The organism is Streptomyces iranensis (assembly GCF_017874715.1).
Taxonomy (GTDB): Bacteria; Actinomycetota; Actinomycetes; order Streptomycetales; family Streptomycetaceae; genus Streptomyces; species Streptomyces iranensis.
Genome location: NZ_JAGGLR010000020.1, coordinates 1 through 57,671 on the forward strand (window position 1 = coordinate 1; position 57,671 = coordinate 57,671).

Annotated in this window: 20 protein-coding genes (1 of these 20 running past the window's edge); 2 read left to right on the forward strand and 18 right to left on the reverse strand. The window is 71.7% G+C overall.

The features are described from left to right. The 5 genes from J2Z30_RS32495 to J2Z30_RS32515 all read right to left on the reverse strand — a co-directional run. A partial coding sequence (locus J2Z30_RS32495; RefSeq protein WP_209468933.1) for a type I polyketide synthase occupies window positions 1–6,743 on the reverse strand: 6,743 nt, incomplete at its 3' end. Window positions 6,744–6,768: 25 nt separating this feature from the next. Further along, a complete protein-coding gene (locus J2Z30_RS32500; RefSeq protein ID WP_209468934.1) occupies window positions 6,769–16,884 on the reverse strand; it encodes a type I polyketide synthase in 10,116 nt (3,371 codons plus the stop codon). Window positions 16,885–16,966: 82 nt separating this feature from the next. After that, entirely contained in the window at window positions 16,967–32,551 is a 15,585-nt protein-coding gene (locus tag J2Z30_RS32505; RefSeq protein WP_209468935.1) for a type I polyketide synthase, read from the reverse strand. Window positions 32,552–32,813: 262 nt separating this feature from the next. Continuing rightward, window positions 32,814–33,020, reverse strand: a complete 207-nt coding sequence (locus J2Z30_RS32510) for a ferredoxin (RefSeq protein WP_044567505.1) — start codon at window positions 33,018–33,020, stop codon at window positions 32,814–32,816. Between the two features lie 137 nt (window positions 33,021–33,157). Continuing rightward, entirely contained in the window at window positions 33,158–34,249 is a 1,092-nt protein-coding gene (locus tag J2Z30_RS32515; RefSeq protein ID WP_052701180.1) for a cytochrome P450, read from the reverse strand. A 620-nt stretch (window positions 34,250–34,869) separates the two neighbouring features. Here J2Z30_RS32515 and J2Z30_RS32520 point away from each other — a divergent pair. Both J2Z30_RS32520 and J2Z30_RS32525 read left to right on the forward strand, forming a co-directional pair. Then, window positions 34,870–39,483: a phage tail protein gene (locus J2Z30_RS32520; RefSeq protein WP_308280166.1), complete on the forward strand. Its 4,614-nt coding sequence runs from the start codon at window positions 34,870–34,872 to the stop codon at window positions 39,481–39,483. Beyond that, window positions 39,480–40,127, forward strand: coding sequence for a hypothetical protein (locus tag J2Z30_RS32525; RefSeq protein WP_044567511.1), 648 nt, complete (start codon window positions 39,480–39,482; stop codon window positions 40,125–40,127). The genes J2Z30_RS32520 and J2Z30_RS32525 overlap by 4 nt, the downstream gene beginning before the upstream one ends. A gap of 57 nt (window positions 40,128–40,184) precedes the next feature. Here the strand turns inward: J2Z30_RS32525 and J2Z30_RS32530 are convergent, their stop codons facing one another. The 13 genes in view from J2Z30_RS32530 to J2Z30_RS32590 are tightly spaced (at most 12 nt apart) and all read right to left on the reverse strand, a layout consistent with a single transcriptional unit that may run on beyond the window. Then, complete coding sequence (locus J2Z30_RS32530) at window positions 40,185–40,496, reverse strand: hypothetical protein (protein ID WP_044580837.1); 312 nt, start codon at window positions 40,494–40,496, stop codon at window positions 40,185–40,187. 5 nt (window positions 40,497–40,501) lie between these two features. Further along, window positions 40,502–42,604 (reverse strand): ATP-binding protein, encoded by a 2,103-nt coding sequence (locus J2Z30_RS32535; protein ID WP_044567513.1) that lies wholly within the window; start codon window positions 42,602–42,604, stop codon window positions 40,502–40,504. A 5-nt stretch (window positions 42,605–42,609) separates the two neighbouring features. Further along, window positions 42,610–44,481, reverse strand: a complete 1,872-nt coding sequence (locus tag J2Z30_RS32540; RefSeq protein ID WP_044567514.1) for a hypothetical protein — start codon at window positions 44,479–44,481, stop codon at window positions 42,610–42,612. Continuing rightward, entirely contained in the window at window positions 44,478–45,008 is a 531-nt protein-coding gene (locus J2Z30_RS32545; protein ID WP_078956461.1) for a hypothetical protein, read from the reverse strand. The genes J2Z30_RS32540 and J2Z30_RS32545 overlap by 4 nt, the downstream gene beginning before the upstream one ends. 2 nt (window positions 45,009–45,010) lie before the next feature. Further along, window positions 45,011–46,147, reverse strand: coding sequence for a hypothetical protein (locus J2Z30_RS32550; RefSeq protein ID WP_044567518.1), 1,137 nt, complete (start codon window positions 46,145–46,147; stop codon window positions 45,011–45,013). Further along, entirely contained in the window at window positions 46,144–48,159 is a 2,016-nt protein-coding gene (locus tag J2Z30_RS32555; RefSeq protein ID WP_044567519.1) for a hypothetical protein, read from the reverse strand. Before J2Z30_RS32555 ends, J2Z30_RS32550 begins: the two co-directional genes overlap by 4 nt. Window positions 48,160–48,161: 2 nt before the next feature. Beyond that, the gene (locus J2Z30_RS32560; RefSeq protein WP_044567521.1) at window positions 48,162–49,439 is read right to left on the reverse strand and encodes a hypothetical protein; all 1,278 of its coding nucleotides are present in this window, start codon (window positions 49,437–49,439) and stop codon (window positions 48,162–48,164) included. A gap of 12 nt (window positions 49,440–49,451) precedes the next feature. Beyond that, window positions 49,452–51,449: a phage tail protein I gene (locus J2Z30_RS32565; RefSeq protein ID WP_044567522.1), complete on the reverse strand. Its 1,998-nt coding sequence runs from the start codon at window positions 51,447–51,449 to the stop codon at window positions 49,452–49,454. Further along, window positions 51,446–53,509: a putative baseplate assembly protein gene (locus J2Z30_RS32570; protein ID WP_044567524.1), complete on the reverse strand. Its 2,064-nt coding sequence runs from the start codon at window positions 53,507–53,509 to the stop codon at window positions 51,446–51,448. The genes J2Z30_RS32565 and J2Z30_RS32570 overlap by 4 nt, the downstream gene beginning before the upstream one ends. Further along, window positions 53,506–55,464, reverse strand: coding sequence for a putative baseplate assembly protein (locus J2Z30_RS32575; RefSeq protein ID WP_044567526.1), 1,959 nt, complete (start codon window positions 55,462–55,464; stop codon window positions 53,506–53,508). The genes J2Z30_RS32570 and J2Z30_RS32575 overlap by 4 nt, the downstream gene beginning before the upstream one ends. Continuing rightward, entirely contained in the window at window positions 55,461–55,883 is a 423-nt protein-coding gene (locus J2Z30_RS32580) for a GPW/gp25 family protein (RefSeq protein ID WP_044567528.1), read from the reverse strand. The genes J2Z30_RS32575 and J2Z30_RS32580 overlap by 4 nt, the downstream gene beginning before the upstream one ends. Beyond that, on the reverse strand, window positions 55,880–56,575 hold the full coding sequence (locus J2Z30_RS32585; protein WP_245388705.1) for a phage baseplate assembly protein V: 696 nt from the start codon (window positions 56,573–56,575) through the stop codon (window positions 55,880–55,882). The genes J2Z30_RS32580 and J2Z30_RS32585 overlap by 4 nt, the downstream gene beginning before the upstream one ends. Before the next feature lie 2 nt (window positions 56,576–56,577). Then, a protein-coding gene (locus J2Z30_RS32590) for a phage late control D family protein (RefSeq protein ID WP_044567532.1) crosses the window boundary here: on the reverse strand, window positions 56,578–57,671 show its 3' portion. Its footprint extends 88 nt past the window's final position; the window shows 1,094 of its 1,182 coding nt (coding positions 89–1,182); the start codon falls outside the window, past its right edge; it ends in the stop codon at window positions 56,578–56,580.

The window sequence follows — 57,671 nt, forward strand, 5'->3', positions numbered from 1 at the left end:
GCCTGCATCAAACGACCGCGCGCCGCAACCAACGTGCAGGCATCCTCCAACGAGAACACCCCCGCCACATACGCGGCGGCGATCTCACCGATGGAATGACCGATCACCACATCCGGAATCACACCCCAGTGCTCCAGCAACCGGAACAACGCCACCTCAACCGCGAACAGCGCAGGCTGAGTGAACACCGTCCGATCCAGCAGCTCGGCATCCGCACTCCCCTCCGCCGCGAACACCACCTCCCGCAACGGACGATCCAGCACCACATCCAGATGCGCGCACACCTCGTCCAGGGCGCGGGCGAACACCGGGAAGGCGTCGTACAACTCCCGCCCCATGCCCAGCCGCTGCGCACCCTGGCCCGAGAACAGGAACGCCGTCAGGCCCGATGGCGTCGCGACGCCCCGCACCACTCCCGGGCCCAGGTCACCGGTCGCGACGGCCTCGACGCCACGCAGCAGTTCCGTTCGGTTCGCACCCGAGATCACCGCGCGGTGCTCGTGCACCGAGCGCGAGGCCACCAGCGAGTAGCCCACATCCAGCGCGCCCAGCTCGACACGCTCCAGCAGATACGACCGCAGCCGCTCGGCCTGCGCACGCAGAGCCTCCGCACTCCGGGCGGAAAGCGCCCAGGGCACGATGCCCTGATCGTCGGCCGGGGCCGCCGGGGCGGGCTCCGCCTCGTCCGCTGCCGGGGCCTGCTCGATGATGGTATGCGCGTTGGTCCCGCTGACGCCGAAGGCGGAGATACCCGCCCGGCGCGGATGCCCGGTCTCGGGCCACTCCGTCGCCTCCGTCAGCAGCCGCACCTCACCCGCCGACCAGTCCACCTCATGCGACGGCTCGTCAACATGCAGCGTCCGCGGCAGCACCCCGTGCCGCATCGCCATCACCATCTTGATGATTCCGCCGACACCGGCGGCGGCCTGCGTATGGCCGATGTTCGACTTGAGCGCGCCCAGCCAGAGCGGACGGCCCTCCGGCCGCTCCTGGCCGTACGTGGCCAGCAGCGCCTGCGCCTCGATCGGGTCGCCAAGCGTGGTACCCGTACCGTGTGCCTCCACCACGTCCACCTCGGTGGCCGGTACTCCGGCGTTGGCGAGGGCCTGGCGGATGACCCGCTGCTGGGAGGGGCCGTTGGGCGCCGTCAGACCGTTGGACGCACCGTCCTGGTTGACCGCCGAGCCCCGCACGATCGCCAGCACCTCGTGACCGTTGCGCCGAGCGTCGGACAGCCGCTCCACCAGGAGCATGCCCACGCCCTCGGACCAGCCCGTGCCGTCCGCCGCGTCCGCGAACGGCTTGCACCGGCCGTCGGGGGCAAGACCGCGCTGACGGCTGAACTCCACGAACGCGCCGGGTGTGGCCATTACCGTCACACCACCGGCGAGCGCCATCTCGCACTCGCCCTGGCGCAGCGCCTGCGCGGCCTGGTGCAGGGCGACCAGCGACGACGAGCACGCCGTGTCCACCGTCAGCGCGGGCCCCTCCAGACCCAGCGTGTAGGAGATGCGACCGGATACGACCGACGTCGCGTTGCCGGTCAGGATCTGCCCTTCCAGCTCCCCGGCCGCGCCGTCGTGCCCGACTCCGTAGCCCGAGGTCGCGGCGCCCACGAACACACCGATCTGCCGGCCACGCACGGACATGGGAGCGATACCGGCCCGCTCGAACGCCTCCCAGGACGTCTCCAGCAGCAGCCGCTGCTGCGGATCCATGGCAAGGGCCTCACGCGGCGAGATCCCGAAGAAGCCCGCGTCGAACTCGCCCGCCTCGTGCAGGAAGCCGCCCTCGCGCGAGTAGAACGTGCCCAGCCGCTCGGGGTCCGGGTCATACATCCCGTCCACGTCCCACCCGCGGTTGGACGGGAAGTCGGAGATGGCGTCGCCACCGCCGGCCACCAGCTGCCACAGCTCCTCGGGGCTTCCGACACCGCCGGGGAAGCGGCAGCTCATCCCGACGATCGCGATCGGGTCACCATCGGCCGGGGCCACCACCGCCGACGGCGCCGCCACCGCACCCCGCGTCCCCAGCACCTCGGCACGCAGATGGTCGGCCAGCACCGTGGCGCTCGGGTAGTCGAAGACCAGCGTGGCCGGAAGCACCAGCCCGGTCTCCACGTTCAGCCGGTTACGGAACTCCACCGCCGTGAGCGAGTCAAAACCCAGCTCCTTGAACGCCCGCCCCGGCTCTACGACCTCCGCACCCGCGAAGCCGAGAACCGCCGCGGCCTGACTCCGCACGAGTTCCAGCAGGGTCCGGTCGATCTCGGCCTCGGTGAGCCCGGCCAGCCGTGCCCGCAGACCCGTGGACGCATCGCCTGTCCGGGCGAACGAGCCCGCGCTGTCGAGTGCCCTCCGGACCTCGGGCAGATCGCTGATCAACGGGCTCGGGCGCTCCAAGGTGAACACGGGGGCGAATCGCTCCCAGTCCACATCGGCGACCGTCAGCACACCGTCGTCACCCGCGACCGCTCCCCGCAGCGCGGCAAGGGCCAGCGTCGGCGGAATGACCGCCAGGCCACGGCGGACGAGCTCTGCTTCCATCCCTTCCGCGGTCGCCATGCCGCCCTCGGCCCAGGGGCCCCAGGCCACGGCCGTACCGGCGAGACCCCGGGCACGGCGGTCCTCCACCAGCGCGTCCAGATAGGCGTTGGCCGCACCGTACGCGGCCTGACCACCACTGCCCCACACACCCGCGATCGAGGAGAACACCACGAAGGCATCCAGCTCACGGTCGCCCAGCAACGCGTCCAGATGCCCGGCACCGGCCGCCTTCCCGGACACCACCGAGGCGGCGTCCGCCAGACTCATCCCCGCCAGCTCGGCAGCCTGCTCCACACCCGCCGCATGGAAGACCGCCCTCAGCGGAAGCTCCTCCGGGACGGCGTCCAGCACCGCGGCCAGGGCGTCCCGATCGGACACGTCGCATGCCGCCACCGTCACCCGTGCGCCCAGCGCTTCGAGCTCTTCACGCAGCTCAGGCGCGCCCGGCGCCTCGATGCCACGACGGCTGGTCAGCACCAGATGCTCAGCACCGTCGCGCACCAGCCAGCGGGCCACCTGACCGCCCAGCGCACCCGTACCACCGGTCACCAGCACCGTGCCACGCGCCCGCCACGCCGTCCCGTCGGCAGCCGACCCGGCCGACCGCGTCAGCCGGCGTACGAACACTCCCGAACCGCGCACCGCGACCTGGTCCTCAGCGCTCCCGCCGGACAGCACACCCACCAACCGGCCCACCGCACGGTCGTCCAGCACCTCGGGCAGATCCACCAGACCACCCCACACCGCCGAGTGCTCCAACCCCACCACCCGGCCCAGACCCCACACCTGCGACTGCACCACACCAGCCAGGCGGTCCGAACGCCCCACCGACACCGCACCCCGCGAAGCACACCACAACAGCGCCTCGACACCCACCTCGACCAACGCCCGCACCAGCGTCAACGTCGAAGCAAAGCCATTGGACAGCGCGGGACGCCCGGGGCAGGGCTCCTCGTCCAGAGCCAGCAGCGACAACACACCACCCAGATCAGGCGCGTCGGCGACCGTCTTACGCAGCCGCTCCGCCAGCGCCTCGGCGTCCAGGTCCCCCTCGTCCACCGTCAGCGACACCACACCCGCGCCATGCCGCCCAAGCCCGGAGACCACCCCCGCCACCAACTCATCCCCGGCACACGACGCCGGAACCACCACCAGCCACGTCCCCGACAACGACCCACCGGCCACATCCCCAACCGGCTTCCACGACACCCGATAACGCCAGCCATCAATCGTGGACTGCTCACGGCTGCTGCGCCGGTACGCCGACAGCGCGGGCAGCACGGCGCCCAGCGTCGCCTCGTCATCGAAGTCGAGCGTCCTCGCGAGCGATTCGAGATCCTCGCGCTCCACGGCCTGCCAGAACCACGCATCCACCTCATCGCGGATACCGGCGTCGATTCCGGCCGCGTCGGCGGACTTCTCGATCCAGTAGCGCTGACGCTGGAACGGGTAGGTCGGCAGATCGATCCTGCTGGTCTCAAGGCCGTTGAACGCCGACTGCCAGTCGACAACGGAGCCGTGCACATGCAGCCGCGCCAGCGCCGTGGTCAGGGCCACGGCCTCCGGACGGTCCTTGCGCAAAACCGGCACGACCACGGGCGACGGGTCGGACTCGGCACGTGCCGCCAGGCAGTCCTGCGTCATCGCCGCGAGTACACCGTCGGGGCCCACTTCGAGGAACGTGGTCACGCCCTGCGCTTCGAGCGCCCGCACGCCATCCGCGAACCGCACCGCCTCACGGACGTGGCGCACCCAGTACTCCGGCGAGCGCACCTCCGCGTCCGCCACCTTGCCGGTGACGTTGGAGACGAGGTCGATGGAGGGCGAAGCGAACGACAGACGTTCCACGACGCGCCGGAAGTCGTCGAGCATCGCGTCCATGCGCGGCGAGTGGAAGGCATGGCTCACCCGCAGCCGACGGGTCTTACGGCCCTCCTGCTCCCACTGTCCGGCGATCTCCAGCACAGCGGCCTCGTCACCGGCGATGACCACGGAGGTCGGGCCGTTGACGGCGGCGATGCTCACCTCGGCCTCGCGGCCCGCGAGCGAGCCCGCGATCTCCTCCTCCGACGCCTGCACCGCCACCATCGCGCCACCCTCGGGCAGCGCCTGCATCAGGCGTCCCCGGGCCGCGATCAGTGCGCAGGCGTCCTCCAACGAGAACACGCCCGCCACGTGCGCGGCCGCGATCTCGCCCACCGAGTGGCCGATCACCACATCCGGGGTGACACCCCAGTGCTCCAGCAGCCGGAACAACGCCACCTCGACCGCGAACAGCGCGGGCTGGGTGAACGCCGTCCGGTCCAGCAGCTCGGCATCCGCGCTCCCCTCCGCCGCGAACACCACCTCCCGCAACGGACGGTCCAGCACCACATCCAGATGCGCGCACACCTCGTCCAGCGCCTCGGCGAACACCGGGAACGCCGCGTACAACTCCCGCCCCATGCCCGGACGCTGCGCACCCTGGCCCGAGAAGAGAAACGCGAGCGTGTCCTCGACGCGCGCCACACCCTGGACGACCTGGGCCGTGTTCTCGCCCTGAGCCAGGGCCTCCAGACCGCGGAGAAGGCCGTCTCGGTCCTCGGCGACCACGGCCGCGCGGTGCTCGAAGACCGAACGGGTGGTGGCCAGGGAAAAGGCCACATCGGTCGGCGCCGACTCGGGATGGGCACTCACATGGGCGTGGAGCCGGCTCGCCTGGGCGGAGAGCGCCTCCGCGCTCTTTCCGGACACCAGCCACGACAGAACGGCGGGCTGCCGAGCCTCGCCGCCCTGAGGGGCCGCCGCCTCCTGCTGCCCCTCAGGGTAGGCCGCCGGGGCCTGCTCGATGATGGTGTGGGCGTTGGTCCCGCTCAGCCCGAACGAGGAGATGCCCGCCCGGCGCGGCTGCCCGGTCTCCGGCCACGCGGTGGCCTCGGTCAGCAGCCGCACCTCACCCGCCGACCAGTCCACCTGCCGCGATGGCTCATCCACATGCAGGACCTTCGGCAGGGTGCCGTGCCGCATGGCCATCACCATCTTGATGATTCCGGCGACACCCGCGGCGGCCTGGGTGTGGCCGATGTTCGACTTGATGGCACCCAGCCACAGCGGCTGCCCCTCGGACCGACCCTGACCATAGGTGGCGAGCAGCGCCTGCGCCTCGATCGGGTCGCCCAGCGTGGTACCCGTGCCGTGGGCCTCGACCGCGTCCACCTCGGCCGCGGACAATCCCGCGCTCTCCAACGCCTGCCGGATCACGCGCTGTTGGGACGGGCCGTTGGGCGCCGTCAGACCGTTGGACGCACCGTCCTGGTTGACCGCCGAACCTCGGACGATCGCCAGCACCGGGTGGCCGTTCTTCCGCGCGTCCGACAGCCGCTCGACCAGCAGCAGACCCACGCCCTCGGACCAGCCCGTGCCGTCCGCGCCCTCCGCGAACGGCTTGCACCGGCCGTCGATCGCCAGCCCGCGCTGCCGGCTGAACTCGATGAACGAACCGGGGGACGACATGACCGACACACCACCGGCGAGCGCCAGCTCACACTCGCCCTGGCGCAGCGCCTGGATCGCCAGATGCAGCGCCACCAGCGACGACGAACAGGCCGTGTCCACCGTGACGGCCGGTCCTTCGAGGCCGAAGGTGTAGGAGATGCGGCCCGACACCACGCTGGCCGCACTGCCCGTCAGATAGCCCTCGAGTTCACCCCCGACCTCGTAGAGGTGGGTCGCGTAGTCCAGGCCACTCGTGCCGACGAAGACCCCGACCGGCTTGCTGCGCAGGGAGACGGGATCGATCCCGGTCCGCTCGAACGCCTCCCACGAGGCTTCCAGCAGCAGCCGCTGCTGCGGATCGGTCGCCAGCGCCTCACGCGGGGACATTCCGAAGAACTGCGGGTCGAACTCGTCGGCGTCGTAGAGGAAGCCGCCCTCACGGGTGTAACTCGTCCCCGAATGGTCCGGGTCCGGGTGGTACAGCGACTCGTTGTCCCAGCCGCGGTCGGTCGGGAACTCGGAGATGGCGTCGACGCCATCCGCGACGAGTTGCCAGAGTTGCTCGGGGGTGCGCACACCCCCGGGGAAACGACAGCTCATCCCGACAATGGCGATGGGCTCTTTCGAGGCCGAGACCAGACGCTGGTTCTGCAGCTTGAGGCGGTCGTTTTCGCGCAGGGAAGCGCGCAGCGCTTCGACAACTCTTTCGGAGGACGTAGCCATCAGTAGCTCCACACTTCCAACAACATCAAAGGTCAGCGCCGCCCAGAGCCCTCTGGACGAGGTCATCGACATCCATCGTGTCGACCGCGCTACTCATCTCTTCTTGCGGCGCCGACTCAGAACCGCTCTCCGACAGGTGAGCGAGTTCGAGCAGGGTGTCCATGAGTCCGGCTTCGCGGAAACGCGCGAGCGGAATGGCGGCCAACGCCTCGCGTATCCGGTCCTCTTCCGGGTTGTTCTGCTCAGCCCCACCGCCTTGCGGAAACATGCCCGTCTCCAGATGCGCGGCCAGTGCGGTGAGATTCGGGTAGTCGAACGCCAACGTGGTCGGCAGATCCAGGCCGGTGATCGCACCCAGCCGGTTGCGCAGCTGAACGGCGGTCAGCGAGTCGAAGCCGAGCTCGGTCAACGAGCGATCGTTCTCGATGGCATCCGGGGTCGCGTGCACCAGGACGGCGGCCACATGCTGACGCACCAGCTTGCGGAGATTACGCTGACGCTTCGCCGAGGGCAGCGCCTCCAGGCTCGCGCGCAGCTCCGACGCCGCCGACTCGGTCGCCGCCGGGTCAGCGGGCACCGGCGAGGCGGTGGGCCGCTGCGTCTCGGTCAGCTCGGCCAGCAGCGGTGCCGGCCGGTTCCCTCCCAGCTCGGCCGCGAGGCGCTCCCAGGTGGCATCGGCCACGAGGAGGAAGGTCTCGTCGAGGTCTAGGGCCCGCTGGAGCGCGGAGATCGCCAATTCGGGGTTCATCGGGGCCATGCCGCCCCGCCTCATCTGCTCTTCGAGCTCCCCGTCGACCGCCATACCGCTCCCGGCCCAGGCGCCCCAGGCGATGGACGTGGCCGGAAGGCCGTCCGCGCGCCGCCGCAGCGCCAGCGCGTCGAGGTAGGCGTTCCCCGCCGCGTAGCTGCCCTGACCCGGACCGCCGATGGTGCCCGCCGCCGAGGAGAACAGCACGAACGCCGACAGGTCCATTCCGGCGGTCAGCTCATGCAGGTTCCGCGCCGCGTCCACCTTCGGGCGCAACACACCGGCCGCCCGTGACACCGTCAGCGCGTCGAGGACGCCGTCATCGAGCACACCGGCGGTGTGCACCACGGCGGTCAGCGGGAACTCCCGCGGAAGCCCGTTCAGTACTGCGGCCAGCGCCTCCCGGTCGGCCGCGTCACACGCCACCACCGTCACCCGGGCGCCGAGCCCCTCCAGCTCCGCCTTCAGCTCGGCGGCACCCTCGGCCTCCATGCCACGACGGCTCGTCAGCACCAGATGCCCGGCACCCGTACGCGCCAGCCACCGGGCCACATGGCCACCGAGCCCGCCCGTACCACCGGTCACCAGCACCGAACCACTCGCACGCCAGCCATCGGCGTCCGTGGCCTCCGGCGCCGAGGCCCGCGTGAGCCGCTTGGCGAACACACCCGAGCCACGCACCGCGACCTGGTCCTCGCCGCCCTCCACGGACAGCAACCCGACCAGCCGCGACACCGCGCGCTCGTCCAGCGTCTCGGGCAGATCGACGAGACCGCCCCAGATCTGCGGGTGCTCCAGGGCCGCGACGCCGCCGAGCCCCCACACCTGCGCCTGCGCGGCACTCGCCAGCCGGTCGGAACGCCCCACCGACACCGCGCCCCGCGAGGCACACCACAGCCGAACACGCATGCCCAGCCCCGCCACGGCCTGCACCAGCCACAACGTCAGTGCGAGTCCGGACGCGACCACCGGCTCCCCGGCGTACGGCTCCTCGTCCAGCGCGAGCAACGACAGCACGCGGACATCGGACTCGCCGTCGACCGCGGCGAGCAGTGCCCGAGCCAGCCCGTCGCGGTCCGCGTCGGTGTCAACCGCCACCGGTACGACACGGGCACCGGACTTCTCGAGCGCTTGGGAAATCGTCCGGGTGGTCTCGCTGTCCGCGAGCGAGGCGGGCACCGCGAGCAGCCACGTACCGGACAGCGGACCAGCAGCCACCTCCGGGACGGGCTTCCACGAGACCCGGTAGCGCCAGCCGTCCACCGTGGCCCGCTCGCGCTGCTGACGGCGGTACGAGGACAGCGCGGGCAGCAACTCGCCCAGCGAACCATCCCCATCGACGTCCAGCGCCTCCGCCAGCGCCTCCAGATCCTCGCGCTCCACCGCGTCCCAGAACCGCGCGTCCACACTGTCCACCGCGCCGGAACCGCCCGACGACTCCGCGCGGTCCTCCAGCCAGTAGCGCTGACGCTGGAAGGCGTACGTCGGCAGCTCCACCTTCCGTGCGCCACGCCCGGCGAAGACCTGCTCCCAGCCGACCGCGACACCATGGACATGCAGTTCGGCCAGCGCCGCCGTCAGCGCCTGAGCCTCGGGGCGGTCCTTGCGCAGGACGGGTACCACGGCCGAAGCCGACCCCGCGTCCGCCACCAGGCAGTCCTGCGTCATCGCGGTGAGCACACCGTCCGGGCCCACCTCCAGGAACGAGGTCACCCCGAGCTTCTCCAGGGCCCGTACCCCGTCCGCGAACCGCACGGCCTCCCGCACATGCCGCACCCAGTAGTCCGCCGAGCAGACATCGTCCGCGCCCGCCGGCTGACCGGTCAGGTTGGAGACCAGCGCGATGGCCGGCGGGGCGAACGTCAGCCCCTCGACGACCTTGCGGAAATCGTCCAGCATCGCTTCCATGCGCGGCGAGTGGAACGCGTGGCTGACCCGCAACCGCCGCGTCTTACGCCCCCGCTCCGCCCACTGCCCGGCGATCTCCAGCGCCGCTCCCTCATCACCGGCGATGACCACGGCCGTCGGACCGTTGACGGCCGCGATGCTCACCTCGGCCTCACGACCGGCCAGCGACGGAGCGATCTCCTCCTCCGACGCCTGCACCGCCACCATCGCGCCACCCTCCGGCAGCGCCTGCATCAACCGGCCACGCGCCGCGATCAGTGCGCACGCGTCCGCCAGCGAGAACACCCCCGCCACATACGCGGCGGTGACCTCGCCCACCGAGTGGCCGATCACCACATCCGGAGTGACGCCCCAGTGCTCCAGCAGCCGGAACAGCGCCACCTCGACGGCGAACAGCGCGGGCTGGGTGAACGCCGTCCGGTCCAGCAGCTCGGCGTCTTCGCTGCCCTCGGCCGCGAACATGACCTCCCGGAGCGGGCGGTCGAGCTGCCCGTCCAGCTGAGCGCACACCTCGTCCAACGCCTGGGCGAACACCGGGAACTCCTCGTACAGCTCCCGTCCCATGCCCAGACGCTGCGCACCCTGGCCCGAGAACAAGAACGCCCTCGGACCCGACGCGTTCGCGACGCCCTGAATCACTCCCGGGGCGACCTCTCCGGCCGCGACGGCCTCGAGCCCGGCGAGGAGTTCCGCACGGTTCGCGCCCGACACCACGACACGGTGCTCGAACATCGACCGCGTCGCCACCAGCGAATGGCCGACGTCCAGCGCGCTCAACTCGGCCCGCTCCATGAGGAACGCCCTGAGCTGTGCCGCCTGGGCCCGCAGCGCGTCCGCGCCACGCCCCGACAGCAGCCATGCGGCCACACCACTGTCACCGTCGGAAACCGGGCTCGTCCCGGCCTCATCCTCAACCGGCGGGGCCTGCTCGATGATGGTGTGGGCGTTGGTGCCGCTCACGCCGAACGCGGAGACACCGGCCCGGCGCGGATGCCCGGTCTCGGGCCACTCCGTCGCCTCGGTCAGCAGCCGCACCTCGCCCGCCGACCAGTCCACCTCGTGCGACGGCTCATCCACGTGCAATGTCCGCGGCAACTTCCCGTGCCGCATCGCCATCACCATCTTGATGATTCCGGCGACACCTGCCGCGGCCTGCGTATGGCCGATGTTCGACTTGAGCGCGCCCAGCAGCAGCGGCTCGCCATCGGGCCGACCCTGCCCGTAGGTCACCAGCAGCGCCTGCGCCTCGATCGGGTCGCCCAGCGTCGTACCCGTACCGTGCGCCTCCACGACGTCCACGTCGGCCGCCGACAGACGGGCGCTCGCCAGCGCCTGCCGGATCACCCGCTGCTGCGACGGGCCGTTCGGCGCCGTCAGACCGTTGGACGCACCGTCCTGGTTGACCGCCGAGCCCCGGACGACCGCCAGCACCTCGTGGCCGTTGCGCCGGGCGTCGGAGAGCCGCTCCAGCAGGAGCATGCCCACGCCCTCGGACCAGCCCGTGCCGTCCGCGGCGTTCGCGAACGGCTTGCAGCGGCCGTCGGGGGAAAGCCCACGCTGGCGACTGAACTCCACGAACGCACCGGGCGACGACATCACCGAGACGCCACCGGCGAGCGCCAAGTCGCACTCGCCCTGGCGCAGCGCCTGCGCCGCCAGATGCAGCGCCACCAGCGACGACGAGCACGCCGTGTCCACCGTCACCGCGGGCCCCTCGAGGCCGAGGGTGTACGAGATACGGCCGGAGGCCACGCTTCCGGCGCTTCCGCTGCCCAGGGACCCCTCGAAGCCCTCGGGGACGTTCCGCAACCGGGTGCCGTAGTCGTTGTACATCACGCCCACGAACACACCGGACCGGCTGCCCCGCTTGGTCACGGGGTCGATACCGGCCCGCTCGAACGCCTCCCACGAGGTCTCCAGCAGCAGCCGCTGCTGCGGGTCGGTCGCCAGCGCCTCGCGCGGGCTCATGTCGAAGAAGCCGGGGTCGAATTGGTGGGCGTCGTAGAGGAACCCGCCGTTCTTGGCGTAGTACGTGCCCTCCCGGTCGGGGTCCGGGTCGTACAGGCGCTCAAGGTCCCATCCACGGTCGGACGGGAACTCGGACATCGCGTCCGTGCCCGCCATGACCAGGTGCCACAGCTCCTCAGGTGTCCGCACACCCCCCGGGAAGCGGCAGCTCATGCTCACGATCACGATGGGGTCGCCGTCCACCGCCGCGTCCGACGCGGCCGCCAGCGCCGCGCCCGCCGACGAAGTGGCGCTCTCGCCGCCCAGGATTTCGTCGCGGATGTGGCCGACGAGTGCCATCGGAGTCGGATAGTCGAAGACCAGCGTGGCGGGCAGCCGCAGACCGGTCTCCGCGGTGAGCCGATTCCTCAGGTCGACGCCCATCAGCGAGTCGAAGCCGAGCTCCTTGAACGGCCGTCGTGTGTTGACGGTCTCGGGGGTGGCGTGCCCGAGGGCCGCCGCCGTCTGCGTACGGACCAGCTCCAGCAGCATCTGGTCCTGGGACGTCCGGGGCAGACCCACGAGGCGCCGACGCAGCTCGTCGGGAAGGGTTTCGCTCTGCTCCGAGCGTGCCGTACGGCGCGCCGGCGCGCTGGGCACGACCTTGCGGAAGACGGCGGGGAGTTCGGCGCCCTGCGCACGCAGCGCCGGGATGTCCAGCCGCACCGGGACCGGCACGATCTCATCCGAGACGAGAGCCGCGTCGAACAGTTCGAGCCCTTCCTCGGAGGAGAGCGGCACCAGACCCGTACGCGACACCCTGCGCAGGTCCCGTTCGCCGAGGTGTCCGGTCATGCCGCTGGCCTCGGCCCACAGACCCCACGCCATCGACACACCCGACAACCCCTGAGCCCGACGCCACGACGCCAGACCATCCAGGAACACATTCGCCGCCGCATAGTTACTCTGCCCCGCACCACCCAACACACCAGCGGCCGACGAGAACAGCACGAACGCCGACAGGTCCAGCCCGGCAGTGAGCTCATGCAGATTCCAGGCCGCGTCCACCTTCGCCCGCAACACCGGCTCAACCCGCCCACGCGTCAACGACGTCAACAACCCGTCATCGAGCACACCCGCCGCATGCACCACACCGCTCAGGGCGAAGTTGTCCGGCAACCCCGACAGCACCCCGGCCAGAGCCTCACGATCGGCAGCGTCACACGCCTCGATCAACACCTCAGCGCCCGCCGCCTCCAGCTCAGCCCGCAGCTCCGCAGCGCCCTCAGCCTCCGCACCACGACGGGAGAGCAGCACCAGCTTGTCCACACCGTGCCCGGCCACCAGGTGCCGGGCCACCAGGCCGCCCAGCACACCCATGCCGCCCGTCACCAACACCGCACCCGAACCGAACACCCCCGACTCCGAAGCGTCCCCCGAGGGCAGCGACCGGCCCAGACGCGGTACCCGGACCGCGCCCGACCGTACGACCACCTGCTCCTCACCCAGAGCGAGCACCCCGGGAAGCACACCCTCGACGCCGTCGACGTCATCGGTGTCCAACAGCACCAGACGCCCGGGATTCTCCGCCTGCGCGGACCGCACCAGGCCCCACACAGCCGCCCCGGCCATATCCGCCACGCCCTCGCCCGCGTCAACGGCACCGCAGGTCACCACCACCAACCGCTCACCCTCACGGTCCTCATCCGCCAACCACCCCTGCACCCGCTCCAAGACCTCAAACACACGCCCATACACCTCACCCACCACATCCACACCACCAGCCACCACCCGCACAACCTCAACCCCCGCCGCGACCTCACCACCCGCAACCACAACCCCCGGCGCATCCACCCACTCCACCCGGAACAACGCATCCCGCGCCACCCCACCCACCGCACTCAACTGATCCGCGTCAACCGGCCGCAACACCAACGACTCAACCGACGCCACCCCACGCCCCGACTCATCCCCCACCCACACCGACACCGCATCCGACCCCACACCCACCGACGCCAACCGCACCCGCAGCGCCGTCGCACCCACCGCATCCAACGCAAACCCACGCCACGAAAACGGCAGCAAACTCCCCGAACCGCCCGCCAGACCCTCACTCACACCCATCGCATGCAACGCGGCATCAAACAACGCCGGATGCAAACCAAACTGTCCCGCCCGCTCCCACTCCTCCTCCGGAAGCCCAACCTCAGCGAACACCTCACCCCCACGCCGCCACGCACGCCGCAACCCCTGGAAAACAGGCCCGTACTCCAACCCGTTCTCCGCAGCCCGCACATACTCACCCGACACATCAACAACTTCAGCCCCCACCGGAGGCCACACACCAAAGTCAAAGGAAGAGGAAGCGCCGCGGGCACCTTCCATCGGCGCGAGCACACCACGGGCATGCCGCGTCCATACGGCGCCCTCGCCCTCCGCCTCCTCCCGCGAGAACACACTCACCTCGCGGAAGCCGGAGGCATCCGCCTCGCCCACCTCGACCTGGATCTGGACGCCCCCCTGCTCGGGCAGGATCAGCGGCGCCTCCAGGACGAGTTCCTCAACCCGGCCACAGCCGACCTGGTCCCCCGCCTGCACCAGCAACTCGACGAAGGCCGTCCCCGGCAGCAGCACGATCCCATGCACGGCGTGATCCGCCAGCCACCCATGCGTGGCCAACGACAGCCGCCCATTCAGCAGCACCCCGCCACCGCTGGCCAACGACACGACCGCACCCAACAACGGGTGTCCCAGCGAGCCCAGTCCCACCGAGCCCACATCGCCCACACCCGCGGGCGCGTCAAGCCAGTAACGCTCACGCTGGAAGACATACGTCGGCAGCTCGACCCGCCGGCCACCCCAGTTCTCCAGCACGGTGGCCCAGTTCACCTCGGCGCCACGCACGAACACCTCGGCGGCGGAGGTCAGGAACCGCTCCAGGCCCCCCTCGTCGCGCCGCAGCGTGCCGACGACCACGGCCTGGGCCTCGGCGGCCTCCACCGTCTGCTGAACGGGAACGGTGAGCACCGGATGCGGGCTCACCTCGATGAACACACCATGCCCGTCATCGAGCAGGGTGCGCGTCGTGGACTCCAGCTCAACCGTCTGCCGCAGGTTCCGATACCAGTACTCCGCGTCCAGCCCAGCCGTATCCACCAGCTCACCGGACACCGTCGAGTAGAACGGCACCTCCGACGAACGCGGCGCCAAGTCCGCCAGAACCTCCAGCAGCTCCTCGCGAATGGCCTCCACGTGTGCCGAATGCGAGGCGTAGTCCACCGGAACCCGACGGACCCGGATCTCCTCGCCCTCCAACCGCGCGACCATCTCATCCAACGCGCCCGGGTCACCGGAGACCACGACCGAGCCGGGCCCGTTGACCGCCGCGACCGAGATCGCGCCATCCCAGGCGGCGATGCGCTCCCTGGCCTGGTCGACCGACAGGCCGACCGAGACCATGCCACCACGTCCGGCAAGACCCGCCGCGATCGCCTGCGACCGCAACGCCACCACCTTCGCGGCGTCCTGCAGCGAGAGCGCACCCGCCACACACGCCGCAGCGATCTCACCCTGACTGTGCCCCATCACCGCATCCGGCTCCACACCCACCGAACGCCACAACTTCGCCAGCGACACCATCACCGCGAAAAGAACAGGCTGCACCACATCCACCCGGTCAAAACCGGGAGCACCCGCAACCCCACGCAACACATCCGTCAACGACCAGTCCACATACTCAGACAGAGCCGACTCACACTCACCAACCGCCTCCGCGAACACCGGCGAAGACTCCAGCAACCCCACCGCCATACCCACCCACTGCGCCCCCTGCCCCGGGAACACAAACACCGAACGACCGGGAGGCGCGCTCTCGCCCACCACCACGCCCGGCAGAGCGGACTTGTCCACGACGGCGTCCAGTCCGGCGAGCAGCTGGTTCCGGTCCCGGCCCACCACGACCGCCCGGTGATCCAGCACCGATCGGGTCGTCACCAGCGACCGCGCCACATCGGCGGCGCCCAGCTCGGCGCGCTCGGCCACGTACTCCCACAGCCGCCCGGCCTGTGCCCGCAGCCCCTCCGCGCCATGGCCCGACACCACCCAGGCCACCGGGCCCTCGGCAACCTCGGTCTCAGCGGCCTCGGTCGCCTCGGCCTCCGGGGCCTGCTCCAGGATCACATGCGCGTTCGTCCCGCTCACACCGAACGAGGACACACCGACCCTGCGCGAGTCGCCCGTCTCCGGCCACGGGGTGGACTCGGTCAGCAGCGACACCGCCCCCGCCGACCAGTCCACGTGCTCCGAGGGCTCCTCGACATGAAGGGTCTTCGGCAGCACACCGTGGCGCATCGCCATCACCATCTTGATGACGCCGCCCACGCCCGCGGCCGCCTGCGTGTGCCCCACGTTGGACTTGAACGAGCCCAGCCACAGCGGCCGGTCCGTTCCGGCGCGCTCCTTGCCGTAGGTGGCCAGCAGCGCCTGGGCCTCGATCGGGTCACCCAGCGGCGTTCCGGTGCCGTGTGCCTCCACCGCGTCCACGTCGGCCGCCGACACGCCCGCGTTGCGCAGCGCGTCACGGATCACCCGCTGCTGCGAGGGGCCGTTGGGCGCCGTCAACCGGCTGCTCGCGCCGTCCTGGTTGACGGCGGCGCCGCGTACGACGGCCAGCACCCGGTGTCCGTTGCGCTGGGCGTCGGACAGCCGCTCCAGCAGCAGTACACCGGCGCCCTCGGCCCAGCCGGTGCCGTCCGCGTCGTTCGAGAAGGACTTGCAGCGTCCGTCCACGGCGAGTCCGCGCAGTCGGCTGAACTCGATGAACACGCCCGGCGTCGCCATCATGGCCACGCCGCCGGCGAGCGCCAGCGAGCAGTCGCCCTTGCGGAGCGCCTGGACGGCCAGGTGCAGCGCCACGAGCGACGAGGAGCACGCCGTGTCCACGGTCACCGCGGGGCCTTCGAAGCCGAAGGTGTAGGAGATGCGGCCGGAGGCGACGCTTCCCGCGCTGCCGTTGCCGAGGTGGCCTTCGAGGCCCTCGGGGATCGACTGGATGCGGGAGCCGTAGTCGTTGTACATCACGCCGACGAACACGCCGGTCCGGCTGCCACGCGCGGACGCCGGGTCGATGCCCGCCCGCTCCAGCGCCTCCCACGAGGTCTCCAGCAGCAGCCGCTGCTGCGGGTCGGTCGCCAGCGCCTCGCGCGGGCTCATGCCGAAGAACGAGGCGTCGAAGCCGTTCGCGTCGTGCAGGAACCCGCCCTCACGCGTGTAGCTCTTGCCCACCTGCTCCGGGTCGGGGTCGTACAGGTCCTCGTCCCATCCCCGGTCCACGGGGAAGGTGGAGATGGCGTCGGTGCCCGAGGCCACCAGCTCCCAGAGGTCCTCGGGCGACGCCACCCCACCGGGATATCTGCACCCCATGCCGACGATGGCGATGGGTTCCCGGTCCCTGTCCTTGAGTTCCTTCAGCTCTTCACGGGTCTCGTGCAGGCTGGCCGTCGCGCGCTTGAGGTAGTCGCGCAGCTTGGTCTCACTCACCGCTTCTTGTCACTCCTCTGAGCACCCCGGACAGGGGTGGAAAGCCTTCGGCCGGTAACTTCCGGGGACGGGGGCGCGCAAGTCACGAGAGCTCCTCGTCGAGGAAGTCGAAGATCTCGTCGTCGGTCGCCGACTCGAACCGGTCGGCGGCGGCGACCCCACCGTTCGCCGTCTCTGTCTGCTCCCCCGCGGTCAGCTTCGCCAGGACCTGCTGCAGGCGCGAGGTGAGGCGCTCCCTGGCGGCCTCGTCCGCCACCACCTGGGCGAAGGAGCTCTCCAGCTTCTCCAGCTCCGACAGGACCGGCAGCACCACCGACGCGTCCGGCTCCTCACCGGCGAGCTCATCGGCCAGATACCCGGCCAGCGCCCTGGACGTGGTGTAGTCGAACAGCAGGGTGGCGGGCAGCCGGAGGCCGGTCACCGTGCCCAGCTGGTTGCGCAGTCCGACCGCGGTCAGCGAGTCGAAGCCGAGCTCCAGGAAGCCACGGTCGGGGGCGATCATCCGCGCGTTGTCGTGGCCCAGTGCCATGGCCGCGTGCTCGGTCACCAGCTCCAGGAGCGCCTGCCGCCGGGCCGCCGGGTTCATCGAGCCGATACGGCGACGGAGGTCGGCGGAGTTGGCTCCGGAGCCGCCCGTGGACGTCCTCGCGGGGCCGCGCCGGGCCGTGGTGCGGATGATGCCCCGCAGCAGCGCCGGGATCGGCCCGTCCTGGGCTCGCCACGCCGAGGCGTTGAGCCGTGCCGGGACGAGGGTGGCCGCGTCGATGCCGCACGCGGTGTCGAACAGGGCCAGCGCCTCATCGGAGGCCATCGGGGTCACGCCCTCGCGGGCGAGGCGCCGCATATGGGCCTCGTCCAGCTTGCCGGTCATGCCGCTGCGCTCCTCCCACAGGCCCCAGGCGAGAGACTGGGCGGGAAGGCCCTCGGCCCGGCGCCGCCGCGCGAACGCGTCCAGGAAGGCGTTGGCGGCCGCGTAGTTGGCCTGGCCGGTGCCGCCGAGGGTCCCGGAGAGCGAGGAGAAGAGCACGAACGCGGACAGGTCGCGACCGGCGGTCAGCTCGTGCAGGTTGAGCACCGCGTCGACCTTGGGCCGCAGCACACGGTCGACCCGCTCGGGGGTGAGTGCCTCGACGACGCCGTCGTCCAGCACGCCGGCGGTGTGGACCACGGCGGTGAGCGGGTGCTCGTCCGGCAGGGCGGCCAGGAGCGCGGCGAGGGCGTCGCGGTCGGCGGTGTCGCAGGCGGCGACCGTGGCGTCGGCGCCGAGGTCCGCCAGCTCCGTGCGCAGTTCGGCCGCGCCGTCCGCGGCGAGGCCACGGCGGCTGACCAGCACGAGGTGGCGGACGCCGTGCTCGGCGACGAGGTGCCGGGCGACCAGGCCACCGAGGCCGGACGCCGCTCCGGTGACCAGGACGGTGCCCCGCGGGTCCCAGGTGGTGCCGCTGGTGGCGGTGGTCTCCTCGGTCGCCCCGCCACGAGCCGGGACCCGCGCCAGCCGACCGGCCAGTAGCTCGCCGTCGCGGACCACGATCTGCGGTTCGTCGGCGGTGAGTGCCACCGGGAGGATCCGGCGCGAGCCGTCCTGGTCGTCCAGGTCGGCCAGGACGAACCGGCCGGGGTTCTCGGACTGGGCCGAGCGCACCAGGCCCCAGACGGCCGCGGCGGCGGGGTCGGCCACGTCGGTGTCGTCGCCCGCGGCGATGGCTCCCCGGGTGAGGAACACCAGCCGGGAGGCGCCGAAGCGTTCGTCGGCCAGCCAGCTCTTCAGCAGGTCGAGGGCGCGGTGTCCGGCCTCCCGCACCGCGGCCGCCAGTTCCTGCGTCCGGCGGGTACGGGACACGTGCGTTGCCAGGACGACGTCAGGCGCGGCGGCGCCCGTGTCGATGGCCGCGGCCAGGGCCGCGAGGTCCGGATAGGTGTCCAGGGTGACGTCGGCCGATCCGAGGACGCCCGCCATCTCGGCCTGGTCGGGTCCGACGAGCGCCCAGCGCCCGGCCGTACCCGTCTCCGGGGCGCGGGAGGTGTCCGGGGCGGTGGGCACCCACTCGACCTGGTACAGCGACTCGTACGGCTGAGCGGAGTTCACCTGCTCCGGGGCCACGGGCCGCAGGACGAGGGAGTCCACCGAGGCGACGAGCGCACCGGAGGCGTCGGTGGCGTGCAGGGAGACCGTGTCATCGCCGACGCTGCCGAGCCGTACGCGCAGCGCGGACGTGCCGGCGGTGTGGAGGGTCACCCCGTTCCAGGAGAACGGAAGGGTGCTGCCGTCGGTGCCGGACGGCTTGAACGCCACGGTGTGCAGCGAGGCGTCGAGCAGCGCCGGGTGGAGGCCGTACCGCGCGGCATCGGCTTCCTGCGCCTCGGGCAGGTCGACCTCGGCGAAGATCTCGTCGCCACGGCGCCAGGCGGCTCGCAGCCCCTGGAACGCCGGGCCGTAGGCGAAGCCGACGTCGATGAACCGGTCGTAGAGGTCGGCCACCTCGATCGGCTTCGCGTCCGCGGGCGGCCACACGGCGAAGTCGGCGGCCACGGACTCCGGCGCCGTGGTGGCCGGGTCGCTGGTGAGCAGGCCGGTCGTGTGACGGGTCCAGGGGTCGTCCGGCTGGGCGTCCTCGGACCTGGAGTACAGGTTGAGCGAACGGGCTCCCGACTCGTCCGGCTCGCCCACGGTGAGCTGGATCTGGACGGCGCCCCGTGCGGGCAGGACCAGCGGCATCTCGATGGTCAGCTCGTCCACCCGCTCGTAGCCCACCTGCTCCGCCGCGCGCAGGGCCAGTTCCACGAAGGCCGTGCCGGGGAAGAGGACGGTGTCCGCGAAGGCGTGGTCGGCCAGCCACGGCTGGGAGGAGACGGACAGCCGGCCGGTGAACAGGTAGGAGTCGGTGTCGGCCAGGGCGACGGCGGCGCCGAGGAGCGGGTGGTCGGGCGAGTTCAGCCCCGCCGAGGTCACATCTCCACTGGCGGCCAGCGCCGATTCGAGCCAGTAGCGCTGCCGCTGGAAGGCGTAGGTGGGCAGCTCCACCGGCCGGGCGCCACGCCCGGTGAACACCGCGTCCCACGCCACCGTGATGCCGTGGACATGGAGTTCGGCCAGCGCCGTCGTCAGCGCCTGGACCTCCGGGCGGTCCTTGCGCAGAACGGGGACGAGGGCGGGGGCGGCCACGCCATCGGACTCGTCGGCCGTCAGGCAGTCCTGAGCCATCGCGGTGAGCACACCGTCCGGGCCCACCTCCACGAACGACGTAACGCCCAGCTTCTCCAGGGCCCGTACTCCGTCCGCGAACCGTACGGCCTCCCGCACATGGCGCACCCAGTACTCGGGCGAGCACACCTCGTCCGTGTCCGCCGACTCACCCGTGACGTTGGAGACGAGGGAGATGGCCGGCGGGGCGAACGACAGGCCCTCGACGACCTTCCGGAAGTCTCCGAGCACACCGTCCATGCGCGGGGAGTGGAAGGCGTGGCTGACGCGCAGGCGGCGCGTCTTGCGGCCCTCGCGCTCCCACCGCCCGGCGATGTCCAGCACGGCGGCCTCGTCGCCCGCGATGACCACGGCGGTCGGGCCGTTGATCGCCGCGATGCTCACCTCGGCCTCACGCCCGGCCAGCGACGCGGCGATCTCCTCCTCGGGCGCCTGGACGGCCACCATCGCGCCGCCCTCGGGCAGCGCCTGCATCAGCCGGCCACGGGCCGCCACCAGCGCGCACGCGTCCTCCAGGGTGAAAACGCCCGCCACATACGCGGCGGCGACCTCGCCGATGGAATGGCCGATCAGCACATCCGGGGTGACACCCCAGTGCTCCAGCAGCCGGAACAGCGCCACTTCGATGGCGAAGAGAGCGGGCTGGGTGAACGCCGTCTGATCGAGCAGCTCGGCCTCCGCGCTGCCCGCAGCCGCGAAGATCACCTCGGTCAGCGGACGGTCGAGCAGCACATCGAGATACGCGCACACCTCGTCCAGCGCCTGGGCGAACACCGGGAAGGCGTCGTACAGCTCCCGGCCCATGCCGAGGCGCTGCGCGCCCTGGCCCGAGAACAGGAACGCCGTCTTGTGCTCGGCCCGCGCCACGCCCTGGATCAGCGTGGCCGCGTTCCCGCCCTCCGCGAGCGCGTCGAGTCCGGACAGGAACTGCGCCGGCTCCTCGGCGACCACAACGGCCCGGTAGGGCAGGGCGGAACGGGTCGTCGCCAGCGAATAGCCGATGTCGGTGACGTCACCGGCGTGCGCGGTACGGACACTGTCGAATTCGCGCAGTCGCCCGGCCTGGGCGCTCAGCGCGTCGGCGCTGCCGCCGGAGAGCAACCAGGGCACCACCGCGATGGGGGCCGACGAGCCGTTGACCTCGCCGCCCGTCTCCGGCGACGGCGTCAGCGACGGCGACGGCGACGGCGACTCGACGGGGTCGGCCGCCTCGATGATGGTGTGCGCGTTGGTACCGCTGATCCCGAAGGACGACACGGCCGCCCGGCGCGGGTGGTCCGTCTCCGGCCACGGGGTCGGCTCGTGCAGCAGGGACACGGCGCCGCTGGTCCAGTCGATATGCGGTGAGGGCTCGTCCGCGTGGAGCGTCTTCGGCAGCACGCCCTCACGCATGGCCATCACCATCTTGATGACACCGGCCACACCGGCGGCCGCCTGCGAGTGGCCGATGTTGGACTTGATGGAGCCCAGCCACAGCGGCTGATCCTCCGGCCGCCCCTGACCGTACGTGGCCAGCAGCGCCTGCGCCTCAATCGGGTCACCGAGCGAGGTACCCGTGCCATGGGCTTCGACCGCGTCCACATCGGCGGCCGACAGACCCGCGTTTTCGAGGGCCTTGCCGATCACGCGCTGCTGCGACGGGCCGTTGGGCGCCGTCAGACCGTTGGACGCACCGTCCTGGTTGATCGCCGAACCCCGGACGACGGCCAGCACCTTGTGGCCCTTGCGCCGGGCGTCCGACAGCCGCTCCACCAGCAACAGGCCCACACCCTCTGACCAGCCCGTGCCATCGGCCTCGGCGGAGAACGCCTTGCAGCGTCCGTCCGGCGAGAGCACGCGCTGGGCGCTGAACTCGACGAACGTGCCCGGCGTGGCCATGATCGTCACACCGCCGGCCAGCGCCATGTCGCACTCGCCCTGGCGCAGCGACTGCGCGGCCAGGTGCAGGGCGACCAGCGACGACGAGCACGCGGTGTCCACCGTCACCGCCGGGCCCTCGAAGCCGAAGGTGTACGAGAGGCGGCCGGAGGCCACGCTCGACGCGCTGCCGAGTCCGAGATAGCCCTGCACACCGTCCGGCGCGCTGACGGCCCGCCCGCTGTAGTCCTGGTAGTTCGAGCCGATGAAGACACCCGCCTGGCTGCCGCGCAGCGCCGCCGGGTCGATACCGGCACGCTCGAACGCCTCCCAGGACGTCTCCAGCAGCAGCCGCTGCTGGGGGTCCATGGCCAGGGCCTCACGCCGCGAGATGCCGAAGAAGTCCGGGTCGAAGTCGGAGACGTTGTCCAGGAATCCGCCGGTGCGGGCGTAGGTCTTGCCCGGCTTGTCCGGGTCGGGGTCGTACAGCCCGTCGAGGTCCCAGCCACGGTCGTCGGGGAAGCCGGAGATCGTGTCGACTCCGGCGTTAACCACGTCCCACAGCTGCTCGGGAGTCCGCACACCGCCCGGGAACCGGCAGCTCATCGCCACGATCGCGATGGGCTCGTCGAACGAGTCCGAGCGGGTGGGCGTGGTCTCGGCGACCCCGCCTTCCTCGGTGCCGAACATCTCGCCGTGCAGGAACCGCGCCAGCACCGTGGGCGTGGGGTAGTCGAAGACCAGGCTGACCGGCAGCCGCAGCCCGGTCGCCGCACCGATCCGATTACGCAGCTCAACGGCGGTCAGCGAGTCGAAGCCGAGGTCCCGGAAGGCACGGTCCGAGGCGACCGCGTCCGCGCTGTCGTGCGCGAGGACGTCGGCGGCCTGGGCACGCACCAGATCCCGCAGCGCCGCTTCGCGCTTCTCCCGGGGCATGGCTTCCAGCCGGTCGTGCAGTTCCGCCCGTCCGGGGTCGGCGCTGCCCGTCGTGGACTGCTTCTCCGCGGTGGCGCTCCGCGCGTTCCGCACCTCGCGGAAGAGGGGGGTGTCGACGGCGTCCGCCTCGAAGCGTGTCCAGTCGATGTCCGCGACCGCGAGGAATGTCTCGTCGAGGTCCAACGCCTGCTGGAGCGCCGAAATCGCCAGCTCGGGGGACATGGCCAGCATCCCCGATCGGGTCATCTGCTCGCCGACCTCGCCCGTCACCAGGCCGCCTCCGGCCCAGGCGCCCCAGGCGACGGAGGTCGCCGGCAGGCCGTCCGCGCGCCGCTGCGACGCCAGCGCGTCGAGGTAGGCGTTGCCCGCCGCGTAGCTGCCCTGACCCGGGCCACCCAAAGTGCCCGCTGCCGAGGAGAACAGTACGAACGCCGACAGGTCCATTCCGGCGGTCAGCTCATGCAGATTGCGGGCCGCGTCCACCTTCGGGCGCAGCACCCCGGCCGCGCGGCGCACCGTCAGCGCGTCCACCACACCGTCGTCCAGCACACCGGCGGTGTGCACCACGGCGGTCAGCGGGAACTCCCGCGGGATTCCATTCAGCACCGCGGCCAGCGCATCCCGGTCGGCCGCGTCACACGCCGCCACCGTCACCCGGGCCCCGAGGTCTTCCAGCTCCGCCTTCAACTCGGCGGCGCCCTCGGCCTCCATGCCACGACGGCTCGTCAATACCAGATGCCCGGCACCCGTACGCGCCAGCCACCGGGCCACATGGCCACCGAGCGCACCCGTACCACCGGTCACCAGCACCGAACCACTCGCACGCCACCCATCGGCGTCCGTGGCCTCCGGCGCCGAGGCCCGCACCAGCCGCTTCGCGAACACACCCGAGCCACGCACCGCGACCTGGTCCTCGGGCTCCGCACCGGCCAGCAGTCCGGCCAGGCGGGCCATCGCACGGCCGTCCATCGTCTCGGGCAGGTCCACGACGCCGCCCCAGCGCTGGGGGTATTCGGCCCCCACGATGCGGCCCAGGCCCCACACCATCGTCTGCACCGGGCTCACCAGCCGGTCGGAGCGACCCACCGACACCGCGCCCCGAGTGCCGCACCACAGCGGAGCCACCACACCCGCGTCGCCCAGCCCCTGGACCAGGCCCACCGTCACCGCCAGCCCGGCCGGGACGACCTCGAAGGACTCATGCGCCGACTCGTCCAGCCCCAGCAGCGAGAACACACCCGCCACGTCCGAGGGCTCCATCGCCACGCCGTCCAGCGCCACGCGTAGCCGCTCCGTGATCGCCTCACGGCCATCCGCCGCTCCGACGACCACGCGAACCACATGCGCACCGCGCCCGGCCAGGCCATCCAGCACGGCGGCGACCAGAACATCGCCATCACAGGCTTCCGGAACGGCCACGAGCCAGGTGCCCGAGAGCGTCGTCTCGGAAGCGGACGCCAGGGGCTTCCAGACCGCCTTGTAACGCCAGCCGTCCACCGTGTTCTGCTCACGCCGCTGACGACGCCAGGACGAGAGGGCCGGGAGCAACGCCGTCAGCGACGACTGCTGCGCCTCGTCCTCCACCTCCAACGTCCGCGCCAGCGCCTCCAAGTCCTCGCGCTCCACGGCCTCCCAGAACCGGGCGTCCACCGCGTCCGCACTCAAGCCGTCACCGGAGGCCGCCGCCTCGGCGGCCGAGAGGGCGTCCAGCCAGTACCGCTGCCGCTGGAAGGCGTACGTCGGCAGGTCGACCCGGTGGGCCCCGTTTCCGGCGAACACCTTCCGCCACTCGACGTCGGCCCCGTTGACATGAAGCTCGGCGGCAGAGGTCAGGAACCGCACCAGGCCACCTTCGTCGCGGCGCAGCGTGCCGATGACCACGGCCTGGGCCTCAACGGCCTCCACGGTCTGCTGAACGGGGAGAGTGAGCACGGGGTGCGGGCTCACCTCGATGAACACACCGTGACCGTTGTCGAGGAGAGTACGGGTGGTGGCCTCCAGCTCGACCGTCTGCCGCAGATTGCGGTACCAGTACTCGGCGTCCAGACCGGCGGTGTCCACCAGCTCGCCGGACACCGTCGAGTAGAACGGCACCTCCGGCACCCGCGGCTCCAGGTCCCCCAGAACCTCCAGCAACTCCGCCCGAATCGCCTCCACATGCGCCGAGTGCGAGGCGTAGTCCACCGGAACCCGACGGACCCGGATCTCCTCGCCCTCCAACCGCGCGACCATCTCATCCAGCGCGCCCGGGTCACCCGAGACCACGACCGAGCCGGGCCCGTTGACCGCCGCGACGGATATTCCACCGTCCCAGACGGCGATCCGCTCCCTGGCCTGGTCGACCGACAGCCCGACGGACACCATGCCACCACGACCGGCAAGACCCGCCGCGATCGCCTGCGAGCGCAACGCCACCACCTTCGCGGCGTCCTGCAGCGAGAGCGCACCCGCCACACACGCCGCGGCAATCTCACCCTGGCTGTGCCCCATCACCGCATCCGGCTCCACACCCACCGAACGCCACAACTTCGCCAGCGACACCATCACCGCGAACAACACCGGCTGAACGACATCCACCCGGTCGAAGCCCGGAGCGCCCTCCGCGCCACGCAGCACATCCGTCAACGACCAGTCCACGTACGCCGACAGAGCCGACTCACACTCACCGATCGCCTCAGCGAACACCGGCGAGGACTCCAACAGCCCCACACCCATACCGACCCACTGCGCCCCCTGCCCGGGGAAGACGAACACCGAACGGCCACGGACATCCGCCACACCGCGCGTCACACCCGAGGCACCCTCATCCCCGGCCAACGCGCCCAACCGCGCTAGCAGTTCCTCACGATCGGCGCCCGTCACCACCCCACGGTGCTCGAACACCGACCGCGACGTCGCCAGCGAGAACGCCACATCGGCGGCGCTCAGCTCCACCCGCTCGGCCACGAACTCCCGCAGCTGCTCGGCCTGCGCCCGCAGCCCCTCCGGGGTACGGCCGGACAGCAGCCACGCCACCGGACCATCGGCAACCTCGGCCTCGGCCACCTCGGCCGCCTCGACCTCCGGAGCCTGCTCCAGGACGGCGTGCGCGTTCGTCCCGCTCACACCGAAGGACGACACGCCGGCGCGGCGCGGGTGTCCGGTCTCCGGCCAGGCCGTGGCCTCGGTGAGCAGTTCGATGTCGCCCGCAGTCCAGTCCACGTGCTGTGACGGCTCATCGATGTGCAGCGTCTGCGGCAGCACACCGTGACGCATCGCCATCACCATCTTGATGACACCGGCCACACCGGCCGCCGCCTGCGAGTGGCCGATGTTGGACTTGATGGAGCCCAGCCACAGCGGCTGATCCTCCGGCCGCCCCTGACCGTAGGTGGCCAGCAGCGCCTGCGCCTCGATCGGGTCACCCAGCGACGTACCCGTACCGTGCGCCTCCACCGCGTCGACCTCGGCGCCCGACAGGCGGGCGGTCTCGAGCGCTGCGCGGATCACCCGCTGTTGCGACGGGCCGTTCGGGGCGGTCAGGCCGTTGGACGCGCCGTCCTGGTTGACCGCCGAACCCCGGACGACGGCCAGCACCTCATGGCCTTTGCGCCGGGCGTCGGACAGCCGCTCCACGAGCAGCAGCCCGACGCCTTCGGCGAATCCGAATCCGTCGGCGCGATTGCTGAACGCCTTGCACTTGCCGTCCGCAGACAGCGCCCGCTGACGGCTGAAGTCCACCAGCCCGGCCTGTGTCGACATCACCGTCGCGCCACCGGCCAGCGCCATGTCGCACTCGCCCTGGCGCAGCGCCTGGACCGCCAGGTGCAGCGCGACCAGCGACGACGAGCACGCGGTGTCGACCGTCACGGCGGGACCCTCAAGGCCCAGGGTGTAGGAGATCCGGCCGGAGGCCACGCTGCCCGCGCTGCCGGTGCCGAGGTATCCCTCGAAGCCCTCGGGAGCGTTCCCTTGCAGACGGGTGCCGTAGTCGTTGTACACGACGCCGACGAAGACACCGGTCCGGCTTCCCTTCGCCGTCTCGGGGTCGATACCGGCCCGCTCGAACGCCTCCCACGACGTCTCCAGCAGCAGCCGCTGCTGCGGGTCCATCGACAGCGCCTCACGCGGCGAGATCCCGAAGAACGCCGGGTCGAACTGGTCCGCCTCGTAGAGGAAGCCACCGTTGCGGGCGTAGTACGTGCCCTCGCGCGCGGGGTCCGGGTCGTACGTCGACTCGAGGTCCCAGCCACGGTTGGACGGGAGCGACGACGTGGCATCGGTGCCCGCCATCACCAGCTGCCACAGCTCCTCGGGCGTCCGCACATCACCGGGGAAGCGGCAGCTCATGGCGACGATCGCGATCGGGTCGTCGTCCGTGCGCGCCGGGGCGCCGGAGGATCCGCCCGCCGTCGGTGCCGCGATGGCCGTGTCCTGCGCCCCGAGGATCTCCGAGCGCAGATAGCCCGCCAGTACGGTCGGGTTCGGGTAGTCGAAGACGAGCGTGGCCGGGAGGCGCAGACCCGTTTCCGCGCTCAGACGGTTCCGCAGTTCCACGGCGGTGAGCGAGTCGAAGCCCAGCTCCTTGAAGGGCCGCCCGACCTCCACTGTGTCCGACTTGCTGTGTCCCAAGGCCGCGGCCACCTGGATGCGGATCAGCTCTTCGAGCAGGAACTGCTCCTGGTCCGCCTCGGACATGCTGAGCAGTCGCCGCCGCAGCCGGGCGGCGACGTCGTCGCCGTCCGCGTCTCCGGCGCCCGCGACACGCCGGACCGTCATCCCCGGTACGACGTTGCGGAAGAGGGCGGGGAGTTCGGCGCCCTGCGCACGCAGCGCCGGGATGTCCAGCCGGAAGAGAACGGGGACCACCGCGTCCGAGACCAGAGCGGCGTCCAACAGCTCAAGCCCCTCGTCCGTGGCCAGTGGCAGCACGCCCGAGCGGGATATTCGCTGGATGTCGTCCTCGCCGAGGTGTCCGGTCATGCCGCTGGCCTCGGCCCACAGACCCCACGCCATCGACACACCCGACAACCCTTGAGCCCGACGCCACGACGCCAGACCATCCAGGAACACATTCGCCGCCGCATAGTTGCTCTGCCCCGCACCACCCAACACACCAGCGGCCGACGAGAACAGCACGAACGCCGACAGGTCCAGCCCGGCAGTGAGCTCGTGCAGATTCCATGCCGCGTCCACCTTCGCCCGCAGCACCGGCTCAACCCGCTCACGCGTCAACGACGTCAACAACCCGTCATCGAGCACACCCGCCGCATGCACCACACCGCTCAGGGCGAAGTTGTCCGGCAACCCCGACAGCACCCCGGCCAGAGCCTCACGATCGGCAGCGTCACACGCCTCGATCAACACCTCAGCGCCCGCCGCCTCCAGCTCAGCACGCAGCTCCGCAGCGCCCTCAGCCTCCGCACCACGACGGGAGAGCAGCACCAGCTTGTCCACACCGTGCCCGGCCACCAGGTGCCGGGCCACCAAACCACCCAACACACCCAACCCACCCGTCACCAACACCGCACCCGAGCCAAACCCACCCGGCTCCACCGTGCCCGGCGACGGCACCCGGCCCAGACGCGGCACCCGCACCGCACCCGACCGCACCACCACCTGCCCCTCACCCAGACCCAACACCCCAGGCAACACACCCTCGACACCATCCACGTCATCGGTGTCCACCAACACCAGACGCCCGGGATTCTCCGCCTGCGCGGACCGCACCAGACCCCACACCGCAGACCCCGCCATATCCGCCACACCATCACCCGCGTCAACAGCACCGCGAGTCACCACCACCAACCGCTCACCAGCACGACCCTCATCCGCCAACCACCCCTGCACCCGCTCCAAAACCTCAAACACACGCCCATACACCTCACCCACCACATCCACACCACCAGCCACCACCCGCATGACCTCAACCCCCGCCGCGACCTCACCACCCGCAACCACAACCCCCGGCGCATCCACCCACTCCACCCGGAACAACGCATCCCGCGCCACCCCACCCACCGCACTCAACTGATCCGCATCAACCGGCCGCAACACCAACGACTCAACCGACGCCACCCCACGCCCCGACTCATCCCCCACCCACACCGACACCGCATCCGACCCCACACCCACCGACGCCAACCGCACCCGCAACGCCGTCGCACCCACCGCATCCAACGCAAACCCACGCCACGAAAACGGCAGCAAACTCCCCGAACCACCCGCCAGACCCTCACTCACACCCATCGCATGCAACGCCGCATCAAACAACGCCGGATGCAAACCAAACTGCCCCGCCCGCTCCCACTCCTCCTCCGGAAGCCCAACCTCAGCGAACACCTCACCCCCACGCCGCCACGCACGCCGCAACCCCCGGAAAACAGGCCCATACTCCAACCCGTTCTCCGCAGCCCGCACATACTCACCCGACACATCAACAACTTCAGCCCCCACCGGAGGCCACACACCAAAGTCGAACTGAGCCTCGGAGACGGACACGGCCGAACCGAGCACACCATGGGCGTGCCGCACCCATGCCGCACCCTCACCGTCCGCTTCCTCCCGCGAGAACACACTCACCTCACGGAAGCCGGAGGCATCCGCCTCGCCCACCTCGACCTGAAGGTGCACCCCACCCTGCTCGGGCAGGATCAGCGGCGCCTCCAGGATCAGTTCCTCAACCCGGCCACAGCCGACCTGGTCCCCCGCCCGTACCACCAGCTCGACAAAGGCCGTCCCCGGCAGCAGCACGATCCCATGCACGGCGTGATCCGCCAGCCACCCATGCGTGGCCAACGACAGCCGCCCGCTCAGCAGCACCCCGCCACCGCTCGCCAACGACACCACGGCACCCAGCAACGGATGCCCCAGCGAGCCCAGCCCCACCGAACCCACATCGCCCACACCCGCGGGCGCGTCAAGCCAGAAGCGCTCGTGCTGGAAGGCGTACGTCGGCAACTCAACGCGGCGTGCGCCGTGGCCGACGAACACCTTCCGCCAGTCGACGCCGGCCCCGCTGACATGAAGCTCGGCGGCGGAGGTCAGGAACCGCTCAGGACCGCCCTCGTCGCGCCGCAGCGTCCCCACGATCACGGCCCGCTGCTCGGCGGCCTCCACGGTCTGCTGCACCGGCAGGGTCAACACCGGATGCGGGCTCACCTCGACAAACACGGTGTGGCCCTCGTCGAGCAGAGTGCGGGTGGTGGACTCCAGCTCAACCGTCTGCCGCAGGTTCCGATACCAGTACTCCGCGTCCAGCCCAGCCGTATCCACCAGCTCACCGGACACCGTCGAGTAGAACGGCACCTCCGACGAACGCGGCGCCAAGTCCGCCAGAACCCTCAGCAGCTCCTCGCGAATCCCCTCCACATGCGCCGAGTGCGACGCGTAATCCACCGGAACCCGGCGAACCCGCACCTCCTCACCCTCGAACTCCGCCACCATCTCGTCCAACGCATCCGGATCACCCGCCACCACGACAGAACCCGGACCATTCACCGCCGCCACCGAAATCGCCCCACCCCACCGGGCAAGACGCTCCTCCACCCGCACCACCGGCAACCCCACCGACACCATGCCGCCACGTCCGGCAAGACCCGCCGCGATCGCCTGCGACCGCAACGCCACCACCTTCGCGGCGTCCTGAAGTGAGAGCGCACCCGCGACACACGCCGCGGCGATCTCACCCTGACTGTGCCCCATCACCGCATCAGGCTCCACACCCACCGAACGCCACAACTTCGCCAGCGACACCATCACCGCGAAAAGAACAGGCTGCACCACGTCCACCCGGTCAAAACCGGGAGCACCCGCAACCCCACGCAACACATCAGTCAACGACCAGTCCACATACGCAGACAGAGCCGACTCACACTCACCAACCGCCTCAGCGAACACCGGCGAAGACTCCAGCAACCCCACCGCCATACCCACCCACTGCGCCCCCTGCCCCGGGAACACAAACACCGAACGACCAGGCGTTTCGGCGTCCTTCCCGCGCACCACACCGGGGAGCTCGGCGCCCTCGGCCACCGCCGCCAGGCGTTCGAGGAGTTCCTCACGGCTGGTTCCGGTCACCACGGCGCGCTGCTCGAACGCGTACCTGGTCGTGGCCAGCGAGAGCGCCACATCGGCGGCGCCCAGCTCCGCGCGCTCGGCCACGAACTCCCGCAGCCGCCCGGCCTGCTCCCGCAGCGCCGCGTCGGTCTTGCCCGAGACCACCCACGCCACCGGGCCCGCGATACCCGCGACGCCACCGTCAGCGGGCTCCTCGGCCTCAACCTCGGCCGTCCCGGCCTCCGGGGCCTGCTCCAGGATCACATGCGCGTTCGTCCCGCTCACACCGAACGAGGACACACCGACCCTGCGCGGCTCGCCCGTCTCCGGCCACGGCGTCGACTCGGTCAGCAGCTCGATCTCGCCCTCGGACCAGTCGACGTGGCTCGACGGGGCGTCGACGTGCAGCGTCTTCGGCAGCACGCCGTGCCGCATCGCCATGACCATCTTGATGACGCCGGCGACACCGGCAGCGGCCTGTGTGTGGCCGAGGTTCGACTTCAGCGAGCCCAGCCAGAGCGGCCGCCCCTCCGGCCGGTCCTGCCCGTACGTGGCCAGCAGCGCCTGGGCCTCGATCGGGTCGCCCAGCGTAGTACCCGTACCGTGTGCCTCGACCGCGTCGATCTGGCTGGGGGTCAGCTCACAGTTTTCCAAAGCCTGCCGGATGACGCGGCGCTGTGACGGGCCGTTGGGAGCCGTCAGACCGTTGCTCGCGCCGTCCTGGTTCACGGCGGAGCCGCGTACCACCGCCAGGATCTGGTGCCCGTTGCGCCGGGCGTCGGACAGCCGCTCCACCAGCAGCACACCGATGCCCTCGGACCAGGTGGTGCCGTCGGCTCCGTCGGCGAACGCCTTGCAGCGGCCGTCCGCGGCCAGTCCGCGCTGGCGGCTGAAGGTGACGAAGCCCTTGGGGCTCACCATGACCGTCGCACCGCCGACCAGCGCCATGGAGCACTCGCCCTGGCGCAGCGCCTGCGCGGCCAGGTGCAGTGCGACCAGCGCCGAGGAGCAGGCGGTGTCCACGGTCAGCGCGGGGCCTTCGAAGCCGAAGGTGTAGGAGACACGGCCCGAGGCGATGCTGGTGGTGGCGCCGTTGTGGAGGTACGGCTCGATCTCGTCCGGGATCTGCGCGGCCTCGGACGCGTAGGTGGTGTGCATGGCGCCGGTGAAGACGCCTGTCTGGCTGCCACGCAGCGACGCGGGGTCGATGCCCGCCCGCTCCATAACCTCCCACGACGTCTCCAGCAGTAGCCGCTGCTGCGGGTCCATGGCCAGGGCCTCGCGGGGCGAGATGCCGAAGAACCCGGAGTCGAATTGATCCGCGTCGTGGAGGAAGCCGCCTTCGCGAACGTAACTGGTACCCGGATGCTCCGGATCCGGATTGTAGATCCCCTCCACGTCCCAGCCGCGGTTTGTCGGGAAGGGCGAGATGGCGTCCGCTCCATCGGCGACCAGGCGCCACAGCGCCTCGGGGGAATTCACCCCACCCGGAAATCGGCAGGCCATACCGATGATGGCAATGGGTTCGGTTGCCGAGCTGATCAGCTGGCGGTTCTGACGCCGGAGCCGCTCGATTTCCTTGAACGACTTGCGCAGCGCTTCAACGGCTTTGTTCTGGTTGGATGCATCAGGCATCAGAAACTCCACACTTAACGCGTCGTTCGCTGGAAGAGCGCAACGGCCCTGAAAGTTATGAAAACACGCATTGCCAGACGGACACCGGCCACACTAGCCGCGGTCCCATAAGGGAAACCCTAGAAACCCACCCAGGCATGGCTGACAACCCCGGGCAGCGTTCCGGGGATTTGGTTTCAGTAGCGTTTCATCAGCCGTGTGATCCTTGCCACGGTTGCGTTCTCCGCCGCTATTCGCGCCCCCGAAATTTCACGCGCTGTTTTCACGCGCCAGGTTCTTCTTCGAGGCGGATCGCACCGGTTGGGCAGCGGGATACGACCTCACGCAGAACGTCCAGCCGTCCGGTGTCGGGCTGTGCGTCGAGCAGAACGACGGAGCCGTCCTCGTCGCTCTGGTCGAACAGGTCAGGCGCGATCAACGCGCACTGGCCCGCCGCACAGCACACCTCACGGTCGGCGGTGATCCTCATCGGGTCTCAGTCCTACCTTGTTGTTCGGGATGGCCGACATGTCTACGTCTTGTGGGCCCTCTTGCGTGACGGTGACGGACGGTGGGAGAACTCCCCACCGCCCGTCGCATTCACCGCTTGTTCATCTGGAATCTGGATCAGTCGTCCCAGGTCACGGGGAGCGACCTGGGGCCGTAGTGCACGAAGTCGTCGCGCATCCGGATCTCATCGCTCGGCACGCCCAGCCGCAGCGTGGGGAACCTGTCGAACAGGGCCTCGTAGCCGACGCGCAGGATCGTGCGGGCGAGGTGCTGGCCGAGACACTGGTGAACGCCGTGGCCGAGCCCCAGGTGCCCATGGTCCGTACGGCCGATGTCAAGCTGATCGGGGTTCTCGTAGCGCTCGGGGTCGCGGTTGACGGCGGGGAGGGCGACGGTGACCACCTCGCCCTTCTTGATGGTCTGACCGGCGAACTCGACGTCTTCGAGCGCCCACCGGCTGGCCCCGAGGTGGGAGATGGTGAGGAAGCGGAGAAGCTCCTCGACGGCGGCCCCCATGAGCTCCGGGTCCGCCTGGAGCTTGGCCAGTTGATCGGGGTGCTCGAGCAGGGTGTAGACGCCCATGGCGAGCATGTTGCCCGTAGTGTCGAAGGCCCCGGTGATCAACGTGGCGGTCATGCCCATGAGTTCTTGCTCGGTGAGCTGCCCGCCGCGGATGAGGTCTCCGAGGATGTCGTCCCGCGGGTCGTCCATCCGGGTGGGGACGAAGCGGGCCAGGAACCCGCTCATCCCGGACACGGCGGCAAGCGCCTCGGGAACGGTGGAGGAGAGCCGGCCGAGTGTCTCCACATGACGCTGGAGGCTCCTCCGCTCCGACTCGGGGACGCCGATCATCTCGCACATCACCCGGGAGGGAACGGATTCGGTGAAGACCTCCACCAGATCGGCGCCCGGACCGGCCTTTTCCAGATCGTCGAGTTGCTCGTGCACGATTCGCTCGATCATGGGGGCGAGTTGACGTGTGCGCCGGACCGTGAAAAAGCCGGTGACCAGCTTGCGATACTTGCTGTGAACCGGGTCGTCCGTCTTCGCAAAGGCGCCCGGATCGGCCGGACCGTCGTACGCCAGCTCCGTGGGGACGGGAGAGATTATCCCTTCCTGGCGCGCGCTGAAGCTCTTATGGGTGAGCAGTTCCTTCGCTTCGGCATGGCGGGTGACGAGCCACCCGGGCGTGCCGCCCGGATAACTCATGTGCGTTATCCGCTCCTGCTCGCGCAGAGGGGTGTAGCCGTCCGGAGGATCGAAGGGGCAGCTCCGCTTGGTAGGCAGTGACACTGGGGGGTGCGGGGCGTCGACCAAGACTCCTCCATCGATTCACAATCCATGCATCGAGGTCGTCGGCGGCTACACCGGCTGGCTCGATCTCGATGCTAGCTTCGCCGTCGGCCCGATAGCGCACCAAAAGGCCTCCGCAGACAAGTTCTGCAAATTTCCTTAGACAAAGGCGGGAGCTGTTGACCTCCTGCGCGCGGGGTGCACTCACCGCGCCGGCCGCGACGTCTGAACGCGTGGCGGCTCCACCGCTCCCCTACCCCGGGTACGCCGTCTCCAACCACATCTGTTGTCACCGAGTCTGACCGGACGCCGGCTCCGGCTGCCGCGCCGCGTGGAGACGCTGGGAGAACACGGGGGTGACGGGCTCGTCACGCCCATGCTGCCACCCTTCGTCGGGGAGTGTCAGCGGGAGTCCACGTTCCTGTCGGCACCGACATGCGTGGGAGGGGTTCCGTCCGATGCCACCGCCGAAGGCTCTCGCGCTGCGGCCCAGGGTGTCGAGGACGGTACCGGCCCCCGCACAGGATCGGCCAGAGGTGCACGACCCCGGTCGCCCCCAGGTGCCCCTGTCCAACGCGGCGGTGACGGCGGCCTTGTCCGGCGGACGCGGACCTGCGGCGCCGCCACCCTCCTCCACCCGGTTGCGGCCCGCCGGGCAGGACACGGTCGGCAATGGCGCGGTCGCGGCGGCCCGCCGTACCGAGACCGCCTCTCGGCAGCAGCCTCCCACGGCCGAACCGGCACGGGCGGACACGGCGGAGGCGGCGCCCGCCGCCGCGGCCTCCCCCGCCGCCCCCGAGGCCAAGACACGTCCCGGCCCGGGGGCGGACCCGAAGTTCGCGATGCTCAAGAAGGACGTACGGCGCAAGAAGCGCTCGGTGGCGGCCTCGCACCCGCCCCCGAAGGCGGAGGCCGGGGCCGCGCAGGACGCCGCCCGGCCACCGAAGGACGACGAAGAGGCGCAGGGCAAGACCGCCAACGCCGAGAAGATGAACGAGGCCGAGCCGAAGGACTTCGACAAGGACGCGTTCATCAGGGCGGTCGAGAAGGCGATCGCCGAGAAGGCGCCGAAGAACCTCGACGAGGCGGACAAGTTCGCCGACTCCGGCAAGGCCGATGAGGTGCGGCAGGAGGTGCGGGGCAAGGTCGGCGAGGGCAAGGCGGACTCGGCCGAGCAGATCGCCACGACGACCGCGGCCCCGCCGGACACTTCGGCGGCCGTTCCCAAGAAGGTCGTACCACTGACCCCGGACCGGCCCCCCGGGACCCCGGGCACACCCGACCCGGCGAACGCCGTACCCGACAAGCTGCCGCCGTCGGCCACCGACCTGTCCTCGGGACCCGCCAACGTCAATCGGCGGATGAGGACCGCGCAGGTCACCGAGGCGCAGTTGAAGAAGTCCAACGAGGCTTCGTTCACCAAGGCGCTGGGCGAGAAGAAGGCCGCCGAGCAGCACTCCGAGGCGGCTCCCGGCCGGATGCGGGGGCATGAGAAGAAGGAGCTGCACGCGGCCACCGCGCAGGCGAGGCGGCTCGGTGCCGTGGCCATGGGCGCGATGGGCGCCCAGCGGGTGCGCACCGGCCAGCAGGTCGGGACGGGCAAGTCCGGCGCCCAGGGGCGGGACGAGGAGAAGCGGGCCCAGGTCACGGCGCTCTTGCAAGGGGTCTTCGACACGATGAAGAAGGATGTCGAGGCCATTCTCAACGGCCTCGACAAGCTGGTCGACGACCAGTTCGGCAGAGGCGAGAAGGCGGCACGGGACGCGTTCACCGCCGAGCACCAGCGGAAGATGGACGAGTACAAGGACCGCCGGTACTCGGGGGTGACGGGCAAACTCCGCTGGGTGCGGGACAAGTTCGCCGGGCTGCCCGCCGAAGCCGACAAGATCTTCGAGGAGGCCCGCGACAACTACGTCCGCCGGATGCGGCAGGTGATCTCGGACGTCGCCGACACCATCGGCACGGAGCTGAACCGGGCCAAGCGCCGTATCGCGCAGGGCCGGGGCGAGTTGCGGGACGCGGTGCGCAAGCTCCCGGCCGATCTGCGGTCCATCGGGCAGCAGGCGGCCGCCGGGTTCGCCGACAAGTTCGATGAACTCACGCAGTCCGTGGACGACAAGGGCACCCAGCTCGTCGACACGCTGGCCACCAAGTACACCGACGCGCTCAAGTCCGTCGACGACGAGATCGCCGCCGAGAAGGAGAAGAACAAGGGCCTGGTGGCCAAGGCCGTGGACGCGGTCAAGTCCGTCATCAACACCATCATGGAGCTGAAGCGGCTGCTGCTGTCGGTCCTCGCCAAGGCCGCGTCGGCGGTCATGCTGATCCTCAAGGACCCGATCGGCTTCCTGCGCAACCTGGTCTCGGCCGTCGGCGCCGGTCTGCGGCAGTTCCTGGCGAACATCGGACGCCACCTGCAACAGGGCATCATGTCCTGGCTGCTGGGCAAGACGGCCGAGGCCGGCATCGAGCTGCCGTCGAAGTTCGACGCGCAGGGCGTCCTGAGGATGCTCGCCTCCCTGCTCGGACTGACCTGGCAGAACATCCGCTCCCGGATCGTCCGCAAGGTCCCCAGGATGGAACCGGCGGTCGCAGCGGCCGAAACCGCGGTGCCGCTGGTCGCGGAGGTCCGCAAGCGCGGCGTCGCGGGGATGTGGAACGACCTCAAGACGCGGGTGGGCGACCTCAAGAAGGATCTGCTCGACAAGGTCATCGCATATGTCACGCCCACGATCGTCCAGGCCGGCATCATGTGGGTGATCTCGCTGCTCAACCCGGCATCCGCCTTCGTCCGGGCGGTGAAGCTGATCATCGACATCGTGCGCTTCATCGTCACCCAGGCGCGCCAGATCTTCGAGTTCGTCAACGCCGTGCTGGACTCGGTCATCGCGATCGCGAGAGGCGGCAGCGGTGGCGTCCCGGGCCTCATCGAACGCGCCCTGGCCCGCTCCATCCCGGTCCTCCTGGGTGTCCTGGCCGCGATCCTGGGCGTGGGCGGCATCGCCGCGAAGGTCAAGCAGATCGTCCAGGCGATGTCCAAGCCGGTGAACCGGGCGGTGGACTGGGTGATCGACAAGATCGTGGGGCTGGTGAAGAAGCTCTGGTCCAAGCTCAAGCCGAAGTTCGAGAAGAAGAAGCCGAAGCCGAAGCGTCGCCCGGACCGGAAGCGCCCGGCCCGCCCGCGCCGCCGGACCCGTCCGGACCAGCGGCGCCGCCCCGGCCGGCGCAGGCCCAAACGCAGGCGCGACCCGAAGAAGAAGCGGCCGGACAAGCGGCCGGACAAGCGGACCGAGGCGGACAGGAAGCGCGCCCTCGACGCCGCCGTGCGCGACGCGACGCACTTGCTCAACGAGGAAGCGGCCACGGTCAAGACGGTGCGGCGCGGCCTCGGTCCGATCAAGCGGCGGCACGGCCTCACCCGGATCCAGCTCAAGAAGATCGCGGAGGGCAAGTACCGCATCAGAGTGACCATCAACCCGAGCGAAGACACGCCGGTGGAGACCCTGTCGGAGGACGAGTTCCCGTACAAGATCGCCAGAGCGCAGGGCCGCATGGACGTCAACAGGTACGGACCGACGGTCGCGCAGCTGCACGAGGTCAGGCCCGCCGGGCAGAGCAACGACCCCTTCATCGGCTTCGTCGTCAACATGGCGGCCATTCCCTCCGAGATCGAGAGCAACCCCGCCGTGGCCTCCCGGTATTTGAGCACGGCATGGGACGTTCCCGGGGGCGGGTCGGAGGACATGGCCGCGGCCAGGACCGCCGTCGTCATCGGCGTCAACGCCTTCGAGGGCCTCAAACCCGAGAAGAACAAGAGCGAGCTGAGCGCGGCCATCGGCATGGTCAATCCGCCGAGCAAACTCGTCGCGGCCGTCTTCGGCTTCGTCTGGACGCCCCGGTGGGTCCGCGTGCAGGGCGGGAGGGAGCAGGGCAACGCCCCTCTGGCCGAGGTGCGCGCGAAGTACCGGGCCCTCGAAACGGACGGCAAGCGGAAGCTCGCGGAGGAGAACGAATCCGGCCTGCGCGACAAGAAGGCGCTTCCCTACGGGGTCTTCCGCCAGCAGGTGCTCGGCTCGTCGTACACCAAGAAGGCGGTGGACATCCTCGGCAAGGCCAACAAGCAGGTCCACATCGTCAGCCAGGACGCCGACACCAGTGTCTCGACCACCAAGGGGATGGGCGTCCTGGCTGCCTACACCAAGGTGCTGGGCGAGATGCGGGAGCACCCGCTGCTCACCATCGGGGGCTACACGTTCGAGAAGTTCGACTGGAAGAAGGACGCCGACCCCCGCACGGTCCAGCTGACGACGCTCTCCAACCAGGTGGACCGGGCGATCCGGGAGGCCATCGACAAGCGGTACACGCAGATGCTCTACCCCACCGAGCCGAACATGCTCATCAAGGCGTGGGACAAGGAAGGCTCCCCGGGCATCTTCCAGGATCCCAGGACCCAGGGGCTGCTCGAGGCCCAGGGAGAGCTGTACCCCATCGGCGGTGCCGAGGGCCGGAAACTCAAGATCAAATTGATGGAGCTGTTCGGCGACGGCTTCTCCGTCGTCTACGCTCCCCTGGCCGCCACCACCACGAGCCCGGCCCCGGGCGACGACAAGCGCGGTCTCTCCGTGACCCCGCGGAAGGTCGTCGGAGCCGAGCGCGGCGAAGGTCTCGATCCGAGGCTGGGCGCGGAGGAGATCGCCCGCCGCAGCCACCGGGCCTACGCGCTGGTGCTCCAGTCGCAGTCCACGGCCAGCGCCACACGGCTCGCCCAGGAGTTCATCCTGTCCACCCCGAAGCCGCAGGGCATGAGCAAGAAGGCGTGGGCGAGGCTGCAGGCCCAACTCCAGGACATCGTCTTCGTCCATGTGGAAGAAGTCGTCAAGCTGATGGTCGACGATCCTCGGCGGACCGTGCACAGCGTGGTGATCAGAACGCGCGCCAAGAAGCTCAGAGAGGACGCCAAGCACCTGGCCCAGACGCTGGCGGAGGCGGGCACACCGCAGGCCGGGCAGGTGGTCGAGCAGGCCCGGAAGGTGACGCGCCGGATCATCACCGCGCTGACCGCCGACGCGCTCAAGGGTGTCTGGGGCGAGCTCGCCCCGCTGCTGAGGAGCATCATGGAGGCCGAGCGGACCGGAGAGGGGCCGGAGTGACCGAGGACGCGCCGCGGCGTCTGCGCGCCGAGTGCTCACGCGACGACTACGCGTCGATGGCAGGCCTGGCCAGGGCCCTCTACACGCACGGACTCGGGCCCCACGAGGTGGTACGGGAGTGCTACGGCGTCGGCTTCCCCGAGGAGTTCTTCGTACTCGCCGACGCCGGCCCCCACTCCCTGGACCTCATGGTGGACTTCCCCCTGCTGCCCTGGCGTCTGGCCGTACCCCCCGAGCGCGGTGGCCAGCCGGAGCGGCCCGATCCGATGGCGGACATCACGCGCAAGGTCTTCGCCCGCGACCCGGATCTGGTCCCCCTGTTCCTCGGTGTCAACGTCAACCTCGAGCACGGCGGCCGGGTGCACTGCTACAGCCTCGCCGAGCTCGGGGCGGGCCGGACGACCGTATTCGGGATCTGGAAGGACGTCGAACCGCACAACGGGGTGGAACGCTGCGGCGATTCCCTGCTCGCCGTCCTGCACGAGCACCACACGCAGTACGTCGACTGGCTGGAGAACGAGTCATGGGACCCCGCGAACGTGCGGACCGACCCGGTCGACGAGGAGACCGTGGCCGAGATCCGCGAACTGGTCCCGATGATCGAGGGGTTCCAGCGCCGGGCCGCCTCGCGTGGCAGCGGCTGAAACACCCGGGATGGTCGTTGCGTGGCCCTCCGGTCCCCGGGGACCGGAGGCCGGGACTCACGGCCTCGGGGTCGTGGTCTGCGGCACGGGCACCATGAGCGGCACCGCTCCCGGCACCGCCCGCAGCGCGGCATGGGCCACGGCCGCGTTCCCCGACCGGTCCTGACCGGCCAGCAGCGAGGGCCCCACCGTGGCCGGAGGGTGCGCCGCACGGGCCACCGTCGCATTGCTCACGGGCGCCGGAGCGGGAGTCGGTACCGGGCTCGGGGCCGCCCCCTGCCGGACCGCCGTCGCGACCTCCTGCGGGCGGACGGACGGGACCGGGGCCAGGAGGCGGTGGAGGGAGAGCGGGGGTTCGGTGGGCAGCATCGGCTTCACCCCTGGGATGCGTCGTCGAGCAGATGGGCGTGCGGGCCCAGTTCGGTCGGGCGGAGCAGGCGGGCCTCGCGTTGGAACTGGCGTGCCACACCACGTACGACATGGCGCATGGCAATCGTATCGCCACCCCCGTCCGCCGCCGCCAGTGCCGCCGTGCGGGCCGCCGCGGTGATGGCGGCGCCGGTCATGTCCAGGCGGGCCAGGGCGCCCAGGTCCACATCGGGGGCGAGGGGGGCCTCCTGGGGGAAGGCGAGGCGCCACAGCCGGCGGCGTTCGGCGGCGGCCGGGCGGGGGAAGTGGACGACGAAGTGGAAGCGCCGGGTGAAGGCCGGGTCGATGTTGTCCTTCAGATTGCTGGTCAGGATGACCAGGCCGTCGCTGGCCTCCAGGCGCTGCAGCAGATAGCCGACTTCCAGGTTGGCGTAGCGGTCGGTGCCATGTTTCACCTCGCCGCGCTTGCCGAACAGCGCGTCGGCCTCGTCGAAGAGCAGCACCGCATGGCTCTCCTCGGCCTGCCGGAACGCGGTCTCCATGTTCTTCTCCGTCTCCCCCACCCATTTGGAGACGACCTGGGCGAGGTCCACTTTGAGCAGTTCCAGACCGAGCATGCCGGTGACGATCTCGGCGGACATGGTCTTGCCGGTTCCGGGCTCACCGGTGAAGAGCGCCTTGACCCCGCCGTGCCCGGAGCGGCGGGCGAAGCCCCAGCTCTCGGCGATCCGGGGCCAGGCGCGGAAGGCCGAGGCGATCTCCAGGATCTGGCGGAACTGGACATCGGGCAGGACCAGGTCGTCGACGGTGCGGCGGGGCGTGATCGACTGGACGGCGCTGCCGCCGCGGCCGCGGGTGACGGTGGCGATCGCGGGCTCCACATGCGCGGCGACCGGCTCCGGGTGTCCGTTGCCGGCCAGGCGCGCCCCGGCGTCCGCGACCGAGGCGACGGCGCGCAGTTCGCCGCCGCTCATCCGGTAGCGGACGGCGAGGTCTTCGAGGAGGGTTCCGTTCAGGTCCGGCAGGGCTGCCGACCACATGGCGCGGCGGTCGGTGAACCCGGGTACGGGCACGGTGAGTTCGGCATAGGCGCGGGCGGCGAGCAGGCCCGCCGGGCGCCAGGGCCTGAGGCCGGTCAGGCACACCGGCACCCGCGAGCGGAGCAGCGCGGCGGACACCGCGTCGGCGGTGGCCCGCCGCGGCTCGCCGCGCAGGTCGTCGGTGGGGATCCACAGCACCGCGCCCAGCACGGCGGCCGTCCGCAGATCGGCCTCGGGGTCGTCGGTCAGGGTGCGCAGCGGTGCCCCGGCGGCCCGGACCAGCGCCTGTACGGCGTCGAGCTGGCCGTCGGGCGGGCAGCCCCACAGCCCGGCCAGGTCGAGGTCGCCGGAGCCCAGCGCGCGGCCCAGTCGGGTGAGCCGTTCGGAGGAGAGGTACGGGGACAGCACGCGCGGCTCCGGCGGGGCGACCTCGCCGGGGTCGTGGCCGAGCAGTCCGACGTCGCCGCCCCAGCCCAGCAGGAAGTCCAGCACCCCGGGTCCGGGGAGGAGTTCCTGGGCGAGTTCGACCGCGGCCTCGCCGTGTGCGCGCAGCAGTCCGTAGCGGCGCAGCGGCCCGGCCGGGCCGAGGGAGCGGCGCAGGGCGAGGCACGCGGCCGCGCTGTCCGCGCTCACGGCCATCAGCAGTTCCACGCTGGGCAGCCGCCGGTTGAGGTTGTCCACGATGTAGGCGTAGATCCGCTCGTAGCCCCGGTCCAGCTCGGGCGCGGCGGCCAGGAGCAGGGCGTCCTGCTCCGCGCGGGTCAGGCCGAACCGGGTGGCGAGCGCGTCCAGCGGCAGAGCCCGGCCCTCGGCGGACGCGCGCCGCCTCAGGTCGCGTTCGGCTTCCGGCTCCGGCGGCGGGGGCGCGTAGTGCTCGGCCATGGTTTCGGTGAAGGCGTGCACCTCGCCGAGCAGTACGTCGACCTGTTCGTCGGTCACGCAGTACGGGGTGAGGTCGGGCCTGGTGAGCCGGGCGGCGAGCCGGGCCTGGCGCTCGACGGCGGCCCTGAGCGCCCCGTGCAGGCCGGCCAGCCGTAGTCGCAGGTGCTCCACCGCGGTTACGCCCATGGATCTCACCCGGCCGAGAAGGTCAGGGTCCGGCCGCCCAGCCAGGCCACGTCGGGTACGTCGGCGAGCAGGCCGCCGTGTCGGAGGTCCGCATGGCGCCGGCCCATCGGGACGCGCACCCGGACGGCCGTGGCCTCGAACCGCACGGTGGCCTCCAGGTCGGCGAACCGACGCAGGGCCGGCACCGGATCCGGTGTCTCGCGGTCGCGCCAGAGCGTCCAGGCGATGGTGGACAGGCCGAGCGCGGCGGCCAGGGTCACGGTGCGCTCCAGACCGCCGTCCCGGGCGAGCGGCACCGCCCGGCGTTCGGTGACCATAGCGGTGACCAGGTCCGCGCACCGCTGGGCGTGGGCGGGCAGTTCGGCGGCGAGGCGCGGGTCAGGTGCCGCGCCCTCGGCGGCCCACAGCGGGGTGCGCCAGCGCAGCCGCACCACCGGGTCGCCGCGCAGCGGCCGTACGCCGGTGAGGAACGGCACGCCCGCCGAGGCCAGGTCGCCCAGGGTGCCGGGCGGCAGGGGCCCGTCGCAGAGCAGCACGGGCGGCCGCCCGCAGGACTCCCAGTACGGCAGCAGTCCGGCGGCCTCCGAGGTCCAGGCGATGGGAAACATGCCGTGGGCGTCGACGAGGAGCAGCCCGTCGTCGGCCCCCGTGAGCAGCAGCGGGTCGGCGGGGTCGTGGCCTCGGCACACCGACAGGGCCAGGACGCCGTCGAGGACCGGGAGCGCGGGGCCCACCTGGCGGGCGAAGTCGGTCAGCCGCTCCTCGGCGACGGGTGGCGGGAGGCCCGCGAAGGCGGCCGCGGCCTCGGTGTCGCGTTCGGCGCGGCGCCAGCCCCGCGTGGTCTCGCCCAGCACCTTGTACGCCAGGGCGGCGGCGAACAGCGGTGCCTCCTCGGCGAGTTCGATACCGGCCAGGGCGGGGCCGATCGCGTCGAGGTACCCGATGCGTGCCAGTGGCCCGGCGAGCAGGAAGGGCAGGGCGGACCACACCCGTACCTCGCCGCCGGTCCGCGCCCCGGCGATCGTGCTCGCCCCGGCGGTGGTACCCGCGGCGGTGGAGCCCGCCGCGCCGGGCGGCTCCTCGGCGCCCGGGGCATACGGCCCGGCCAGGGCCCGGACCAGACGCACCGGCTCCTCGCGGTCGGCCGACGCCAGGAAGTCGGCGAGCAGCTGGGGCAGCTCCGCCGCGTCGGCGCCCGCGACGGCGGCGCGCAGAGACTCGGGCAGCGCCTCGGCGGGCCCGGGACGGACGGCCTCACCGAGCGGCGAGTGCGCGGGCGCGGGCGGAGGGTCCGCCGCGAGGGCGCGTCCGACGAGTTCCGCGAGCAGCCGGGCGGCCGCCGTGTCGTCCACGCCGAGCAGGGCGAGGAAGTACGCCCGCACCGACGCGTCCGGCAACAGCGCGAGCAGCGCGTCCAGTTCGCCGCACTCGGCGAGTTCGGCGAAGAGCGCGGCGGCGCCCGGGGCGGTCCACGGGCCCGGGGCCGCCGCGAACGACTCCTCGAAGGACCGCGCGAACGACTCGGCGTCGCTGCCGGGTTCGCCGACGGGGTGTTCCACGACCGGCACCGCCGCGAAGTGGACCTCGACCGGCGGACCGCCGGCCACCGAGCGGCCGGAGCGGCCCGGCCGGACGGTGACGGTCAGCGGCTCGGTGATCTCCACGTCCGGCCCGTCGGCCGCCAGCCGCTCGGCGAAGTGGTCCGCCAGCAACTCCGGCAGGGCATCCACCACATGGCGGATCAGCCCGCGTGGTTCGGGCCCCCAGCTCCACCCGCCGCGCCGGACCACCGTGACGGTGCACCGGCGCACGGTGATCTCGCCGGGCTCACCGCCATCGCCGGTCCCGTCGGCGGTCGGGGCGGTGGGCGCGTTCACGTCACCCCCAGCCTCTCCAGGCGGCCCGCCCAGCCGACCGCGAGCACCAGCACCCCGTGCGCACTGCCCGCCTCGAGGGTCACCGGCAGTTTCACCTGGGTCTGCTGGGCGGGGATCTCCCCGGTGAGCACATGGGTGTCCTGCTCGTCGGAGACCAGGGCGACCACGGGGGTGGCGCGGGCCGAGGCGACCTTCACGGTGACGGTGACCCCGTCCGTGGCCAGTGTGATGCCCTCGGTCCACGACGCGAGGCGCACCAGCCCCGGTTTGGGTTTGCCCTCGGGTGTCGTCTCGACCCCGTGGGCCAACGGCTGGGCGAGGGCGCCCGGTTCGTCGTCGACCGCCGCCACGTCGAGGTCCCTGGCGTTCAGCGGAAGGGTCGCGATGCGGCCCTCGCCCAGGGAGACGCGCAGCGGCAGCGCGCGTCCGACGAGCGACGCCACATCGGCCGGGGCACCGGCGCCGGTCAGGGCGAGCGCGCCCACGACATGGCCGGTGTCGGCCGCGTACACCACGGAAAGAGCCATCGTCAGCCACCGCCGTTCGTTGCCGCGACCGTAGCCAGGACGAGGAAGTCGACCGCCCCGGGCTGTTCGACCGGCTGCTTCCAGTTGACCGAGGGGTTGTACACGCGCACCCGGCAGCGGACCCGCCGGTCGGCGTCCACCGTGGCCTCCACCGGGCTGAACAGCGCCGAATCCGCCAGGGGCGGTATGCGCGGGGTCAGATGCACATGGATCACAACCCGGCCGTCGGCGACCTGTTCCGGGGTGACGCCGGACGGCAGCGGCAGCAGCATCCCGTCAGTGGCGGTCCCGGAGGTCACCAGCGTGCTGCCGGCCGACATCCGGCCGCCGAAGCTGCCCTCGATGGTGAGGTTGCCGTTGGCCGCCACGGTCATCAGCGGAGCGACCGCGCCACCGCCCTGGTACAGGCCGAAGACCAGGTTCGGCGTCTCGCCGCCGGTCAGGACCAGCGCCGGCTCGCCCTCCTGGGTCTCCGTGCCCGTCCGCAGGGTCAGCGCGCCCGACCGGGCCGAGACGGTGTCCGCGCGCACTCCGGCGAACCGCGCCGCGACGCCCCGCGCCGCGGTCTCGACGCCGCTGAAGTGGCCGTCCGCCCAGTGGACATAGCCCAGCAGGACCAGCCAGCGGACGGGTGGATCGGCCGGTGGGTCGCCGATCGCGGGCGGCTGCTGCTCGGCGGCCAGCCGCTCGTCGCCGAGGCGCCCGAAGAGGATCTGGTACGACTCCTCCACCCGGGTCTTCGTGGCGCTCCCGGAGCAGGAGACCGGCCCGGCGGGCTGCGCCGGTTCCCGGTCGGCCGCGGTGAGGAAGACCGGGTAGGGCTCGTCGGTCGACTGGTCCGCGCCGTTGACCTCCTCGAAGTCGCTCTCGCGCAGTACGACCGGCTCGGCGACGACCACCTCGCGGCCCGTCCCGTCCACGGCGATCCCCGCCGCGACGCTCACCTCGACATGGCGGACGCCCGTCAGCGGGTCGGTACGGGGCTGGGTGACGAGGCCGAGTCCTTCGACGATGCCCCACTCGTGCAGATGCCGCGCATGCCGGGCGGCCCCGCCGCGCGCGTACTCCACCGTGGCCGACAGGTCCGCGGCGGCCAGCACCTGGCCCTCGTGGAAGGCGGGGCGCAGCGGGCCCGTCATGGCGTCTCACCGGGCTTCCGGGTACGGGACGACCGGGTGCGCTTGGCCGGGGGCTTGGCGGACTCGGCCGCCTGCTCGGGCGGCTGGTCCGGGGTCTGATCCGGCGCCTGAGCGGACTCGCCGGACGGGTCCGGCACCGGGCTCGACACCCGCTCCTCCAGATGGCTCACCTGCGTCTGCGCGCTGCCAAGCTGGGCGCGCAGCCCCTCCACGGCGGCGGTGAGATCGGCGACCCGCGTTCTGAGCCGGGCGAGCTCCTGCATGCTGTCGGTGACTTCGCTGGGGGTCGTGTAGACCTGTTCGTGCAGCGCCTTGGGCGGTGTCTCGCCGGGTGCCGGGGTCAGCAGCAGGGACAGCATCTCCTCCAGGTCCCCGGTGCGCGGCCAGTCGCCGAGCAGCCCGTCCGCGTACGGGCGCGCCACCGGGCCCTCGGACGGCAGGGTGGGCTTCTGGTATCGCGGCACCGGCCGGCAGCACACCCGCTCGGCGAGTTCGCGCAAGCGGTAGAGCTTGGGCAGCCATTCGCCGTACGCCGATCCACCCGGCAGCACCTGCTCCCGGGTGGCCGAGCAGACCCGTACGACATCGCAGCCGTTCAGCTCCAGATGGGCGAGCAGGACGTCGGTGTCGGTGCGGTCACCGCACGGCGGGTTGAGCGTGGCGCAGGCCGCGTCGGTCAGGAACCGGCGCACCGCGGTGCCCAGTGCGGCGGCCGCCTCCGCGATCTGCTGCACCTCGGCGATGGTGGCCTTCTCGGTGCTGTCCGGCGGCGGGGACGGCAGCAGCGGCGGTACGTCTACGGCGGCGACGTCCTGGCGCAGTGCGCAGTCGGCGAGGTCGGTGGCCTGGTCCAGCCGGCACAGCAGCCACTCCCGGATCAGGCCTAGGTCCGCGCGGAACTCCACCCGCAGCGCATGCCCCAGCGGGGTGCCCTGGGCCAGCATGCGCACCTCCAGGGGCGCGTCCGGGTCGCCCCGCTCCGGTACGACGCGGGCGGCGGTCTCGGTGACGACGGCGCGGGCGATCCCGGCGCGCAGCGGGTCCGGCCACGCCGCTTCCAGGTCGGCGCCGCCGAGCCGCCCGCACGCCGTGCCCAGGGCGCTCCGGGCCTCCCGCACGGTGGCGAGGTCCGGGTAGTCCCTCGCGAGCTGGGCCTGCCCGGCCGCGTCGTAGGTGTCGTACCGGGCGACGGCGGCGGCCAGGGCCCGGACGTGCTCGGTCATCTCGCGGGCCGTCGGCGGGGCGGGCGGGCCCTCCCCGCCCGCGTTCTCGCGCAGCCACGCGAAGGCGGTGGCGTACCGCTGGGCGTCGGCGGCATCGAAGCGGAAGGCCCGGCCGGTGCCGAGCGACGCGACGGTCAGGGCGTCGGTGTAGAACCCCAGCCGCCGGTCGCGGGTGCGGGCCTGGTCGGCGCGTGCGAGGTCGCCGAGGGTCGTCAGGAGGCGGGTGCCGGGGTTGTGGCGGTGGTCCTCGAAGTCGTCGCACCTGACGACGAATTGATATCCCTCCTGGATCCTGGAGGGCACGCATCCCGGTGAGGGGCAGGGCTCCTCGGTGGCGTACGGCGCCACCGGCTCTGCGGGGAGCTCGCGGTAGCGCACATAGAGCCCGTAGCGGCGCCCGCCGTCGCCGTCGTCGTTGTCGTCGCCGTTGTCGCAGTCTTCCCCGCAGTCCACGCCCAGGGCGCTGATGCGCCGTTCCCGTACCAGTGCGGTGACGTCGACCCGCTCGGTGCAGGGCACCACGATGTCGTTCCCGGTGCAGTCCAGCGCGTGTCCCGGGTGGACCGCCACGGTTCCGCCGCCGCACGGGTCGCAGGTGACGCCGAGGCCGCAGATGACTCCCGGCCCGTACAGGGACCGGTTGTGCAGTCTGGCCTTCGCCGTCGTGTACTCGACCAGCAGGCTGAGGTCGTCCTCGGTCAGCAGTTGCCCTGCGAAGAAGCGAGGACGTACGAAGGCGGAGGTCCGGGTGGCGTCGCCACCGCAGCCGCATCCGCAGTCTGTTCGCATGATCAGCGCTCCTTCACGAAGAACCAGCTCTCGAAGACGTCCCCGCCCGCGCCGGTGCCGGACGTCCAGGGCCCGATGCCCGAGGGCGGGAGGTCGCAGCAGTCGCCGCCGTACTCGGCCGACAGCGTCGAGCCGGTGCGGATGAGCGGGACGCGCCCGCCGACATGGGTGCCGTCGACCGGGCGGCAGCAGCGGTCGAGGAGGAACGCGGCGCGCACGGTGATCAGTACGCGGTCGCCGTCCTGCAGCGTCTCGCGCGTGGTCTGGCGGTAGCGGAACTCCTGGGTGAACTCGTCGCACTCGTCGGACTCGTCGGACTCCAGGTCCGGATCGGCGAAGGTGCCGCCCATGTACCAGGTGGAGGCGTTGCGGCCGCTGCCGCCCTCGATCACCTGGAGCTCCACCACACCGGGCCGCAGCGTGTCGGACCGTACGTCGGCGGAGAACCGCACCACGAGCCCGCCGTCCGGGTCCAGGGTGCCGAGGAGGTCCTTGGCCTCGTCGATGGTGTAGGTGTGGCCGTGGATCCAGTTGACGCCGGTGATCACCGTGGGCAGATGGCGGCCGAACGGGCGGCGTACGTTCATGTGGATGAGGTCGCGGCGCACCGGCTCGTACCAGTCCACGCAATCGATCCTGGCCAGCCACAGGACCGTGTGCTCGCACGGCTCGCAGCAGGTGTCACAGCGCTCGTCCACCGGCGGTTCGCAGCCGGTGACCCGCACCGTGTAGCACTCCTCGGTCCAGCCGAACTCGCAGTCGGAGGTGTCCGCGCAGGCGTCGTTGTAGACGGCACGGGTGGGTTCGACGGGCCGCTCGGCGTACTCGACGCCGATCCAGACGGTGTCGGTGTCCCGTTCGTGCGGGGGCAGCGCCTTCCACAGGTCGATCTCACAGCCGCCGCGCACCACGACCTCGTTGCCCTCGCAGTCCACGGCGAGACCGGGAGTGATCCTCACCTTGGCCCTGCGCCGGGTGCGCTCCGGCTCGGTGCCGCCCTCCGCACCGCCCTCCTGCGTGCTCCGCTCGGGCCGCGCCGACTCTTCGGCGGGGTCGTCCGGCGGGCAGTCGTGCTCGTCCCGTGGCACCGGTTCCACGTGGAGGCCGCACACCACGCCGTAGCCGAGCAGACAGCGCATGCGCAGTCTCAACTTCTCGCGGTGGTACTCCTGTTCGCGCTGGAAGTCGCGCGCGCCCAGCATCTGGCCGTGGAAGTACCGCAGCCGGCGCAGTGGTGGCGCGTGGAACTCCTCGGTCCTGGATGGTCCTGTCTCGGTCATCGCCCCGTCCTCTCACGACACTTGCGTATGCATGCCGACGGCGGAGACGACTCCCACGCCCACCCCTCGGCGCAACCCTCTCGGTCCCGGCCTCAACACCCCGTCGCGGTTCAGCCGCACGGGGTTCGCTCCGCCCAGTACGGGCGCCGGCAGCGGGACGAACGCGGTGTCCACGCCGACCGTGGACCGCGCACCGACCACGAAGCCCGCGCCGCCGGTGCGTACCGACCCCACCGTGTGCGCGGGCGCCTGCCGCTCCACCAGCCGCCGCAGCGCCGTCGCGTCCGCCGATCCGGCGGGCAGCAGCAGCCGGAACCGGTGCGCGTGCGCGGTGAACGGGTCGCTGTCCGGCGCGCCGAAGGCGCGCAGCGGCGCCGCGCCCAGCGCCGTGCCGCCGACCCGGAAGCGGCTCGCCGAGCGGCCGAACAGCCTTATGGCGCCGAGCCCTTGGTCCGTGCCCCGGGCTTGGTCCGTGTCCCGGCCTTGGTCCGTGCCCCGGGCTTGGTCCTGCGCCGCGCGCAGGTGGGCCCAGCGGCGGTCCGCCGCCAACTCGTCCACGACCGGGGCCACTCCGAACACGATGCGCACCGCCTCGCGCAGCGCCCATGGCGTGCCCCGGCGCCGGTAGAGCTCCGGGGCGGCGGCCAGCAGCGCGCGCCGGGTGCGGGCGTCCCAGCCCGCCTCGAACGACAGGCCCAGCAGCCCGGCCAGCCACGGCAGCGCCCGGTCCGGGACGCCCGCCGGGTCGAGGAGCGACGGATACCGCTCGATCACCCGGTCGAGCTGGGCGAGCGTGGCGTCGAACAGCGACAGGAAGCGCTCGGTGAAGTCGTCGGCCGCGGGATCCTCACGGAAGGCGGGCGGCAGCAGATCGGCGCTGGTGACGCGGGGGAAGTCCAGCCGGATCCGGCGCAGCACCGGAGTCGAGCCGCCGTCGCCGGACAGCCGCAGCCGTAGCCGCAGAAAGCGGCCGGGCGGCTGGTCGACGAGGAAGTCCGTGACGCCAGGGGCCGACGCCTGCCAGTCGCTCTCGTCGTACCGGCCGTCCTCGCTCACCACGATCTCGACGGCGGCCGCTGTCCCCGCGGGCACCTCGGCGTCCAGACGCACGCGGTGCCAGCGGCACCGCGAAATGCCGCTGTCGATGAGGGCGGTGAGGTACGACCCGCTGGTGACATACGCGTCGGTGGCGGGCGGCGCGGGGTCCCGGGGCTGGCCCTGCCAGGTGAAGCAGAGGGTCTCGGGGCCCTCCGGGCCCTTCTCGGCCAGGCAGAACCCGTCCTCGTCCGCCGCGGTGAGCGTGGACGGCGGCAGGGCCGCGGCCAGTTCGTCGACGGTGACGGGGCGGAAGGGGCGGCGGTGACCGCCCCGGTGGATGCCGAGCCGCCCGCCGTCGTCGGTGAGCAGCCACACGGTCCGCCCCGGCCCGGTGCGCAGGCCGATGATCTCGCCGCGCACACCGGTGCGCAGCACGCCTCGGAAGCCGCCGACCGAGTCGAACCGCCGCAGATCCGTGCTGCCCTGACAGGCCACCAGGATGTCGTCGTCAGGACCCAGGGCGGCCCACCGGGGCCGCTCGGCCCGGATCACACCGGCGAGTTGCTCCCCGTCGCGGCGCCACACCAGGACCCGGCCGGACTCCACCACGGCCAGCCGGTGTCCGCGCGCGGCGACCGAGACCGGTTCGCACAGCGGGTCGGGGTCGCAGCCGGGTGGCCAGACGGGGGCGAAGGCGCCGCTGCACCCGTCACGGCGCAGCAGCCGCCGCTCGCCGGGGACGAGCAGATACCAGCCGCACGGCCCGCATCCGGGCGCGAGGCGGGGGTCGGGGAACCACGGCAGTAGCCGGTCCCTGGTGGGCCCTTCCGGCGCGGCGCCGCGGTGGGCGAGCCGGAGTCCGGCCGGATCCTCGAAGCCGACGATGCCGTCAGCCTGCTGGAGGTCCCACTGGTCCCAGCCGACGTAGGCGTCGAGGAGGCGGAAGGTCGCGGGGTGCGGGGTGCACGTCATGGCTGGTCTCCTACCGGGATCAGCAGCGGGCGCTCCGGCCAGACGAGGGTGTGGGGCGGGAGGGCGTGGTCGGTGCAGGGCGGTCGGCGCACTCCGTCGACGGTGAGCGAGAGCCGGGTGACGGCCAGCACGCCCTCGACCGCCAGGAGCCGCCGGACCAGCGCCGTGTGGCGCAGCGGGCCGCCGAAGGGCCAGCCCGCGCCGTCCTCCCCGCCGCGCAGCGGATCCAGATAGGTGCGCACCGCGTCCCCGGCCCTGGCCAGGACGGCGGCCCGGTCGAGATCCGGGTCGAGGGCCACCCAGGACTCCACTCCGACGCGGCGGTACGGCGCGGGGGCGGCGACCACAGTGACTCCGGCGGGGGCGGCTTCGCGGACGAGGAAGTCGGCGACGGCCTTGAGGGTCGCGGCGGTGGCGACCGGCGGTTCGTCCGGATCTCCGCCCGGCGGTACGGGCGGTACGACGAGGACGCCCACCACGCCCGGGATCGGTGCCCCGGCGAAGTCGGGGTGCAGACCGGGCACGCCCCGGGCGCGGGCCACCGAGGCACCGGGCGCGCGGGTGGCGAGCTGCCCGTAGTCGGCCGGGGCCACCGCCCGGCCGCGGGCGCGCAGTTCACCGGCGCCGCGGCGCATCGCGTCGGCGTCGGGCTCGGCGTCCGTTCCGCCGGAGGCCGGGAAGGGGTTGCTCACGCCGGTGACGAACGGCAGCGCGGTCACCACCCCGTTGACCGCGCCCGCCGCTACGGCCCCGGCGCTGCCGCCGCCGACGCGGTAGCGCACGGCGCGGACGTTGCGGAAGCCGGGCGGGACGGCCGCGCCGCTGACGCCGTCCCCGAAGGTCACCTCGCCGCTCTCGTGGTCCACGGTGAACACCCGGTCGTCGGCGCCGTACCCGGCCAGGCTCTCCACCTCGCGCCACCGGGACGAGGTTCCGGCCGTGGCGCCGGCCGTGGTGCCGAACACATCGCCGCCCGTGTCGTCGTCCACCTCGATGACCACCGAACCGGAGAGGATGGGCACCTGGCTGAGCTTCATGCGCCGCAGCCCGGTCGCCGCCGGGTCCTGGACGGGCTGCAGCGGCTCGTCGCGGATGGTGCGGGCGGCGGTGGCGGCGACCACGTTCAGCCGCAGCCCGGACAGCACGGGCGCGGGTCCGGCGAAGGCGCCGTGCGCGATCCGCAGGCGCAGCCAGCGCAGCCGGGGCCGGGGGCCGGACGGGCTGCCCGGCTGCCATGACCGCGGGACCCGCAGTTCGACGGTCCCACTGGCGCCGAACCCGGCCGTGGAGTCCCGCATCAGCTCGGCGGGGACGAGCCGATTGCCGTCCAGCACGTCCCAGCGCAGCAGCGGCGCGGGCGGCAGCGGCAGCGGCGCGGTGCCGCCGGAGGCCGCGGGGGCGGGCGGAGCGGCGACGACCACGAAGCCCAGCGACAGCCGCGGATAGGGGGCGGCCGGTCCGGCGAGTCCGATCCACAGCGCGTTGCCGGGCCGCGGATCGCGGCCGAAGGGCTCGAAGGGACGGCTGGGCCCGGCCGGTCCCAGCGGGAGTGCCTGGAGCGTTCCGGCCTCCTGGACGGCGAGATCGGCGAGGGTGGCCGGGGTGGCGTACAGATCCTGGTCCGTCTCGTAGACGACCTGGCCCGCCGGGGTCGAGGCGGCGCTCTGGAACCCGGCGGGGACGAGCACCGAGGCGCCGTCCGGCGGGTTGACGGTGAACTCCAGCAGCGTGGCCGCCGCTCCGGCCGGGCGCCGCCGCACGCCCGCCGTCGCCAGGTGTTCGGCCAGCACCTTCTCCGGCAGCCGGTTGACGCGGCCGAGTACGGGTTCGGTCTGGGTGCCGAAGAGGCGGACGAGGGCGACACCGGCGTCCTGCCGGTCGGGGTCGGTCCAGTCCGGGGTGTAGCCCGCGATCCGGCCGCGGACATCGGCGCGGACGGCCTCGCGGGTGGCGTCGACCAGTTCGGGCCGGCCGCCGGTCGGGCCGGGGCCGGGCACGATACGCCCTTCCTCGCGCTCCCGTTCCCGCGCGTCCCTCTCCCACCACACCTCGCCGGTCATGCCAGCCCCTCCCCCGGTTCGACGGCGGGCACGATCCGGGTGTGGACGGCCCGCAGGACGGGAAGCTCCCCGGCACCGAGCGGCACCTCGTCGCACTCCTCGACCGCGTCGGCCCCGTCGAGGCCGATCGCCACGGCGGCGACGTCCGCGAGGTCGCCCAGCGCCCGCTGTGCGGCCCGCAGCAGGGCCGAGGGCCGCAGCGGCTGTCCGAACGGCCAGCCGTCCTGGTCCTCACCGCCCACGAGCGGGTCCAGGAAGCGGCGCAGCGCGGCGGTGAGCGCGGTGGACACGCGGGTGACGTCCGCCGGGTCGCCCGACAGGGTCACGCGCAGCGTCACCTCGCGGTAGCGGGGCGCGCGGACGAAGACCTCGGAGGTGAGCAACCGGGCCTGTTCGAGGTGGGCGGCGGCCGCGCGCAGCATCCCGGGGTCGGGGAGCGGCGCGGCCACGAAGTCCTCGCGGGTGAGGTCGTCGCGGGGCGCGGCCGGGACGATATGGACGGTCACCGCGCCGGGCACCGTGGCACACGGGAAGCCGGGGTGCGCGCCGACGGCCGGGTAGGCGCGGGCGATGGCGACGCCCGGTGTCGCACGCGCCAGGGTGACGTAGTCCTCGGCGGTGACCGCGCGCGTCACCTCCCCCAGGGACGCGGCGGCGCGGCGGCGCGCCTCGGTGATGGTCTCCGGGTCGGTGCCGCCTTCGGCCCGTACGAGGTTGGCGGCCGAGACCGCTCCCGGGATGTCCTGAGCGGGGAGCCAGTTGCCGGTCATGCCGCCGTTGCCGATCCGGCCGCCGCCGGTCACGTAGTCGATGAGCGTGTCCGGGCCCGGGTCCGGGTCCGGGTCCGGGTGGGGGATGCGCCCGGTGAGTCCGTCGCCGAACACCAGCGCGCCCTCGGCGCGGTCGAGCACGAAGATCCGGTCGGCCGGGGAGCCGAAGGTGAAGTCCGGTGCCGGCCGCCACTCCTGGCCCGCCAGGCGCAGCGTCGCCTCCAGGAGGTGGTCGGCGGCGTCCGGCAGGACGAGGTGCCGGCCGGGCAGCCTGAGCCAGGCGCCGATCTGGTCCTGGAGGTCGGCGCCGCTCACCGTGTGATGCCGGCTGTGGCGTGCGGCGGAGGCGTTGACGGCGAGTTGGAGGAGGCGGGGCGGGGCCGCGTAGGTGGCGGCCGGGGTGGACACCAGGAGCCCGGTGTCCCGCGTGGACCAGTCGGCCGGGGGGTGGAGCCGGACGACACCGGACCGTCTGAGCCCGCCCGTGCCGTCCTCGACCTTCTGATACGCACCGGAGATGTCCGTGCCCGGCCGGAACCACGACCAGGTCAGCTCCGCGGGAGGCGGTACGTCGGCGACCGCCCCGGGCAGCCACGACGGCGCGGACGCGGCGGGCGCGTCCAGCTCCACGAGCAGCCCGATCGGTCCGGGTGCGGGGTGGTCCCCGGTGAGCGGCAGGGTGAACCGGACCCGCGCCGGGGCGCCGTCGCTCGCCAGCAGCGCGATGCCGCGCCGGGCCCGCAGATCCGCCGTGCGGTCGCGGTCGGTCCACACGGTGACTTCCCCGCCCTCGGCGAGCGGCAGCACGGCCACGTCGTCGTCGAGGGTGAAGACGACCCGCCCGGTGGGGTCCCGGGTGAGCGCCGTCCCGGCGGGGACGAGGGGGACCGCGGTGCCCTCCTGCCGGGCGGCGAGGCGCAGCACGGTGGCGGCGGGGCGGGCCGGGCGCGGCGGTTCGAGGCCGAGCAGCCGCAGTATGGCCACCACGAGCGCGTCCGGCACCTGGTCGAGCCAGTACAGCCGCTGTTCGAGGAGGTAGGCGAAGAGTTCGAGGAGGGTGACGCCGGGGTCGACGGGCGCGTGCAGCGTCCAGGTGCCGTCGGACTCGGCGGGGATCCGGCGGCGGATGGCCGCCATCATGTCGGCCCAGGTGAGGTCGTCCAGCTTCGGCGGGGGCAGGGTCACGGTGTGCCCCCGGTGAGGCCCGTGAGTCCGGTGAGCCCCGTGTAGAACGGGAAGACCAGGTTCGCCTTGGTGTTGCTGCGCCGGATGCGGTAGACGATCGAGACGGTGATCCGCGACTCGTCAGCCGGGTCGGCCTCCGCGCGGACCTCCTCCAGTTCCACCCGCGGCTCATGGTCGCGGACGGCGACGGCGATCGACTGCTCCAGGTCGCGCAGGTTCTGCACACTGCCGGGCGCGAACACCAACTCCTGGGCGCGAGTGCCCAGTTCGGGCCGCATGACCCGCTCGCCGGTGCCGGTGAGCAGCAGCGCCCGCAGACAGTGCTCGATGCTCTCCTCGCCGACGGCGTAGCCGAGTCGCCCGGACGCGTCGGGCAGGATCGGGAACCGCCAGCCGGTTCCGAGGAACTCCTCGCTCATGCCGTCCTCGCCTTCTTGGCCAGCACGGCGGGGGTGAGCGGCGGGGCCGGTGGGCCGGTGGGCCCGGCGGCGGAGGGATGGGTGTGGGTGTTGAACGCCTGGAGCAGCGTGTTGCCGAGCACGAGCGGTTCGGTGGCACCGCCGCCGAGGTCGATGGAGGGGGAATCGACCGTCAGCTTCGGTGCCTTGAGGGTGATTTCGCCCTGCGCGGTCACGGTGACGCTGCCGCCCTCGGCCGCGGTGATACGGATCGCCTTGCCCTGGTCGTCCAGCTCCACGACGTGTCCGGCGGCGGAGGTGATCCGTACGGCGGCCTTGGACCGGGTGTCGTCGAGGAGCACCTCATGGCCGTGCCGGGTCCGGATGATCTTCTGGTCGCGGCCTTCGGTGCGGGCGGTCGGCGGCTTGTCCTCGCCGTTGTAGAGGCCGCCCAGCACGATCGGGTACCGCATGTCCCCGTGGACGAAGGCGACGAGCACCTCATCGCCCTTCTCGGGGACGAACACCGAGCCGTAGCCGCCTCCCGCGTAGAGCTGGCTGACCCGGACCCAGTCGGTGACCGTGGTGTCGTCGAACCACGGGAACTTCAGCTTCACCTGGCCCTCGTCGTCGCCCTCGTTCTCCACGACGAGCGCCTCGACCACGCCGTAGTAGCGCTTGTCGGTGGAGCGGGCGCGTGGCGTGCCCCTCATGGTCACTGGTCCCCCTGATGGATCCGCCGGGCGGTGAACTGGGTGAAGAAACCACTGGTGTTGAGGGTGTGCTCGACCCGCTTGACGAAGTAGGTGCCCGAGAAGCGGTGGCCGAGGCCGTAGATCTCCAGGTTGTCGCCGGGCCGCAGCTCGGGCAGGCCCGCCACCTTGCCGGTCGCGGTGATGAACTCGTAGGCCCGCTCGCGCAGCAGGCTGATCGCGAGTTCGCGGGCCTCCTGGTCACTGCCTACGGGTGCGTCCACCACGACCTCCTGGCGGCCCTGCAGAGTGGACTCGGCGACCTGCGGCCCGCTCTGCCCGTCGGCCGTGTTCTGCCCGGCCGGGAGGTTCTCGGCGGTCGCGGTGAACGCGATCGACTGTTTGGTACGGGGGTCCCAGCCGCGCACGGTGACCTTGCTGACCTGCTGGGAGACGGTCAGCGTCGGGGTGAACTCCATCAGGTTGGGGACCAGCCCCTCGGGCCGGCCGGTGGGGCCGGTGCTCAGCCCGGGTGCGTACGCCAGCCGGTACAGCCGGATCGGGCGGCCGTCGCGGCCGTCGGTCGGCTTGGTGAAGTACAGCGTGTCCTCGCCGGTCTTCGCGTCCGGCAGGACGTAGCAGTCGAAGTCGAGCCGCTTGGCCCGCTCCAGCAGGAAGGTCGCGTCGTCCTGGTTCTTCTGCACCACCACGTCATGGGTGGGCCCTTCCCGGGTGACCTCGATGCGCAGGTGGTTGCGCTGGGCGATCTGCTCGGCGATGCGCCAGTCCGGCAGATTGCGGTAGATCTTGGTCTCGTTCTCGGTGGGCTTGCGGTCCTTGAGCCGCAGCAGCCCGTCCACGCCGCTGACCTGGACGGTGGGCGACGCGCCGTCGGTGAACTTCGGGCTGAGCGTGGCGATGGTCCCGGTGGCGACGGTGAGCAGCTTGTCGGCGTAGCCCAGCCGGACCGAGACCCGGCCGCCGAGCCGGAAGCGGGGCGAATCGCTGTGCTTGAACCGCAGATTGGCGTCGTCCCAGTTGTTCAGGGTGAGATCGAAGCCGGACAGCTCGTCGATGTCCCGGTTCACCTTGATGTCGATGATGTCGTTCTTGGTGG

Coding starts and splice junctions, on each gene's coding strand:
- J2Z30_RS32505 (WP_209468935.1), bottom strand. CDS start 32,551: ATGCCTGATGCATCCAACCAGAACAAAGCCGTTGAAGCGCTGCGCAAG.
- J2Z30_RS32510 (WP_044567505.1), bottom strand. CDS start 33,020: ATGAGGATCACCGCCGACCGTGAGGTGTGCTGTGCGGCGGGCCAGTGC.
- J2Z30_RS32515 (WP_052701180.1), bottom strand. CDS start 34,249: ATGAGTTATCCGGGCGGCACGCCCGGGTGGCTCGTCACCCGCCATGCC.
- J2Z30_RS32530 (WP_044580837.1), bottom strand. CDS start 40,496: ATGCTGCCCACCGAACCCCCGCTCTCCCTCCACCGCCTCCTGGCCCCG.
- J2Z30_RS32535 (WP_044567513.1), bottom strand. CDS start 42,604: ATGGGCGTAACCGCGGTGGAGCACCTGCGACTACGGCTGGCCGGCCTG.
- J2Z30_RS32545 (WP_078956461.1), bottom strand. CDS start 45,008: ATGGCTCTTTCCGTGGTGTACGCGGCCGACACCGGCCATGTCGTGGGC.
- J2Z30_RS32550 (WP_044567518.1), bottom strand. CDS start 46,147: ATGACGGGCCCGCTGCGCCCCGCCTTCCACGAGGGCCAGGTGCTGGCC.
- J2Z30_RS32555 (WP_044567519.1), bottom strand. CDS start 48,159: ATGCGAACAGACTGCGGATGCGGCTGCGGTGGCGACGCCACCCGGACC.
- J2Z30_RS32560 (WP_044567521.1), bottom strand. CDS start 49,439: ATGACCGAGACAGGACCATCCAGGACCGAGGAGTTCCACGCGCCACCA.
- J2Z30_RS32565 (WP_044567522.1), bottom strand. CDS start 51,449: ATGACGTGCACCCCGCACCCCGCGACCTTCCGCCTCCTCGACGCCTAC.
- J2Z30_RS32570 (WP_044567524.1), bottom strand. CDS start 53,509: ATGACCGGCGAGGTGTGGTGGGAGAGGGACGCGCGGGAACGGGAGCGC.
- J2Z30_RS32580 (WP_044567528.1), bottom strand. CDS start 55,883: ATGAGCGAGGAGTTCCTCGGAACCGGCTGGCGGTTCCCGATCCTGCCC.
- J2Z30_RS32585 (WP_245388705.1), bottom strand. CDS start 56,575: ATGAGGGGCACGCCACGCGCCCGCTCCACCGACAAGCGCTACTACGGC.